The sequence below is a fragment of the Alkalidesulfovibrio alkalitolerans DSM 16529 genome (genome assembly GCF_000422245.1).
In the GTDB taxonomy this organism is placed as follows: Bacteria; Desulfobacterota; Desulfovibrionia; order Desulfovibrionales; family Desulfovibrionaceae; genus Alkalidesulfovibrio; species Alkalidesulfovibrio alkalitolerans.
Genome location: NZ_ATHI01000005.1, coordinates 56564 through 113715, shown reverse-complemented (window position 1 = coordinate 113715; position 57152 = coordinate 56564). Strand labels below are relative to the sequence as shown.

Annotated in this window: 49 protein-coding genes and 2 tRNA genes (3 of these 51 only partly in view); 33 read left to right on the top strand and 18 right to left on the bottom strand. The window is 65.5% G+C overall.

Features of this window, described 5'->3' with window-relative positions; genetic code table 11:
- A protein-coding gene (locus DSAT_RS03485; RefSeq protein ID WP_020886203.1) for a DVU0524 family FlgM-associated protein crosses the window boundary here: on the bottom strand, nucleotides 1–372 show its 5' portion. It extends 42 nt beyond the left edge of the window; only the first 372 of its 414 coding nucleotides appear in the window; its start codon is at nucleotides 370–372; its stop codon lies beyond the left edge, outside the window.
- A 136-nt stretch (nucleotides 373–508) separates the two neighbouring features.
- Here DSAT_RS03485 and DSAT_RS03480 point away from each other — a divergent pair, with 136 nt between their 5' ends.
- The 8 genes from DSAT_RS03480 to DSAT_RS03445 all read left to right on the top strand — a co-directional run bounded on the left by DSAT_RS03480 (nucleotide 509) and on the right by DSAT_RS03445 (nucleotide 9593).
- On the top strand, nucleotides 509–1363 hold the full coding sequence (locus tag DSAT_RS03480) for an NAD(+)/NADH kinase (protein WP_020886202.1): 855 nt from the start codon (nucleotides 509–511) through the stop codon (nucleotides 1361–1363).
- A complete protein-coding gene (locus DSAT_RS03475; RefSeq protein ID WP_020886201.1) occupies nucleotides 1360–3108 on the top strand; it encodes an ARMT1-like domain-containing protein in 1749 nt (582 codons plus the stop codon). Before DSAT_RS03480 ends, DSAT_RS03475 begins: the two co-directional genes overlap by 4 nt.
- A 16-nt stretch (nucleotides 3109–3124) precedes the next feature.
- A complete protein-coding gene (locus tag DSAT_RS03470; RefSeq protein WP_020886200.1) occupies nucleotides 3125–4360 on the top strand; it encodes an MltA domain-containing protein in 1236 nt (411 codons plus the stop codon).
- Nucleotides 4361–4395: 35 nt separating this feature from the next.
- Entirely contained in the window at nucleotides 4396–5004 is a 609-nt protein-coding gene (locus DSAT_RS03465) for a DUF4254 domain-containing protein (RefSeq protein ID WP_040370741.1), read from the top strand.
- A 199-nt stretch (nucleotides 5005–5203) separates the two neighbouring features.
- A complete protein-coding gene (gene gatB / locus DSAT_RS03460; protein ID WP_020886198.1) occupies nucleotides 5204–6640 on the top strand; it encodes an Asp-tRNA(Asn)/Glu-tRNA(Gln) amidotransferase subunit GatB in 1437 nt (478 codons plus the stop codon).
- Between the two features lie 169 nt (nucleotides 6641–6809).
- Entirely contained in the window at nucleotides 6810–7913 is a 1104-nt protein-coding gene (locus DSAT_RS03455; RefSeq protein WP_020886197.1) for an NAD(P)/FAD-dependent oxidoreductase, read from the top strand.
- Between the two features lie 167 nt (nucleotides 7914–8080).
- Entirely contained in the window at nucleotides 8081–9142 is a 1062-nt protein-coding gene (gene mtnA / locus DSAT_RS03450) for an S-methyl-5-thioribose-1-phosphate isomerase (protein WP_020886196.1), read from the top strand.
- 361 nt (nucleotides 9143–9503) lie between these two features.
- Nucleotides 9504–9593 (top strand) — tRNA-Ser (locus tag DSAT_RS03445).
- A 182-nt stretch (nucleotides 9594–9775) separates the two neighbouring features.
- Here the strand turns inward: DSAT_RS03445 and DSAT_RS03440 are convergent.
- Nucleotides 9776–11131, bottom strand: coding sequence for a TrpB-like pyridoxal phosphate-dependent enzyme (locus tag DSAT_RS03440; protein WP_020886195.1), 1356 nt, complete (start codon nucleotides 11129–11131; stop codon nucleotides 9776–9778).
- 432 nt (nucleotides 11132–11563) lie between these two features.
- On the opposite strand from DSAT_RS03440, the gene DSAT_RS03435 reads away from it, so the two are divergent.
- Both DSAT_RS03435 and DSAT_RS03430 read left to right on the top strand, forming a co-directional pair.
- The gene (locus DSAT_RS03435; protein WP_020886194.1) at nucleotides 11564–12340 is read left to right on the top strand and encodes a YkgJ family cysteine cluster protein; all 777 of its coding nucleotides are present in this window, start codon (nucleotides 11564–11566) and stop codon (nucleotides 12338–12340) included.
- Nucleotides 12341–12579: 239 nt separating this feature from the next.
- Nucleotides 12580–13752, top strand: a complete 1173-nt coding sequence (locus tag DSAT_RS03430; RefSeq protein ID WP_161656090.1) for a lytic murein transglycosylase — start codon at nucleotides 12580–12582, stop codon at nucleotides 13750–13752.
- Between the two features lie 249 nt (nucleotides 13753–14001).
- On the opposite strand, the gene DSAT_RS03425 is transcribed toward DSAT_RS03430, so the two are convergent.
- Complete coding sequence (locus DSAT_RS03425) at nucleotides 14002–14436, bottom strand: universal stress protein (RefSeq protein ID WP_020886192.1); 435 nt, start codon at nucleotides 14434–14436, stop codon at nucleotides 14002–14004.
- Between the two features lie 275 nt (nucleotides 14437–14711).
- Between DSAT_RS03425 and DSAT_RS03420 the strand changes: the two genes are divergently transcribed.
- The 13 genes from DSAT_RS03420 to lon all read left to right on the top strand — a co-directional run bounded on the left by DSAT_RS03420 (nucleotide 14712) and on the right by lon (nucleotide 31782).
- Complete coding sequence (locus DSAT_RS03420) at nucleotides 14712–15635, top strand: branched-chain amino acid transaminase (protein ID WP_020886191.1); 924 nt, start codon at nucleotides 14712–14714, stop codon at nucleotides 15633–15635.
- Between the two features lie 50 nt (nucleotides 15636–15685).
- Complete coding sequence (gene dnaX / locus DSAT_RS03415; protein WP_020886190.1) at nucleotides 15686–17602, top strand: DNA polymerase III subunit gamma/tau; 1917 nt, start codon at nucleotides 15686–15688, stop codon at nucleotides 17600–17602.
- A 27-nt stretch (nucleotides 17603–17629) separates the two neighbouring features.
- Nucleotides 17630–17941 carry a YbaB/EbfC family nucleoid-associated protein gene (locus DSAT_RS03410; RefSeq protein WP_020886189.1) on the top strand — a complete coding sequence of 104 codons (312 nt, stop codon included), beginning with the start codon at nucleotides 17630–17632 and terminating at the stop codon, nucleotides 17939–17941.
- Between the two features lie 7 nt (nucleotides 17942–17948).
- Nucleotides 17949–18560: a recombination mediator RecR gene (gene recR / locus DSAT_RS03405; RefSeq protein WP_020886188.1), complete on the top strand. Its 612-nt coding sequence runs from the start codon at nucleotides 17949–17951 to the stop codon at nucleotides 18558–18560.
- A gap of 29 nt (nucleotides 18561–18589) precedes the next feature.
- The gene (gene recD2 / locus DSAT_RS03400) at nucleotides 18590–20809 is read left to right on the top strand and encodes an SF1B family DNA helicase RecD2 (RefSeq protein WP_020886187.1); all 2220 of its coding nucleotides are present in this window, start codon (nucleotides 18590–18592) and stop codon (nucleotides 20807–20809) included.
- A gap of 124 nt (nucleotides 20810–20933) precedes the next feature.
- Nucleotides 20934–22841, top strand: a complete 1908-nt coding sequence (gene asnB, locus DSAT_RS03395; RefSeq protein WP_020886186.1) for an asparagine synthase (glutamine-hydrolyzing) — start codon at nucleotides 20934–20936, stop codon at nucleotides 22839–22841.
- Between the two features lie 90 nt (nucleotides 22842–22931).
- Nucleotides 22932–23873, top strand: a complete 942-nt coding sequence (locus DSAT_RS03390; RefSeq protein WP_020886185.1) for a lysylphosphatidylglycerol synthase transmembrane domain-containing protein — start codon at nucleotides 22932–22934, stop codon at nucleotides 23871–23873.
- 4 nt (nucleotides 23874–23877) lie between these two features.
- Nucleotides 23878–25317 carry a bifunctional hydroxymethylpyrimidine kinase/phosphomethylpyrimidine kinase gene (thiD, locus tag DSAT_RS03385; RefSeq protein ID WP_020886184.1) on the top strand — a complete coding sequence of 480 codons (1440 nt, stop codon included), beginning with the start codon at nucleotides 23878–23880 and terminating at the stop codon, nucleotides 25315–25317.
- 83 nt (nucleotides 25318–25400) lie between these two features.
- Nucleotides 25401–25484 (top strand) — tRNA-Leu (locus DSAT_RS03380).
- Between the two features lie 147 nt (nucleotides 25485–25631).
- Nucleotides 25632–26963, top strand: a complete 1332-nt coding sequence (gene tig, locus DSAT_RS03375) for a trigger factor (protein ID WP_020886183.1) — start codon at nucleotides 25632–25634, stop codon at nucleotides 26961–26963.
- 249 nt (nucleotides 26964–27212) lie between these two features.
- Nucleotides 27213–27830, top strand: a complete 618-nt coding sequence (gene clpP / locus DSAT_RS03370) for an ATP-dependent Clp endopeptidase proteolytic subunit ClpP (protein ID WP_020886182.1) — start codon at nucleotides 27213–27215, stop codon at nucleotides 27828–27830.
- A 33-nt stretch (nucleotides 27831–27863) separates the two neighbouring features.
- The gene (gene clpX, locus DSAT_RS03365; RefSeq protein WP_020886181.1) at nucleotides 27864–29117 is read left to right on the top strand and encodes an ATP-dependent Clp protease ATP-binding subunit ClpX; all 1254 of its coding nucleotides are present in this window, start codon (nucleotides 27864–27866) and stop codon (nucleotides 29115–29117) included.
- 199 nt (nucleotides 29118–29316) lie between these two features.
- Nucleotides 29317–31782 (top strand): endopeptidase La, encoded by a 2466-nt coding sequence (gene lon / locus DSAT_RS03355; protein WP_020886179.1) that lies wholly within the window; start codon nucleotides 29317–29319, stop codon nucleotides 31780–31782.
- A gap of 301 nt (nucleotides 31783–32083) precedes the next feature.
- Here lon and DSAT_RS03350 read toward each other — a convergent pair whose 3' ends face one another.
- The 6 genes from DSAT_RS03350 to nifU form a co-directional block, all read right to left on the bottom strand.
- A complete protein-coding gene (locus DSAT_RS03350; protein WP_020886178.1) occupies nucleotides 32084–33412 on the bottom strand; it encodes an NAD(P)/FAD-dependent oxidoreductase in 1329 nt (442 codons plus the stop codon).
- Between the two features lie 213 nt (nucleotides 33413–33625).
- A complete protein-coding gene (locus DSAT_RS03345) occupies nucleotides 33626–33868 on the bottom strand; it encodes a hypothetical protein (protein WP_020886177.1) in 243 nt (80 codons plus the stop codon).
- 172 nt (nucleotides 33869–34040) lie between these two features.
- On the bottom strand, nucleotides 34041–34982 hold the full coding sequence (locus DSAT_RS03340; RefSeq protein ID WP_020886176.1) for a serine O-acetyltransferase: 942 nt from the start codon (nucleotides 34980–34982) through the stop codon (nucleotides 34041–34043).
- Between the two features lies 1 nt (nucleotide 34983).
- Nucleotides 34984–35907: a cysteine synthase A gene (gene cysK, locus DSAT_RS03335; RefSeq protein WP_020886175.1), complete on the bottom strand. Its 924-nt coding sequence runs from the start codon at nucleotides 35905–35907 to the stop codon at nucleotides 34984–34986.
- Nucleotides 35908–35917: 10 nt separating this feature from the next.
- Nucleotides 35918–37114 carry a cysteine desulfurase NifS gene (gene nifS / locus DSAT_RS03330; RefSeq protein WP_020886174.1) on the bottom strand — a complete coding sequence of 399 codons (1197 nt, stop codon included), beginning with the start codon at nucleotides 37112–37114 and terminating at the stop codon, nucleotides 35918–35920.
- A 10-nt stretch (nucleotides 37115–37124) separates the two neighbouring features.
- Complete coding sequence (nifU, locus tag DSAT_RS03325) at nucleotides 37125–37964, bottom strand: Fe-S cluster assembly protein NifU (protein WP_020886173.1); 840 nt, start codon at nucleotides 37962–37964, stop codon at nucleotides 37125–37127.
- A 382-nt stretch (nucleotides 37965–38346) separates the two neighbouring features.
- Between nifU and DSAT_RS03320 the strand changes: the two genes are divergently transcribed.
- The 6 genes from DSAT_RS03320 (at nucleotide 38347) to DSAT_RS03295 (ending at nucleotide 43588) form a co-directional block, all read left to right on the top strand.
- Nucleotides 38347–38919 carry a hypothetical protein gene (locus DSAT_RS03320; RefSeq protein WP_020886172.1) on the top strand — a complete coding sequence of 191 codons (573 nt, stop codon included), beginning with the start codon at nucleotides 38347–38349 and terminating at the stop codon, nucleotides 38917–38919.
- A gap of 390 nt (nucleotides 38920–39309) precedes the next feature.
- Nucleotides 39310–39819: a ferritin gene (locus DSAT_RS03315; protein ID WP_020886171.1), complete on the top strand. Its 510-nt coding sequence runs from the start codon at nucleotides 39310–39312 to the stop codon at nucleotides 39817–39819.
- 48 nt (nucleotides 39820–39867) lie between these two features.
- Nucleotides 39868–41556 carry a 2-oxoacid:acceptor oxidoreductase subunit alpha gene (locus DSAT_RS03310; RefSeq protein ID WP_020886170.1) on the top strand — a complete coding sequence of 563 codons (1689 nt, stop codon included), beginning with the start codon at nucleotides 39868–39870 and terminating at the stop codon, nucleotides 41554–41556.
- An 11-nt stretch (nucleotides 41557–41567) separates the two neighbouring features.
- On the top strand, nucleotides 41568–42422 hold the full coding sequence (locus DSAT_RS03305; protein WP_020886169.1) for a thiamine pyrophosphate-dependent enzyme: 855 nt from the start codon (nucleotides 41568–41570) through the stop codon (nucleotides 42420–42422).
- Entirely contained in the window at nucleotides 42415–42990 is a 576-nt protein-coding gene (locus tag DSAT_RS03300) for a TlpA family protein disulfide reductase (protein WP_020886168.1), read from the top strand. Before DSAT_RS03305 ends, DSAT_RS03300 begins: the two co-directional genes overlap by 8 nt.
- 4 nt (nucleotides 42991–42994) lie before the next feature.
- Nucleotides 42995–43588 (top strand): redoxin domain-containing protein, encoded by a 594-nt coding sequence (locus DSAT_RS03295; protein WP_020886167.1) that lies wholly within the window; start codon nucleotides 42995–42997, stop codon nucleotides 43586–43588.
- A gap of 53 nt (nucleotides 43589–43641) precedes the next feature.
- Here the strand turns inward: DSAT_RS03295 and DSAT_RS03290 are convergent, their stop codons facing one another.
- The 9 genes from DSAT_RS03290 to DSAT_RS03250 all read right to left on the bottom strand — a co-directional run bounded on the left by DSAT_RS03290 (nucleotide 43642) and on the right by DSAT_RS03250 (nucleotide 53506).
- Nucleotides 43642–44799 (bottom strand): PilZ domain-containing protein, encoded by a 1158-nt coding sequence (locus DSAT_RS03290; RefSeq protein WP_020886166.1) that lies wholly within the window; start codon nucleotides 44797–44799, stop codon nucleotides 43642–43644.
- A 302-nt stretch (nucleotides 44800–45101) separates the two neighbouring features.
- Nucleotides 45102–46085: a class II fructose-bisphosphatase gene (gene glpX, locus DSAT_RS03285; RefSeq protein ID WP_020886165.1), complete on the bottom strand. Its 984-nt coding sequence runs from the start codon at nucleotides 46083–46085 to the stop codon at nucleotides 45102–45104.
- A gap of 14 nt (nucleotides 46086–46099) precedes the next feature.
- A complete protein-coding gene (gene tkt / locus DSAT_RS03280; RefSeq protein ID WP_020886164.1) occupies nucleotides 46100–48067 on the bottom strand; it encodes a transketolase in 1968 nt (655 codons plus the stop codon).
- A 52-nt stretch (nucleotides 48068–48119) separates the two neighbouring features.
- Nucleotides 48120–48569: a ribose 5-phosphate isomerase B gene (gene rpiB / locus DSAT_RS03275; protein WP_020886163.1), complete on the bottom strand. Its 450-nt coding sequence runs from the start codon at nucleotides 48567–48569 to the stop codon at nucleotides 48120–48122.
- Nucleotides 48570–48651: 82 nt separating this feature from the next.
- On the bottom strand, nucleotides 48652–48951 hold the full coding sequence (locus tag DSAT_RS03270) for a hypothetical protein (RefSeq protein WP_020886162.1): 300 nt from the start codon (nucleotides 48949–48951) through the stop codon (nucleotides 48652–48654).
- A 94-nt stretch (nucleotides 48952–49045) separates the two neighbouring features.
- Nucleotides 49046–49831, bottom strand: a complete 786-nt coding sequence (locus DSAT_RS14770; RefSeq protein ID WP_020886161.1) for a hypothetical protein — start codon at nucleotides 49829–49831, stop codon at nucleotides 49046–49048.
- Nucleotides 49831–51564, bottom strand: a complete 1734-nt coding sequence (locus DSAT_RS03260) for a tetratricopeptide repeat protein (RefSeq protein ID WP_020886160.1) — start codon at nucleotides 51562–51564, stop codon at nucleotides 49831–49833. Before DSAT_RS03260 ends, DSAT_RS14770 begins: the two co-directional genes overlap by 1 nt.
- Complete coding sequence (locus tag DSAT_RS03255) at nucleotides 51561–52361, bottom strand: HD domain-containing protein (RefSeq protein WP_020886159.1); 801 nt, start codon at nucleotides 52359–52361, stop codon at nucleotides 51561–51563. The genes DSAT_RS03260 and DSAT_RS03255 overlap by 4 nt, the downstream gene beginning before the upstream one ends.
- 14 nt (nucleotides 52362–52375) lie before the next feature.
- Nucleotides 52376–53506: a sigma-70 family RNA polymerase sigma factor gene (locus DSAT_RS03250; protein WP_020886158.1), complete on the bottom strand. Its 1131-nt coding sequence runs from the start codon at nucleotides 53504–53506 to the stop codon at nucleotides 52376–52378.
- A gap of 210 nt (nucleotides 53507–53716) precedes the next feature.
- On the opposite strand from DSAT_RS03250, the gene DSAT_RS03245 reads away from it, so the two are divergent.
- Nucleotides 53717–56119 carry a homocysteine S-methyltransferase family protein gene (locus DSAT_RS03245; protein ID WP_020886157.1) on the top strand — a complete coding sequence of 801 codons (2403 nt, stop codon included), beginning with the start codon at nucleotides 53717–53719 and terminating at the stop codon, nucleotides 56117–56119.
- Between the two features lie 62 nt (nucleotides 56120–56181).
- On the top strand, nucleotides 56182–56688 hold the full coding sequence (locus DSAT_RS03240; RefSeq protein ID WP_020886156.1) for a TlpA family protein disulfide reductase: 507 nt from the start codon (nucleotides 56182–56184) through the stop codon (nucleotides 56686–56688).
- Nucleotides 56685–57152 carry the 5' portion of an N-acetyltransferase gene (locus tag DSAT_RS03235; protein ID WP_020886155.1) on the top strand. It continues 3 nt past the right edge of the window, so the window shows 468 of its 471 coding nt (coding positions 1–468); the start codon lies at nucleotides 56685–56687; its stop codon lies off the right edge, out of view. Before DSAT_RS03240 ends, DSAT_RS03235 begins: the two co-directional genes overlap by 4 nt.
- Nucleotide 57152, top strand: partial view of a hypoxanthine phosphoribosyltransferase gene (gene hpt, locus DSAT_RS03230; RefSeq protein WP_020886154.1) — a 1-nt sliver only. The gene runs 536 nt beyond the window's last position; only 1 of the gene's 537 nt is visible here; the start codon is cut by the window's right edge — 1 of its three bases falls inside, at nucleotide 57152; its stop codon lies off the right edge, out of view. The genes DSAT_RS03235 and hpt overlap by 4 nt, the downstream gene beginning before the upstream one ends.

Here is a 57152-nt window from a genome sequence, read left to right as displayed (position 1 = left end):
CAAGGCGACAAGAACTTCGTTCATTTCAGGAGGCGTCAATTCCTGGACACCGCCCGGCGTCTCGCGAAAAATTTGCAACTCCTGTTCCAGAAAAGGATATTCGAAAAGAAGCCGAGACCTGAATCGTTCGTTCAAGGCCTCCTTGATCTCCTCAACGAGCGGGTTTTCCTCCCCGGCCACGAGCAGGTTGTCGATGATCTCCCGCGCCACCTTCTCCACCAGCGCCCGGCGCCTGGCGCTTCGCAGCCCGGCGTCGTCCGCCGCGTCGGGCTCCCGCGCGCCGCGCAAATACCTCGCCAGCCTGCGGCCCGTGACGAGCTGCTTGCCGTAGGTGCGCAGCATGGCGCGGACGGAGTAGGGGTTGGTGAGCATGGTTGATTCACTCCCTTTCGCCAGCGTTATCGGCTGAAGGGGTTGCGATCTTTAGGGGGGAACCGCCGCTCTCGTCGATTTTTTTCAGGTCGCGCCGGGCTTGAATGATTCGTTCCTTTCTCCTACAACTCGCCCCATGTCGCCAGCCACGCGCCGTATCGTCCTGGTCGTCCGGGACCGGCCCCAAGCCCATGATTTGGCTGAGGAAATCGCCTCCTGGTGCGCCGGACGCGGTGTTGTCGCCGACCGGCACGTACACGACAGGTCCGGCTTCATCTTTCCGCCCGGGGCCCTCGACGGAGCCGAGCTTGTCCTCGTACTCGGAGGGGACGGCACCTTTTTGTCCGTGGCTCGGGCGGCCCTTGGCTCGGGCGTGCCGCTGCTCGGCCTGAACATGGGCCGGGTGGGCTTTCTGACCGAAATGCGGCCGGAATTCTGGCCCATGGCTCTGGACACGGCGCTCAACGGCGCTGCCCGCGTGGAAGAACGCCTCGCCTTCGTCTATCACATCGAGCGCGACGGAAAAACCCTGCATAGCGGCCGCGCGGTCAACGACCTCGTCGTCGGCCGGGGTCGCATGGCCCGGCTCGTGCGCCTCTCCCTGACCTATGGCGGAGAGCACGTAAGCACGCTTCGCGCCGATGGCCTGATTCTCTCTACCCCCACGGGGTCCACGGCCTATTCCGTGTCAGCCGGGGGACCGCTCGTGCATCCGGGCGTGGATGCCTTCTGCGTCACTCCCATCTGTCCTTTCCGAAATTACTTCAAGGCCCTGGTCCTGCCCGCCGAAAAGCCCCTGTCCGTGGTCAACGAGGATCATTCCTGCGAGGTCTTCCTGACCGAGGACGGCCAGGACTCGCTACAACTCGCTCCCGGCGACCGCCTGGAAGTGCGCCGCGCGCCGCGCGGCATGACGCTTCTGCGCCTGGATCGCCAGGGGTATTTCCAGACGCTCGTGGACAAGGGCTTTTTGACGGAGCTTCCGGTATGAGGGATTTCACGACCGTCACCAGTCCCCCGGAACTGCGCTTCGGCCAGGACGCGGAACTGGACGCCTGGCTTTTGCATTTTCTCACCGAGAACACCCTGGAGCACGCCACCGATCCGGACAAGAACGCCTCGCCCGAGCAGTTGCGCTTCATGGTCGGCCTGGGCGACGACGAGGTCTTCGCCCCCTGTTCGGATCGCATGCTCACGCTGCTCCTCAACAACGCCCTCGATCCGCAGCTCAAGGGCGAATACCTGACGCGCTGGCGGACCTTGGTCGGCCTTGTCCGGGAGCACGTGCACGACGCCGAAGACCGCCGCCGCATCCTGCACCTGTGCCGCTACAAGTTCCGCATGGTCCAGGCTTCGCCGATCATCATTCCCTCCAGGCTCATGAAGCGCTTCATGACCATGTTTCTGGCGGTGAGCGGCCTGGAGGATCCCTTTCGCGAGCGCAGGCGAGAGGCCAATGAAAGCGCCTGGAAGGCCCTCAAGCACGAAAACACCGAGCGTTTTCTGGCCGAGTGCCCGCCCACGCTTTCGACCTGCGCCCATCTCGACGACGTTCGCCTCGAACTCGATCTACGCGAACTCGAACGGCTTTTGCACCTTTCCACGCGCCGCGAGCTGTGGACCACGGGCGCGCCGCCAGACATCGAGGCCATGCGCCGCGAGTGCGAGGCGCAGACCCGCTGCTACGACATCTTGAGAGCCTGCTTCGGCCGTGACGCGGGCAGGGAACTGAAGATCCTGCTCATCCCCGAGGAGAGCGGCGGGTTGATCCTGGACCTTCTTTTGGCCCGCGCCCTGGTCCGCCAGGGACACCGGGTGATAATGGCCGTCAAATCGGGCCCGCACTTCATGGCGCCGGTCTTCTGGGATTGGGACCATGATTCGGTGCTCGCGGGGCAGCTTCGCGACGCCTTCTTCGTTTCCGAGCCGCGCATGGCCAAGAACGACCTGCTCAAGGCGCAGCGCGAGAATCATTTCCTGGTCATTTCCGACGGCACGCGCGAGGACCTGAACCTTTACCGCACCAGCGTGACCTTCGCCCGGGCCTGGAAAGAGGCCGACCTGATCATCGCCAAGGGAGCCTCGGCCAGGCGCCGTCTCATCGAGACGCACCACGACTACACGCGCGACATCATCTGCTACTGGCGCGACGAATCCGGGCGCTTCGGCATCGTCCACCGCGAAAAGCCCGCCCATATACGCAAGTTCAACGAGGCCGACCTCTCGGCGCTCGCGGGCAGCATCATCTCCTCCATGCGCAGAGCCAGGGCCGCGGGCAAGAGCGTCATGTTCTACTCTGCCATCGTGGGCTCCATTCCCGGCCAGACCGCCACGGCGCTCAAAGTCCTTTCGACGTTCGTGGAGCACCTGCGCGAGCGCCTCGACCAGACCTTCGTCATCAATCCGGGCGAGCACTTCATCGAGGGCATGGACGCCGACGATCTGATGTATATGTGGGAGCGGGTCCAGCGTTCGGGTCTCATCGACGTCTGGCGGTTCCAGACCGTGGAGGACATCGAGAAGAGTTTTGAGCTGATGGGCCAGAAAGTCCCCCCGTTCTGGGCGGGCAAGGACGCGACCTTCTCCACGGGCTGCACCAAGGAGATGCGCATTGCTCTGGAAGTGCAAAAGCAGCACCCAGAGATGCAGATCACCGGCCCATCGCCGGAAAAGTTCCTGCGCCGCCGGGAGTATGGCGTGGGTAAGTTCTTCGACGCCTCGATCCCGGTACGATAACCTCAAGGATAACTCCATGACTCGAACGCTTCGCGGTCTGCTGCTCGTCCTGACGGCCTTGACCATTTTCGCCTGCGCGCCCAAGGCCCCTGTGCCGCCTCCAAAACCCGCGCCGCCGCCACCGCCTCCCGTGGCGGAGGAAGGCTTTCGCCGCATAGGCCCGGCCGAGGCCATGGCCCTGGCCGAGCACATCGACATCCGCGAACAGCGCCTGGATTCTTGGCGTGAGCTAACCGGGCCGCTCTCGCTCAGCCTGTCGTATCTCGAATCCAGGCCCCAGGACGCCCTGGCCCTGGACAGGCCGGAGCTGCGCCTGACCTGGGCGCAGTTGACCCTTTCGGTGCGCCGCCTTCTGGACATCCTGCCGCTTCTCGACGCCGACCCCGCGCTGCTCGGTCGCGAGTTCGTCTGGTACACGCTCGACCCCGACCCGCTCATGACCGGCTACTACGCGCCCATGATCGACGCGAGCCCGGTGCGCGCGCCCGGCTACGAATACCCGCTCTACGGCAGGCCTTCGGACCTGCAGAGCGTGGACCTCGGACTCTTCCACCCCCGTTGGGAGGGGCAGCAGCTCGTCTATCGGGTCGAAAACGGCCGCGTCGTGCCGTACTTCGATCGCCGCCAAATCGAAATGCAGGGCGCGCTCGCCGGACGGGGGCTTGAGATCGCCTGGACGCGCCACCCTTGGGACGTCTACCATCTCCAGGTGCAGGGCTCGGGCTATCTGCGTTTCCCAGACGGCCGCATCCAGCCCGTGCTCTATGCGGGCAAGAACGGCCATGCCTTCGTCTCCTCGGAGCGGCTTCTGCTCTCGCGCGGTCACATCGAGCCGGGCGCCATGCACCGCGAGGGCATCCGCGAGGCATTGAGGCGCATGGGACCGGGCGGCCATGATATCCTGGCCGAGAACCCGAGCTATGTCTTCTTTACGCTTTCGGACAGCCCGCCCTTGGGCAGCATGGGCCGTCCGGTCACGGCCTACGTCTCCCTGGCCACCGACCCGAAGCTATTGCCGCTTGGCTCCATCGTGCCGTTTTCGGCCGAGCTTCCGACCGGTCCCGGCGAACCGCGGCGCGTGGTGCAGGGCATCGGCCTGGCCCAGGACACCGGCGGCGTGATCAAGGGTGGCCGCATCGACTACTACTGCGGCGCGGGCGAGGAGAGCGAATATATCGCCTTCCGCATCAAGAACCCGGTGCGCGTCCACATCCTCGTGCATCGCGACGCGCTTGGCGGGGGGCAGCCGTGAGCGCCGTTGCCGCAACCCTTGCCGACGTGCGGGAAATGCTCACGGAGTGCGCGGCCGCCCAGGAGAAGGCCACGGCCGACTGGCACGAGGCCGAGCCGGGCCTTGCGGATTCTTCTCCGGCCGGGCCACGCGAGGCGTTCTCGGCCCTGGTTCTGGCCCAGCACCTGGCCAACTTTCGACTGTGGCACGTGGAGGACGAGGCCAGACGCACGGACGTGGGCCCCGAGGTCATCGCCGACTGCAAGCGCCGCATCGATCGCCTGAACCAGGAGCGCAACGACCTGATCGAGAAGGTGGATGCGGCCCTGATTGGCCTCATGGCCCCGCTGCTTCCGGCGAATGCGTCCGAAAGGCGCAACACCGAGACCGTGGGCATGGCCGTGGACCGACTCTCCATCCTGGCGCTGAAGGTCTTCCACATGGCCGAGCAGACGCGGCGCGCGGACGCGGAGCAGGCGCACCGCGAGGCCTGCGCGGCCAAGCTCGACGTCCTCTTGGAGCAGCGCGCCGACCTTCTGGCGGCGATAGTGGATCTCGTGGCCGAGTACGCAGCCGGAACCAAGCGGCCCAAGGTCTACTTCCAGTTCAAGATGTACAACGATCCGGCGCTCAATCCGGCGCTGTACGGCGCGGCGAAAAAGTAACAGTCTGTGAAAGGCGCCATCTGCGGCGTTGCCGCCAAGGCGCCGCCCCTGGAGATTTTCGGACAGTCCGCCCCGCGGTGTTTTTCATCAGGCTGATGGCCGCCCCGGGGAGGCGGCCTTGCCCCGGCGTCGCCGTGGGGCTATAGTCACGTCTTGGGGCCGGTGCGTCCCGCCATTTTCCCGAGAAGGATGTTCACGCATGGCACAATACGAAGCCGTCATCGGGCTTGAGGTTCACGCCCAACTCACGACCAACACCAAGCTATTCTGCGCCTGCGCCACGCGCTTCGGCGACGAGCCCAACACCAACGTCTGCCCGGTCTGCGCGGGCATGCCAGGCGTGCTGCCGGTGATGAACGAGCGCGCCCTGGAGTACGCCTGCAAGATGGCCATGGCCATCGAGGCCATGGTCAACCTGAAGAGCATCTTCGCGCGCAAGAACTATTTCTACCCCGACCTGCCCAAGGCCTATCAGATCAGCCAGTACGAGCAGCCGCTGTGCGAGCGCGGCCGCGTGGAAATCGAGGCGGGCGGCGAGCGCAAGGTCATCGGCGTGACGCGCATCCACATGGAGGAGGACGCGGGCAAGAACATCCACTCCGCCGTGGAGAACCGAAGCTTCGTGGACCTCAATCGCTGCGGCGTGCCGCTCATCGAGATCGTTTCCGAGCCGGACCTGCGTTCCTCCGAGGAGGCCGTGGCCTACCTGAAGGAACTGCGCGCCATCCTCGTCTACCTGGGGATCTGCGACGGCAACATGGAGGAGGGCTCCTTCCGCTGCGACGCCAACGTCTCGGTGCGCCTGAAGGGCGAGACCGCTTTCGGCGTGCGTACGGAGATCAAGAACGTCAACTCGTTTCGCAACGTGCAACGGGCCATCGACTACGAGATCAGTCGGCACATCGACTGCATCGAGGACGGCGAGTCGATCGTGCAGGAAACGCGGCTGTTCGACGCGAACAAGGGCGTGACGCAGTCCATGCGCGGCAAGGAAGAGGCCCACGACTACCGCTATTTTCCCGACCCGGACCTTCTGCCCGTGCTCGTGGACGAGGTTGTGCTCGACCGTTGGCGTTCGGAACTGCCCGAGTTGCCCAAGGCCAAGCGCGAGCGCTTCATGGCCCAGTACGGCCTTGGCGCGAGCGACGCGGCCCTGCTCACGGCCGAGCGAGACCTGGCCGACTATTTCGAGGCCGCCGCCGCGACCTATCCCGAGCCCAAGAAGATCGCCAACTGGATGCTCAGCGAGCTTTTGCGCGAGCTCAAGGATTGTGACCAGAGCCTTAAGGGGTGCAAGCTCACGCCGCGGCATCTGGCCAAGCTCGTCAAGCTCGTGGAGTCCGGGGCCATCAGCGGCAAGATCGGCAAGCAGATCTTCGGCGATCTCGTGACGGGCGGCGCGGACCCCGAGACGTATGTAGCCGAGAAGGGGCTGGTCCAGATATCGGACTCGGGTGAACTCGACGCCGTGGTGGACGCGGTCATCGCCGAGAACCCCAAGGAGGCCGAGCGCTTTAGGGGCGGCGAGACCAAGCTGACGGGCTTTTTCGTCGGCCAGATCATGAAGAAGACCAAGGGGCAGGCCAACCCCAAGCTGGTGAACGAGTTGTTGGCCGCGAAGCTCGGCAAAAGCTAGCAGACCGCTCAAAAAGCGCCATCTGCTGCGTTGCCGCGAAAAGTTCAAACCCTCGCGTATTTGGAATCCGCTTCGGCCTTGAACTTTTCTTGCGCCTTGCGTCTGGCGCTTTTTGAGCGGTCTGTGCAGCGATGTTTGTTTTGACAACGTGCTGGGCAAGGAGAAAGCCATGAACACTGTGGACATCGCCATCATCGGAGCCGGTCCGGGCGGACTGGCCTGCGCCGCGCAGGCAATCCGTCATGGCCTTTCCTGCCTTGTCGCTGAAAAGGGCAGGCGGATTTTGCAAGGCATCCGCGACACCTATCCCAAGGGCAAGGGGGTGTACCCCACCACGCCCAAGGGAACGGAGGACGAGTTCGCCATCCCCCAGATGCGCCCTCAGGGCGAAAAGGAAGACCTGGAGGAGTTTCTGGCGCGCATCGAGGCCTTCGTGGACGAGACGGGCATTCCCATCCGCCTGGGCGATGAGTTCAAGGGACTTGCGCGCGAGAAGGACGGCTTCGCCGTGACCCTGGACTCGGGCGCGGTGCACGCCAGGTACGTGGTCCTGGCCTTCGGCAGCAACATCCCGGTGGAGCTTGGCGTGTACGGCGAGGCCAAGACCGTGGCCCGCAACCTGGAGAACCCCGAGGATTTTCTTGGCGCGCCCACCCTGGTGCTTGGCGGCGGCAGCACCGCGGCCGACATCGTGGCCGTGCTCTCGCGCTTCAAGCGCGCCAACAACGACCCCACGCCGGTCTATTGGGGGCACCGCCGCACGACCATGCGCGTGCAAAAGGACGTGGCCCGCGACATGGGCGAGGAGATCCTGCTCGGCGGCAACATCAAGATCCTGCACAACGCCGTGCCCAAGCTCGGCGAGGTGGACGAGGACGGCATCGAACGCCTCGTGGTGCAGACCCAGAAGATGCACCTCGACGGCGGCGTCTACATCCTGCAAAGCCTGTCCTTCCCCATGAAGAACGTCATCGCCTGCATCGGCTCGCAGGGGCCCGCGCCGGTCTTCCGCAAGCTCGGGCTGCAGATGATCACCTGCACCGAGGGCATCTGCAAGATCGGCAAGGAGGGCTCGGAACTGATCCTTCTGAACCAGTCGCTGGAGACGAGCCAAAAGGGCGTCTTCGCCATCGGCGGAGCCATCAGCCCCGTCTACATGGGCGTCTTCGAGGCCGGAGCCATCAGCGAGAACCGCCATCCGAACATCATCTTCACCGCGGTGCGCGACGGCGTGGCCGTGGCCGACGAAATCGCCGCCCGATGCAAGGGCTAACAGGCCGGTGAAAAAGTCTCATCTGCCGCGTTGCCGCGAAAAGCTCAAACCCTCGCGTATTTCAACTACGCGTCGGCCTTGAACTTTTCTTGCGCCTTGCATCTGAAACTTTTTGACCGGCCTGCAAAAAACGAGTTTTTCAACAGCCTCTTAAGGGGATTTCTTCGATGCTCAACACGCACATCCGCTTCGAACACGACGCCGATCGGCTGATGCTCCTGGACCAGCGCTACCTGCCCTGCCGCGAGGACTGGTACGAGGTGCGCGACCTTGCGACCACGGTCTACGCGCTGCAGGAGATGGTCATCCGCGGCGCGCCCGCCATCGGCGTCACGGCCGCCTACGGCTGCTATTTCTGCGCGCGCGAGACGCTGCGCGAGACCGACGGGCTGCTCCCCTGGGCGGAATCGCTCCGGGCCAGGCTCGACACCCTGCGAAACGCCCGGCCCACGGCCGTGAACCTGCGCTGGGCCGTGGAACTGCTCGAATCCATGTGGGCGGAGCGGCCGGGCATCGGCCTGCCCGCGCTGGCCACTGTCTGGCTGGACAAGGCCAAGGCCATGCAGCGCGAGGACGAGGAGACCAACAAGGCCATGGGTGCGCACGGCGCGAACCTGCTCGCCGACGGCGACCGGGTGATGACGCACTGCAACGCGGGCGCGCTGGCCACGGCGGGCTGGGGCACGGCCGTGGGCGTGATCTATTCGGCCGTGGAGCAGGGCAAGAAGATCACGGTGGTGGCCAACGAGACCAGGCCCTTTTTGCAGGGCGCGCGGCTGACCGCCTACGAGCTCGACAAGTGCGGCGTGGACGTGACCGTGGCCTGCGACAACGCCTGCGCGCTGCTGATGAAGAAAGGGCTGGTGGACAAGGTGGTGGTCGGCGCGGACCGCATCGCGGCCAACGGCGACGCGGCCAACAAGATCGGCACCTACGGCGTGGCGCTGCTGGCCAAGGCGCACGGCATCCCGTTCTACGTGGCCGCGCCCTCGTCCACCTTCGACCTGCGCTGCGCAACGGGCGAGCAGATTCCCATCGAGGAGCGCACCCCGCGCGAGGTCACGCACCCCACGGGCGAGTCGTCCATCACCCCGGTGGGCGTGAAGGTCTACAACTTCGCCTTCGACGTGACCCCGGCGGAACTGATCGCGGGCATCATCACGGAGAAGGGCGTGCTGACCCCGCCCTACACGGAGTCCATCGCCAAGGTCATCGGGCAAAAGCGGTAGCAGACCGCCCCAGTGCGCCATCCGGGGCGCTGGCGCGAAGAATCCTGGCCTTCGCGCATGCGTGTGATACGCGGCGGACGCGAATTCGCTTGCGCCTTGCGGCTGATGCTTTTTGAACAGTCTGCCTAGCGGTATGGTTCAAGGAACCTGCCAGGCAGCAGGAGAAGCGGTCGGCGTTGCCGGAAGGGCGCATTGCCGGAAAGTCGGGCGCTGGCGGGGCCGGACGAGTCCGAGCAGGGCTTTCCGTCATCGCGCCGGACGCCGGGCTCTTCGTCGCTGGCGGGTTCGGGCGGCCGGGGCTTTCCCCTGCTGCCCTTGCCTTACGGGGGGGATTGCCGTAAACAACTTACCCCTTTCCCGCGGAGGGATGGCAGAGCGGTCGATTGCGGCGGTCTTGAAAACCGTTGGCTCCGCAAGGGGTCCGGGGGTTCGAATCCCTCTCCCTCCGCCAAGTCTTAGTTAATCATCCGGAATCATGGTGCAAAACCGTGGCCCAGTGCGGCTGTGTCTCCACTGGAGACACACGTGGAGGCACAATGCGCGCGAAAACCCAGGCCAGTGCGCATGCTTTCGATACGCGCCGGACATGGGTTTTCGCGACAGCGCCGCAGGTGAGGCTGCGCAAGCGGCCCGCTAGAATCCATCCACCTTGGGGCAGGACTCCAGGGCCTTTTTGATCGCCGCGTCGGGGTAGGCGTAGTTCTCCAGGTCGCCGCGCAGGTAGGCGTCGTAGGCCGCCAGGTCGAGCATCCCGTGCCCCGAGTAGAGGAGCACGATGACCTTGCCCTCGGGCGCGTCCCGCGCCTCCTCGATGGCCGCCGCGATGGCGTGGGTGGTCTCGGGCGCGGGAAGGAACCCCTCGCTTTGCAGGAATATCCGGCCCGCCTCGAAGACCTCCTTCTGGTAGTAGGCCTTGGCCTCCACCAGCCCGTCCTTGGCCAGCGAGCAGACGATGGGCGCGTCGCCGTGGTAGCGAAGCCCCCCGGCGTGGATGGCCGGAGGATAAAACCCGTGCCCCAGGGTGTGCATCTTGAGCAGCGGCGTAAGCCCGGCCACGTCGCCGTAGTCGTAGCGATACTCGCCCCTGGTCAGGGTCGGGCAGGCCTGCGGCTCGGCCGCCACGAAACGCACCTTCGAGCCCGCCAGCTTGTCGGGCACGAACGGGCAGACCAGGCCGCCGAAGTTGCTGCCGCCGCCGACGCAGCCGATGAGCACGTCCGGCGTCTCGCCGACCATGGCGAGCTGTTTCTTCGTCTCCAGGCCGGTGACGGTCTGGTGCAAGATCACGTGGTTGAGCACGCTGCCCAGCGCATAGTTGGTGTCGGCGTGCGTGGCCGCGTCCTCCACGGCCTCGGAGATGGCGAGGCCGAGCGAGCCGGGATTGTCCGGATTCTCGACCAGGGCCGCGCGGCCCGCCTGGGTCTTGTCGGAAGGCGAGGGGAAGACCTCGGCCCCGTAGGTGCGGATGAGGATGCCGCGATAGGGCTTGGCGTCGTAGCTCACCCGGACCATGTACACGGTGCAGGCCATGCCGAACATCTGGCAGGCGAAGGACAGGGCCGTGCCCCACTGCCCGGCCCCGGTCTCGGTGGCTAGGCGCCTCGTTCCGGCCTTCATGTTGTAATAGGCCTGGGGCACGGAGGTGTTGGGCTTGTGCGAGCCAGCGGGCGAGACCGACTCGTTCTTGTAGTAGATGCGGGCCCTGGTGCCCAGCGCCTTCTCCAGGCGATGGGCGCGCACCAGCGGCGAGGGCCGCCAGAGCTTGTATATCTCGCGCACTTCCTCGGGAATGGGAATCCAGCGCTCCTGGGACATCTCCTGCTCGATGAGCGCGGGCGGGAAGATGGCGGAAAGCATGTCCGGGCTCACCGGCTTGTGGGTCTGCGGGTCCAGGGGCGGCGGCAGGGGCGTGGGCAGATCGGGCAAGACGTTGTACCAAGCCGTGGGCAGTTCGCTCTCGGGCAGGATGATCTTGGTCTCGTCTGACATCGCTTCCCCCTGTGCGCCGCGCGCGGGCGGCGGATCGGTTCTGGTTCCGGCTGAACGCGGGATGTTTTCCACTGTCCCTGCCTAGCCTTGCAATTGGCCGCTGTCAATTTGGAGAGTGAACCGTCGGGCCGTGTCTGCCCGCCGCCCGGAAAAGAAGGCCGCCCCTCTTGCCGTCCGGAACGTTCGGCACTATTACCGTCCCTGCCGGGCATTTCGCCTGGTCGAGGTTGTCGGCAAATCCCGTCTCAGGCCGTCGGCAAACCCAACCCTGTTCGTGCGGAGCATGCTCCATGATTCCTGTGCGAGACGAACCCCAGCGACATCCCTGATTCCCCGCCTCCCTTCATTCGTCCACGACCGGGCCGCCTTTGCGGCGCGGAGCGTGGCGCGCCGTTTGTCATGTTCATCATGCGCGCAGCCGGGGAGGCGATCATGATTTTCGATGCAAAGGGGCCGCAGGCCCAGACCACCACTACCACTGATTCGGCTCGGCTTTCCGCCGTAAGCGGACCGAGCCTGTCGCTTCTGGAGAAGTACCTGCTCAAACGCGGTTTTTTTGTGCGCGACGTCTGCGATCCCCGTGACAACGTGGTCTGGACAGTGTGCAGCCGCGAGGGCCTGCCGGGCGAGGTGCGCTATCCCAATCCACACTACCACCATCTCTCGCGCGACCGTGCGGCCGACCTTCAGGCCGCGCTCGCCTCGGCCTCCGTGCTGCTCGGTGTTCCGGACGAGGCGCTGGCCGCGCAGGTGGCGCAGATCGCGGTCATGCCGCCTGCCGGTTTCGCCTGCCGACTGTGCGGCGTGTGTTGCGAGTCCATGTCTGACGCCTTCAGGGGACGGGTGAGCTACGAGGAGGTCGCGGCTTGGCGCGAACTGGGCCTTTATCGCATCCTGCGCCTGGTGGGCGTGGAGGAGCGCGGCGGCTATACCCTCTACACGGCCTGGAAGAATCCGAAGAACGGCAAGCACTTCAAACGCTGCCCATGGCTGCGCAGCCTGCCGGGCGGGCAGGGACGCGGCTGCGCCATCTACGAGCACCGGCCGTTCAAATGCCGTTCATTTCCGTATTCTCGCGATCACGCCGAGCGGTCTCACTGCCGCGCTTTTGAATACCTTCCCTGCGATCTGGAAGGGGCTTTTATGCCGGTGGATAGAGACAATGGCCGCACACAGCGCCGCGACGACTGCGGCGAGGCTGTGGAGTGATGCGCCGCGCGCCGCGCTGCGTCGGTCCGGCACGCTGCGGTGTGCCATCGTTACATAATGTCACGTGTGCATCGATTTTTCTCGATGTAGCGTGAGGGGTATTGTGTTTTGCCCGGCTTGTTGTATTATACACCAAAAAAGCTGGAGCCGCCATGCACACTCCGAAAGTCGCCGTGACGGCATGCAACGCCGCATATCGCCCTGTGCGATGCGAATGTTTCGCGACGCATCGTTTTGGATTGTTTCTGTTCGTCTGGCTGCTTGGGGCGCTGATTTTGGCCGCTCCGGTTCTGGCCTCGCCTGCCGGACAGACGACTCCCGAAAAGAAAGAGTCGGCGACTCCGCCTTTCGATGCACCCGCGGCTCCAGCGCCCCACTGGAAGCCGCTCATCGAGCGTCTAGCCGGGGACGGCTTCTCGCGCGAGAACCTGACGCGGCTTTTCGCAAGGCCCGATGCGGTTTACGACGCCGCGGTCATGGGCCGCAAGATGCGCTCGCTCTACGAGATCAAGTACCGCGACTGGATGTACGCCAGGGTCCAAAAGCGCCTCGATGCGCTGGGCTGGAAGCCCGGGCCCGTGGACGGCAAGCCGGGCGACATGACCATGGCCTCCGTGCGCGCGTTCCAGGCCCATCACGGATTGCAGGTTTCGGGCTGGCCGTCATGGGCGCTGCTCGACGTCCTGGAGCGCACAAAGGATAAGGCTCCCGCGAATTTCACCGTGCCGCCGCCGCCCAAGACGACTGCGGCCACGCCCCACCTCGTCTATCGAAGCGCGCTCACCCCCGAGCGCGTGGACGAGGCGGTGCGTTTCTACAAGGCCAGGAAGGACATGTTCCGCGAGGTCGAGAAGCGCTACGGTGTGCCTCCGGAAGTGGCGCTGGGCATCCTGAACGTGGAGACCGTGTTCGGGGCCGTCTTGGGCAGGCACAGCGCCTTCCTGGCCCTGGCCAGCATGGCCGCCACGCGCGAATGGGACGATCTCGCTCCTTCCTTCGAGGGGCGCGCGGTGCTGCCCGACCAGATGCCCTGGCTCATCAAACGCACCGGCGAGAAGGCCGACTGGGCCTATGCCGAGTTGACCGCGCTGCTCGACGTGGCCGAGGCCTGCGGCCGCGATCCGCTGGACATCCCCGGCTCGGTCTACGGGGCCATCGGCATCTGCCAGTTCATGCCCACGAACGTGCAGGCCTACGGCATCGACGCCGACGGCGACGGCGTGATCGACCTCTTCGTGGAGGAGGACGCGGTGCACAGCCTGGCCAATTTCCTGAAGGCCCACGGTTTCCGGCCGGGCGGCCAGAACTCTGCGCGACAGCGCCGGGCCATCTATCGCTACAATCAGTCTCAGGCCTACGTGAACACTGTCTGGGCTATGGCTGACAAGGTCCGCCCCCTTTTGGGCCGCTGAAAACGCGCCATCTGCGGCGTTGCTTCGAGCCGGTCAAACCCTCGCGTATTCTTTTGATACGCGTCGGTCTTGACCGGCTCTCGCGCCTTGCATTTGACGCCAGTTTGAGCCTGAGGCCGACATGGTATTTTGAGCGGCCTGAAAGAAGGGCTTGATGACGAGCCCACGGGTTGTGTTGCCGCGAAGAGTCCGGACCCTCGCGCTTTTTGACCGGCCCAAAGGGAGAGGGGCGTCGGTGAAAAATTCCCTCTACCTGATGACGAGAACCGGGCAGGGCGAGGTGTGCAGCACCTTGTGCGTCACGCTGCCCAGGACCAGACTTTCCAGGCCCGACTTGCCCTTGGTGCCCATGACGATCACCCCGCACTTCTCAAGCTCGGCCACCTCGACGATCACTTCGGCGGTCGGCCCGCCCACGATCTTGTCCGTGTAGGGCACGTTCGCGCGCACGAGCAGTTCGCGGAACGGGGCCAGCATTTCGGCCGCCTCGCGGGCGTAGCGCTCGGTCAGATCCTGGAAATTGGGTTCGCCCAGCGCCGTGGGCACGGGGCGATGGCAGTGCAGCAGCACGATGCTTCCCTTGGCGAGCCTGGCCATTTCCACGGCGGCCAGGGCGGCCTGCATGGAGTAATCCGAACCGTCCACGGGCAAAAGGATGCGGGTGAAGTCTATTTTCGCTGGCATGTGCGGCTCCTTGACATTGCCCCGGTCATTGGCGGGGGCGAAGGGTTCTCGAAACAAGGACGCGCTCTCGGGCGTCCGCTTTAAAATGCGTCTATCGACGACAAGTCTACTGGGCTTTCGGCTTCGCGGCAATGGCCGGGGAAAAAGTCCGGTCCGGACAGGGCGGCTCGCCGAGCGTGCGGGGCAGATCGCCGGACCGTCTTGACCCGCTCACGGCCATGCAGTAACCACGTGTTTCCCGCATCTCATCCGACATTCGCTGAAAGGGGTTCGCCATGGTGCAAAAGACGGACAAGATCTGGTTCGACGGCAAACTCGTGCCCTGGGACGAGGCCAACGTTCACGTGCTCACCCACACGCTGCATTACGGCGTGGGCGTCTTCGAGGGCATTCGCTCCTACAAGACCGTTGACGGCAAAAGCGCCGTCTTCCGTCTTCCCGAACACGTGGAGCGGCTCTTCGACTCCGCCGCGATCATGGAGATGAAAGTCCCCTACAGCGAGGACATCGTCAACAAGGCCATCATCGAGACCTTGACAGTGAACGGCCTGTCCGAGGGCTACATCCGGCCCCTGATCTTCATCGGCGACGGAGCCATGGGCGTGCACCCGGGCAAGAACCCCATCCGCGTGGCCATCGCCACCTGGGCCTGGGGCGCGTACCTCGGCGAGGAGGCCCTGCGCAAGGGCATCCGCATCAAGACCTCCACCTTCACCCGCCACCACGTCAACGTGATGATGACCAAGGCCAAGGTCTGCGGCAACTACGTCAACTCCGTGCTGGCCAAGGTCGAGGCCCTGGCCGACGGCTACGACGAGGCGCTGATGCTCGACACGGCGGGCTACGTCTCCGAAGGCTCGGGCGAGAACGTCTTCATCGTGCGCAAGGGCATCATCAAGACCCCGCCCCTGACCTCGATCCTCGCGGGCATCACCCGCGAGACAGTCATCGAGCTCGCCCGGTCCCTGGGCTACCAGGTGGTGGAAGAGCGCTTCACCCGCGACGAGATGTACAGCGCGGACGAGGCATTCTTCACCGGCACCGCCGCCGAGCTCACGCCCATCCGCGAGGTGGACCGCCGCCGCATCGGCAAGGGCGAGGCCGGACCGGTGGCGCTCAATCTGCAGAAGGAGTACTTCAAGGTCGTGACCGGGGCCAACCCGGATTACGCCAAGTACCTGACCTACTACACAGTCTAGCCGCTGACGGCGAACCCGAGGGAAAGGGGCCGCTTGCGGCCCCAAAGACCATGAGCACCCAAAGCCTCACCGCCAAATACCGTCCCCAGCGCTTTGCCGACGTGGCCGGGCAGGAAGCCGTCAAGGCCGTGCTCGCGCGCGCGTCCCAGGAGGGCCGCATCGCGCCCGCGTACCTTTTTTCGGGCACGCGCGGCGTGGGCAAGACCACCGTGGCCCGCATCTTCGCCAAGGCCGTGAACTGCGAAACCGCGCCCACGGCCGAGCCCTGCAACGAGTGCAGGCACTGCCGGGCCATCACGGCCGGGGCCGCCGTGGACGTGGTGGAGATCGACGCGGCCTCCAACCGGGGCATCGACGACGCCAGGCGGCTCAAGGAAGACATCGGCTACGCGCCCATCGAGTGCCGCTACAAGGTCTTCATCGTGGACGAGGCCCACATGCTCACGCGCGAGGCCTTCAACGCGCTCCTGAAGACCCTGGAGGAGCCGCCGCCGCACGCCACCTTCGTCCTGGCCACCACCGAGCCGCACAAGTTCCCGGCCACGATCATCAGCCGCTGCCAGCACTACGTCTTCAAGCGCCTGCCGCAAAAGGAGCTCGAAGCCCACCTGCGCGGGCTTTTGGAGCGCGAGGGCGCGCCCTTCGAGCCCGCCGCGCTGACGCTTCTGGCCCGGCGCGGCGCGGGCAGCGTGCGCGACTCCATGTCGCTGCTCTCCCAGGCCTTGGCCATGGGCGGAGCGACCCTGACCGCGAGCGACGTGCGCGAGGTGCTGGGGCTGGCCGGGCGCGAGATGCTGCTCGAAATCCTCTCTGCCGTGGCCGCGGGCGATTGCCCTGCATTGTCGCGGCTTCTGGGCCAGGTGTTGGACCAGGGGCTCGACCTGGGCTTTTTCCTGCGCGAGCTGGCCGGAACCTGGCGCGATCTGTTCCTGCTCGCGCAGTCGCAGGGGCAGGCCCTGGAGGTGCTGGACATGCCCGCCGAGGAGGCCCGCGAACTGGCCGGTTTCGCCTCGCGCCTGAGCCTGGCCCACATCCACGCCTGCTGGCAATTGACGCTCGAAGGCCAGCGCCGCGTGCTGCACAGCCTGGAGCCCGCGCAGGCGCTGGAGCTTTTGCTTTTCAACATGGCTTGCCTGCCCAGGCTCTTGGACCTCGACGGCCCCGGCGCGACTGGCGCGGTCACGCCCGCATCCGGCAACGTGTCTGGCAATACGCCGGGCAATACGCCGGGTGGGGCTGCGAGCGCTCCTCCCAAATCATCGGCCAGCGGGCCGGGCAACGCGCCGCAAAGCCCTAGCGGCGCGAAGCAGGGAGGCGAGGTCGCCCCCCCGCCCCAAGCGCCGACCGCCAAGGCCATGCCTGCGGCGCCTCGCGAGCCAGCGCCCGCTTCGTCCCGCGAGCCCGCCAGGCGCGCCTCCCAGGACGAAGCCCCGCCCTGGGAGGACGGCGACCCCGGCCCATGCGCCGACGCGACCCCGCCGTGGGCCGAGACCGCCCCCCGCGATCCCGAGCCGCCGCGCACGGCTGAGGCCGCTTCCCCCGCGCCCAAGGCGGAGGAAAAGGCGAGTCCCGAACCAGTGGCCGCACCGCGCGGCAATCCGCCCCCTCCGCCGGGACCGCGCGATTTCGAGGCGTTTCGGGCCTACGTCGGAACCCGCGAGAACGGCCGGGCCCTGCCGCCGAGCTTTTCCCTGTGCACGGGCGAATACGCCGGGGGCGGACTGACCGTCGTCTGTCAAAACGACAGCCATCGCAGCCAGATGACCCAGGCGGACAACCTCGCCCGTATTACGGCCGCGGCCCGCGACTTCTTCGGCCCGGACGTGACGATCGGCTTTTCCAGCGTCCGGCGCGCCCCGGAAAAGAGCCGCCGCGAAATGCTCGACGAGATACTGGCCAACCCCGTGGTGCGCCGCATGAAGGACGAATTCGGCGCGGTCATCATGGATTTCGGCCCCAAACACTAGAAAACGAAAATATCGCAAGGAGACGCCATGCGCGGAATGAACGACCTGGTTCGCCAGGCCCAGATGATGCAAAAGAAGATGGCCGATTTACAGAAGGAATTGGCCGAGCGGACCGTGGAAGCCCAAAGCGGCGGCGGCATGGTCAGCGTCACGGCCAACTGCTCGGGCGAGATCGTGGCCATTCGCATCGACAAGTCCGTGGTCGATCCCCAGGACGTGGAGATGCTCCAGGATCTGGTGCTCGCGGCCATCAAGGAAGCCATCAAGCAGGCCAACGAACTGCGCGAGGCCGAAATGACCAAGATCACCGGCGGCATCAAGCTGCCCGGCATCCTCTAGGCGGTCCATGGACGCGAACACGCTGCCGCTCCCCTTGCGCGAGTTGGTGGAGCGGCTGGCCGCGTTGCCCGGCCTGGGCCCCAAGTCCGCCCTGCGCATCGCCCTGACCATGCTCAAATGGCCGCGCGAACGGGCGGACGCCCTGGGCCAGGCCGTATTGGACCTGCGCGAGAAGCTGTGTTTTTGCCGCCGCTGCCTGAGCATCGCGGAGCAAAGCCCCTGTCCCTTGTGCGCCGATCCGGGGCGCGAGCGCGACCAACTCTGCCTGGTGGGCGAGTGGGACAGCCTGTTGGCGCTTGAGGCGGGCGGTTTTTACCGGGGCCAGTACATGGTCCTCGGCGGCCTCATCGCCCCCTTGGACGGCGTGGACGCCGCGAGCCTCGATTTCGCTGCGCTCAAGGCCCGGCTGGCCGAGGGCGAGGTGCGCGAACTGATCCTGGCGCTGGGCACCACCACCGAAGCCGAGGCCACGGCCTCCTACGTCAAGAACCTGTTGGCGCGCGAATTTCCAGACATCGGCCTGACCCGGCTGGCCCAGGGCATTCCGCTGGGCTCCGAGGTCAAGTACGTGGACCGCGAGACCCTGCGCCAATCGCTCCTGTGGCGGCAGAAGATCTAGGCCGCCCAAAGACGAAGCGCCTGAACGACATGAGTTCCCAACACCTTCTCGACGGCCTGCCCGAAGGCGACGATCAGATTTTTCTGACGGGCGAGGTGCGGTCCGTGGCCTTTCACGCGCCGGACAGCGGCTGGACCGTGGCCCGCGTGGCCGCGCGCGGCGAGCCGGGCCAGACCACGGTGGTCGGCGTCATGGGCGAGCTCACGCCGGGCGAGGTCCTGGAGATGTGGGGCCGCTGGAAGGAGCACCCGCGCTTCGGCCGCCAGTTCGAGGTCAACCGCTTCGTGCAGGCCTATCCCGCGAGCCTGGCCGGGGTCGTCCGTTACCTCTCCTCGGGGCTCATCAAGGGCGTGGGCCCGGCCCTGGCCGAGCGCATGGCCGACCGTTTCGGGATCGAAGTCCTGGACATCCTGGACAACGAGCCCAAGCGCCTGCTCGAGGTGGAGGGCGTGGGGCGCAAGAAGCTCGCGGACATCGTGGCCTGCTGGAACGAGCAGCGCGAGATTCGCGGGCTGATGCTCTTCTTGCAGACCCACGGCGCGCCAGTGACCTTCGCCCCGCGCATCTTCTCGCTGTGGGGCGCGGGGGCCATCGCCAAGCTGCGCGAGAATCCCTACGAGCTGGCCTATCTGGTGCGGGGCGTGGGCTTTCGAACGGCCGACGCCATGGCCCTCAAGCTTGGCTTCGCCCCGGATGCGCTGGAACGGGTGGAGGCGGCCATCGTCTTCGGGCTCTTCACGGTCAGCGAGCGCGGCCACCTCTTCTTCCCCCGCGACGAACTCTTCGGCCTGTGCCAGGAACTGCTCGGCGGCCTGGATCACGACCGTTTTGACGAGGCCCTGGCCGGGCTCGAAGCCAAGAAGCGCGTGGTCGTCGAGGATCTCTCCGTGCAGGGCGTGGAAGAGGCGATCTGGCTCAGGCTCTTCTACAACCTGGAGCGCGATGTGGCCTCTCGCCTCGTGGCCCTGCTCGACCACCCCTGCCCGCGCGAGTTGCGCTCCAAGGTCGAGGGGCTGTTGCCGGGTCTTGAGCGCGCGGCCGGGATCACGCTCTCCAACGAGCAGCGCGAGGCCGTGGTCGGAGCCTGCGTGAACAAGGCCTGGATCATCACCGGCGGTCCCGGCACGGGCAAGACCACCATCACCCGCATGATCGTGCGCGCTCTGGCCGCGGCCGGGCTCTCGGTCAAGCTCTGCGCGCCCACGGGCCGCGCGGCCAAGCGCCTGAGCGAGGCGGCCGGAAGCGCGGCCTCGACCATTCACCGGCTTCTGCAATACCAGCCCGACGGCGGCTTCGCCGTGAACGAGGAGCACAAGCTCAAGGCCGACGCCATACTCGTGGACGAGGCCAGCATGCTCGACACGCAGCTCTTCCAGGCGCTGTTGCGGGCCCTGCCCCTGACCTGCCGCCTGGTGCTGGTGGGCGACGTGAACCAGTTGCCGTCGGTGGGGCCGGGCAACGTGCTGGCCGATCTTCTGACCAGCGAGGCGCTGCCGCACTCGCGCCTGGAGCACATCTACCGCCAGGCCATGGAGAGCGCCATCGTGCGCAACGCCCACCGCGTGAACCAGGGCGAGTTCCCCATCGAGGACGACGCGCAGCCGCCCAAGAAGGATTTCTGGTGGATCGTGCAGGACGATCCCGCCACCGTGCGCCGCCTGGTGATCGACTGCGTGGCCGAGCGCATCCCGCGCGCCTACGGGCTTGATCCGCTGCGCGACATCCAGGTGCTCACGCCCATGCACAAGGGCGAGGTGGGCACCAAGGCCCTGAACGAGGCCGTGCAGGAGGTCGTGAATCCGCGCCGCCGTGAACTCTTGCGCGGCCAGACGCGCTTTCGCGCGGGCGACCGCGTGATCCAGCTTCGCAACGACTACGAGAAGGACGTCTTCAACGGGGACCTGGGGTTCATCACCGAGGTGGATCAGGAAGGCGGCGAACTGCTCGTGGATTTTGACGGCCGCGCCGTGCTCTACGACGCCACGGAACTGGACGAGCTTTCCCTGGCCTACGCCGTGAGCGTGCACAAATCGCAGGGCAGCGAGTACCCGGCCGTGGTCATCCCGCTGCTCACGCAGCATTTCGTGCTCTTGCAGCGGAACCTGCTGTACACCGCCATCACCAGGGCCAGGAAGCTGGTCGTGCTCGTGGGCAGCCGCCGCGCCGTGGCCCTGGCCGTCAAGAACAACCGCTCCGAGCGCCGCTATACCAACCTTCGCTTCCGGCTCCAGGAACTGGTCAACGGTTGAACGGACGAACGCGCATGGCCGAATACGAGGTTTGCCGCATGATCCAGGGCTTTCCCTCGCATGGTGTCGCCCGTGACGCCATGCGGACTTCACTGCCCACCGGTAAAGAAAGGTCGAGACAGAAATGTGCGGCATAGCCGGAGTGGTGGGCATTGCCGGAGCCCACGTGATCGTGGCGCGCATGCTCGAAGTGATTGGTCATCGTGGGCCCGACAACACGAGTCTGTGGTCCGAGGGCGATATTTCCCTCGGCCATGTCCGACTGTCCATCGTGGACCTCTCGCCGCAGGGCAACCAGCCCATGTTCAGCGAGGACGAGGGCGTGGTCCTCACGGGTAACGGCGAGATATACAACGCCCCGGAATTGCGCCGTGGGCTCCTTGATGCGGGCCACGCCTTTCGTTCCCACAGCGACAACGAGGTGCTGCTGCATCTGTACGAGGACGCGGCTCGAGAAGGCGACGAAGACTGGCCGCTGGTCCTGAACGGCATGATCGCCTTCGGCCTCTTCGACCGCATCCGCCGCCGTCTGATCCTCGGCCGCGACAGACTGGGCATCAAGCCGCTGTATTACGCCCAGATCGGGGGCGGACTTATCTTCGCCTCGGAGATCAAGGCCATTCTGGCCTCGGGCCTGATCCGCGCCAAGGCCGATCCCGAGGGTTTCGCCCAGTATCTGACCTTCGAGAACACCTTCGGCGCACAGACGCTTTTCGCCGGCATGCGCATGGTCGAACCGGGCCAGACGCTCGTTTTCGAGGCTGCCAGGCTGCGCGCGCACCGCTATTGGGACGTGGTCTTCCGGGACGAGACACCCATGACCTTCGCCGAGGCCTGCGACGAGTTTCTGGTTACCGCCAAGGAGTCGGTGGCGCGCCACCTCATGAGCGACGTGGAGATCGCCACCTACCTTTCCGGCGGCATCGACTCCACGAGCGTGGCCACCCTGGCCCTGGAAAATCTGGGCACGGGCGTGGCAACCTTCAACGGCCGTTTCGACGTGGGAGGCTGGTATGACGAGAGCGGCGGCGCGCGGGCAGTGGCCGAGCGCATCGGCTCGCGCCACTCCGAGGTTGTCATGGGGCCGGATGACTTTGCGGTTTGCTTCGACGATCTTATGTACCACCTCGACGAACCGCGCATGGGCTACGGTTCTTTTTCGCAATACGTGGTGGCTCGCGAGGCCTCCAAATCCGTCAAAGTAATCCTCACCGGTCACGGAGGCGATGAATTTTTCGGCGGATACCAGGTTTTCAAGTTTGCCGGTTTCCTGGCTTCGCTGCCGGGCGATCCAGGCCGGGCGTTCAGGCTGTTGCGTGGACACCGGCCGCGCGAAATCCCCCATCTCGCCTATTTCCTCCTCCAACCGCTGCTCACGAGGGCGCGCCGTACCTTCCTGCCGCTCATCAACACCCGCAGGGCGCTTATGCGCATGCTGCAACCCAGGGCCCTGGCGCAGCTTGGACAGATCGACCCCCGGGCCGGGCTCACGGCCCTGATCGGAGACGAGCCGGATACGGTGCGGCGGCTGACCAGGGTTTTCATGAAGAGCTATCTGCCCGGGCTCTTCACGGTCGAGGACAAGATATCCATGGCCCATTCCCTGGAGTCGCGTACGCCGCTTTGCGACAACGCCATGGTCGATCTATCCCTGCGCGTGCCCTTCGAACTGAAGCTTCATGGCGGCGAACTCAAGGCTATTCCCAGGGCGGCCATGCGTTCCCGATTGCCCGAGATTCTTTACGGAATGCCCAAACGGGGTTTTCCCACGCCTCTTCGCCCGTGGTTCAGGTCCGACCTTTCTGACTTCGTCAGATCACGTCTTTCAGTTCGAGATACGCCGCTGCACTCGATTTTTACGCCAAACGCCGTGCGCGGCGTCCTCGATCGCCAGGCACATTCTCCGGTGCGCCGTCTCGGCGCTGTGGACGAACTGTTCACACACCGCGTCTGGCAGATGCTCTGCCTCGATTCCTGGATGCGTCGCTTCGACGTCGATCCGGGCGACCTTGCGGAGTGGGGCGGTGCTTGACGAGACCACGCGGTCCAGGCGCGTTCAAAGCCGACCGTGTCCGCGTCGAAGCCTGTCGGGACATGTCGTCCTCGCGCCTTGGATGTCCTGATGCGCGCCATCCTGGTTGTGCTCCTCAAGCTCGGCCTAGCCGGGGGATGCTTGGCCTATGCCCTGTGGGGCGTGGACTTCGCGCTCCTTGGCCAGGCTATCATGGGGTACAGTCCCGTCCGGTTCGCGGTCGTATGCGTCATCATGCTTCTTTTGCTCGTCTTTCCGGGCGTTCGGCTGCGCTTTCTGTGCGGCCGCCGCCTTGGCGTATGGAGCGGCAGCAAGGCCTCGGCCCTTGCGCTTGGGTTGAACAACGTCTTTCCCGCCAAACTCGGCGAGATCGCCAAAACCGTGTACGTCAGCCGCAAATGCGGATTCTCCACGGCGAAGGGCCTTGGGCTCATCTTTTGGGAACGATTCTTCGACGTGAACATGGTTCTGTGTCTAGCCATCCTGTCAGTGGGTGTTTCGCGGGACGGACTGCTCATCTGGCCGGGCCTTGCGTTCATCGTCGCCGCTTGGCTATGCATCGCCGGTCTCACGGCCTGGCCGGATCTGGCCCGGGCCGCACTGCGTCTCGTGCCTGTGGAGCGGATGCGCCTCTTCGCCTGGGATTTTCTGGGCCAGTTGCGCGAGAGGGTGGGCGCGGTATTCTTCGTCAAGCTCGGCTTGGCCACGGTTTTCGTCTGGGGCTCGTATTTTCTGGTCTGCCTGCTGTGTCTGGTCTGGGTCGCAGGGCTCGAACTCGGACTCTTCGAGGTGCTTGTGACCTTCGTCGTCGCGGCGCTAGGCATGGCCGTGCCCTCGACACCGGGGGGCATCGGCGTCTATGAAGCAGCCGTGGTTTTCGCGCTCGGACTGTTCGGCGTGGACAAGGAAAGCGCACTGGCTGCCGGTCTGGTGATGCATATGGCCCAATTTATCCCAGTGACCCTGGCGGGGACCCTGGTCTTGGCCGCAAGCGACCTCAGGCTTGGGCAACTTAGAAAGAGCGAGGTGTAAGGCCATGGAAAGCACGCCCCCTTCGGCTGAAGCGAAAATGGCTCCCCGGCCCCAAGCCCTGACCGTTGCCGGATCGGACAGCGGCGGGGGCGCGGGGATTCAGGCCGACCTGAAGACCTTCGCCATGCACGGCGTATTCGGCGCGAGCGTAATCACCGCGCTCACGGCCCAGAACAGCCGGGGCGTGAGCGGCATCCACGCGCCCGAGCCCCAGTTCGTGGCCCGGCAGCTTTCCGCCGTGCTGGACGATCTTTCCATCGGCGCGGCCAAGACGGGCATGCTCTTCTCGCGCGACATCATCGCCGCCGTGGCCCCGCTCCTGCGCGAATGGGGCGGGGCGCTGGTGGTCGATCCGGTCTGCGTGGCCGCAAGCGGCGACCGGCTCTTGGAGACGCAGGCCGTGGAAAGTCTCGTGGCCGAGATCATCCCCCTGGCCGCGCTCCTGACCCCCAACCGCCACGAGGCCGAACTGCTCACGGGCATGCGCGTCGAGACGCGGGAGCAATGCTTCGCGGCCTGCGCCAAGCTCCTGGAAATGGGGCCGGGCGCGGTGCTGCTCAAGGGCGGGCATTTCGACGAAGCCGTGGCCGTGACGGACTGGCTGGCCCTGCCCGGCCAGGAGCCCATCCCCATGATCCAGCCCAGGGTGGACACGAAGAACGTGCACGGCACGGGTTGCACGCTTTCTGCGGCCATCGCGGCCAACTTGGCGCTGGGCGAGCCCCTGGCGCGCGCGGTGGCCAAGGCGCAGGCCTACGTGAACCTCGGGCTTCGCGCCTCCTTTACGGTCGGGCAGGGACCGGGGCCCGTGCACCACGGCGCGGTCCTGACCCAGGCCAGGGCCAGGGCGGAGATCCTCGACGAACTCATCGAGACGGCCCGCATGCTCGAAAAATTGCCGGGGCTGGCCCGGCTGCTGCCGCGTTTCGGCGGCAACATCGCGGCCGCGCTGCCGTTCGCCAGCGACCCGGCGCAGGTCGCGGCCTTCGAGGTGCCCCTTGCGGCTTCGGCAGACGGACATATCTTCGTTCCGGGCTGCCCACGCTTCGGTGCCGCGCCCGAACTGGGCGTGAGGCTCGCCGCCGCCTCGGCCTCGGGCTCTGGCGCGGCCTGGGCCATGCCGCTTCGGCTTGCCGAGGCCACCTTGCGCGGCCTGGAGCGCGCCGGGCTTCTCACAGCCTCCGTGGATCACGGCGGAGCGGGGGCCGAGGAGCGCGCCGCGGGTGACGACTTCGACTGGGACACCCTGCGTACCTTGCAGCGAGCCGTGGCCGAGGGTGCGCGTGTGGATGCCTTGATCGACACCTCGGGCGACTTCCCCGGCCCGACGGTCATTTTGCTGGCGCGAGACGCCCTGGAGCTTGCCGAGAAGCTCGACGCCGTGGCCGAGGGAGCGGAGAGCGTAGTGTCTGAGGCGGACGCGGACACCTTCGAGCTTGGTTGACAGCCTTGACCCGGTGTGGGAAACGGGCCTGCCGTGGGGTTTTCGGCTTCTCCGCAGGCCCCTTCGGCGGTCTTTTGACGCGGGCGAGAGTGGCGGAATTGGTAGACGCACCGGACTTAGGATCCGGCGGCATGGCCTTGCGGGTTCGAGTCCCGCCTCTCGCACCACAAGCCTGTTCTTCGGGGCCGTTTAGGCCCTCTTCGCCCCTTGGGGCGGGGGTCGACGATTGACAGCCCCCCCGCCCATACGTATAGCCCTGGACTTCCGCCGAATGTTCGCCCGTTTCCGGGCTTCAGCAAAAGGAGTCTCGTGCCATGGACTATACTATCGAAGATATCTCTCCGGTCGAAAAGAAAGTGACCGTCACCGTGCCTGCGGAAGAGGTCAACGCCTCCCTGGCCGCGACCACCGCCATCTACGGTCGAACCGCCCAGATCAAGGGCTTCCGCAAGGGCAAGGTGCCCATGAGCGTCATTCAGGGCAAGTTCAAGCGCCAGATTCTGGCCGAGGCCACGCAGGACATGGTCAACTACCAGTTGAACGAGATCATGTCCGAGCTGAAGCTCTCGCCGGTCTCCGGCATCAACGTGGACTCCAAGGGCGAGATCGCCAAGGACGAGCCCTACACCTATTCCTTCAGCTTCGAGGTTCCGCCCGCCCTGAATCTGCCCGAGTACCGCGGGCTGAAGGTCGAGCAGGAAGCCGTGAGCGTCGATGCGGCCGAGGTCGATCAGGTCATCGAGCGCATCCGGGGCAATATGGCCGAACTGCGCGACATCGGCGAGCACCGTAAGGCACGCGACGGCGACGTGGTCATCCTCGACTTCGCGGCCATCAGCCAGGACAAGGCTTTCGAAGGGCTGCGCTCCCAGCACTTCCAACTCGAACTCGGCAAGGGCCAAGCCCTGGAGAGCTTCGAGGCTCTGGTCAAGACCCTGGGCGCGAGCGAGCAGGGCAAGGGCGAGATCACCTTCCCCGAGGACTTCCTGAATCCCGACCTGGCGGGCAAGACCGTGGAGATGCACGTCCACATCCGGGCCGTGAAGGAAAAGGTTCTGCCCCCGGCCGACGACGCCCTGGCCAAGAAGGCCGGCGGCTACGAGACCTTCCAGGCTCTGCGCGACGCCATCACCTCCTCCTACGAGTCCTCGCGCAAGGCCCTGCACCGCTCTGTGGCCGAAAAGAAGCTTTTGGACGACATCATCGCGGGCATGGACATCCCCCTGCCGCCCTCGCTCGTGGAGCGCACCACCGACAACCTGGTGGGCGAGCACGTGAACCGTCTGGAGCGCAAGGGCAAGAGCCTCGAATCCACGGGCAAGACCATGGAGCAGCTCCGCGAGGAGTACAAGCCCACGGCCGAGCAGGCCTCGCGCGTGCAGGTATTCCTGATGGCTGTGGCCACCAAGGAAGGGCTCACCGTCTCTCCGCAGGAGATCGACAACGAGATGCGCAAGGTGGCCATGCAGTCCGGCCAGGATTTCGAGACCATCAAGCAGTATTACGAGCAGACCGGCATGCATGTGCTCGTCAAGGACCGCATCCTGGCAGACAAGGCCATGGAACTAATCTACGAGGCCGCCGAGGTCACGGAGGTTCCGGCCAAGGCTCCCGAAGCCGGGGAAGCCGCGCCCGCCGAAGGCTAGCAGGCCGCTGGAAGAGCGCAGTCTGCGGCGTTTGCAACCACTCCAACCGCCCGGCGCAGCATACGCCGGGCGGTTGTTTTTTGCCGGATCGTGCTTGACCCGCGCGGTCCGGATATTATTTTGAGGGTCTCCATGATCGCGCTTGAGATTGCAGGCCGATCACGGTAGACGAGAAGGGTGACCGGACACGGCGATTCCCGTTCCCTTTCCGCTTGCGACGAAATCCCGACACATTTCAAGGAGTACGCGATGCCCCACGCGCAAATTCCCATCGTCATAGAAACCACGGGCCGCACCGAGCGCGCCTACGACATCTACTCGCGTCTCCTCAAGGACCGCATCATCCTGCTCGGAACGCCCATCAACGACGCCGTGGCCAGCCTCGTCTGCGCTCAGCTTCTCTTCCTCGAATCCGAGAACCCCGAGAAGGAGATCAACATCTACGTCAACAGCCCCGGCGGCTCCGTGACCGCGGGCATGGCCATCTACGACACCATGCAGTACATTTCCGCCCCCGTGGCCACCCTGTGCCTGGGGCAGGCCGCCAGCATGGCCGCGCTGCTTCTGGCCGCGGGCTCGCCCGGCATGCGCTATGCATTGCCCCATTCGCGGATTATGATCCACCAGCCCATGGGCGGGTTTTCCGGCCAGGCTACGGACATCGAGATTCACGCCCGCGAGATATTGCGCATGAAGGAAGAGTTGAACCAGATCATGGCCAACCACACCGGCAAGCCCATCGAGAAGGTGGCCGCCGACACCGAGCGCGACTATTTCATGCGCGCCGACGAGGCCAAGGCCTACGGCATCATTGACAGCATCCTCGTTTCGCGCAACGAAAGCCAAAAGAAGGGTGGAGGCGAGTAGCCCGCCCGCAAAACGCAAAAGGACCGTCATCACATGGCCAACACAAAGGCCCCACGGCCCACGGAATTGCGCTGCTCCTTCTGCAGCAAGAATCAGGAAGAGGTCCAGCGGCTCATCGCCGGGCCTGACGTCTACATCTGCGACGAGTGTGTGTCGCTGTGCAACGAGATCATCGCCCAGGAGAGCGCGGGCGAGGAGCGTGAGGCCGGGCAGCTTTTGCCCCCCGCCGAGATCAAGGCGCTGCTCGACGAGTTCGTCATCGGCCAGGACGCGGCCAAGCGCATCCTCTCCGTTGCCGTGCATAACCATTACAAGCGCGTCTTTCACGCCGACCGCGTGGGCGACGACGTGGAGATCGACAAGTCGAACATCCTGCTCGTCGGCCCAACGGGCTGCGGCAAGACCCTGCTCGCCCAGACCCTGGCCCGCGTGCTCAAGGTGCCCTTCGCCATCGCCGACGCCACGACCCTGACCGAGGCTGGCTACGTCGGCGAGGATGTGGAGAACATCCTGGTGCAGCTCCTGCAGAACGCGGACTACGACATCGAGTCCGCGCAGCGCGGCATTGTCTACGTGGACGAGATCGACAAGATCGCCCGTAAGTCCGATTCGCCCTCCATCACCCGCGACGTCTCGGGCGAGGGCGTACAGCAGGCGCTGCTCAAGATCATCGAAGGCACCGAGGCCAACATCCCTCCCAAGGGCGGCCGCAAGCACCCGCAGCAGGAGTTCATCCGTATCAACACCACGAACATCCTGTTCATCCTGGGCGGGGCGTTCATCGGCCTGGACAAGATCATCGCCAACCGCCGCAGCGGAACGGCCATGGGCTTCCACGCCAAGGTGGAGAAGAAGCGCGAGGAGAACCTTTCCGAGCTTCTGGCCGACGTGCATCCCAACGATCTCGTCAAGTTCGGCCTGATCCCCGAGTTCGTGGGCCGCGTGCCCGTGGTCACCTCGCTCACCGACCTGGACGAGGACGATCTGGTGCGTATCCTGACCGAGCCGCGCAACGCGCTGACCAAGCAGTACGCCAAGTTGTTCGAGCTGGACAACGTCAAGCTGCGCTTTACGCAAAACGCGCTGCGCGCCGTGGCCCGCAAGGCCATCGAGCGCAAGACCGGCGCGCGCGGGCTGCGCAACGTGCTCGAGAGCGTGATGCTCGACATTATGTACCGCCTGCCGTCGCTCACTGGCGTCAAGGAGTGCGTGATCAACACCGCTGTGGTGGAGAACGGCCAGGAGCCGATGCTCTTCTACCACCAGCAGGAGGCCCGCTCCGCCTGATGCGTTTTGCCGCCGCCCAAGGGGCGAACCGCCGTCTCCCGCCGTTTTCCGCGCCGGGCCGAACGCGGACCCGCGCGCCGCTTTGCATTGACTTTGCCGACAACTGCCTTAAGTATAGCGCCATGCCCTGGACCCGGCCGGATATCCTTCCGGCCGGGCGCCTGGCCCTCTCGGGGGAGCTTCCCCCCAAGGAGCGATGATGAGCAGCCAATCCTTCGGTCCCCAAGGGGCCGGTCCTTCCAGTTTGACCCTTCCCATGATGTCCCTGCGCGAGGTGGTCATGTTCCCGCGCTCCATCGTGCCCCTCTTCGTGGGGCGCGAGGCGAGCATCAAGGCCATCGAGAACGCGCTGACGCGATACGACAAGAAGATCTTTCTCGTCACCCAGAAGAATCCCGAAAAGGAGAGGCCCGAAGGCGAGGACCTCTACACCCTGGGCACGGTGAGCAAGATTTTGCAGCTTTTGCGCCTGCCCGACGGGACCATCAAGGTGCTCTTCGAGGGCCTGTACCGCGCCCGCTGGGACAACAAACCCGACACGCTCGCCACTGGTGACGAGTATCCCATGGCCACGGTGGAGCCGCTTGACGACGACGAGACCGAGAACCCCGAGGCCGTGGCCCTGGTGCGCGCGGTCCAGGATTCGCTGGAGGCTTACGCCAAGGTCAACAAGAAGCTGGCCCAGGAGACGGTCATGGCCATCTCCTCGCTGACTCTGCCGGGCCGTCTGGCCGACTCGGTCATGCCGCACCTGAAGGTGGACTTCGCCAGGAAACAGCAGGTGCTTGAAGAGCCCGATCCCGTGAAGAGGCTCGACGAGGTCTACAAGCTGCTCGAGACCGAGATCGAGATCGCCTCGCTGGAGAAGAAGATCAAGGGTCGCGTCAAGCACCAGATGGAGCAGAACCAGAAGGACTACTATCTGAACGAACAGCTCAAGGCCATCCACAAGGAGATGGGGCGCGAGGACGACCCCTCCGCCGAGGCCGAGGAGTTGGAAAAGCAGATGAAGGCCAAGAACATGCCCGACGAGGCGCGCGAGAAGGGCCTTCGCGAGATCAAGAAGCTCAAGCAGATCCCGCAGAGCTCCGCCGAGTACACCGTGGTCCGCAACTACGTGGATTGGATTCTCGACCTGCCCTGGAACGAGGTCAAGGAAACGGCCATCGACATCGAGAAAGCCAAGTCCATCCTCAACGAGGACCACTTCGGTCTGGACAAGCCCAAGGAGCGCATCCTCGAATATCTGGCCGTGCAGTCGCTGGTCGAGAAGATGAAGGGGCCGATCCTTTGCTTCGTCGGCCCTCCGGGCGTGGGCAAGACCTCGCTCGCCAAGTCCATCGCCCGCGCCACGGACCGCCCCTTCGTGCGCCTTTCGCTGGGCGGCGTGCGCGACGAGGCAGAGATCAGGGGGCACCGCCGCACCTACGTGGGCGCGCTGCCGGGCAAGATCATCCAGTCGCTCAAGCGGGTGAAGTTCAACAACCCCGTCTTCATCCTCGACGAGATCGACAAGATGAGCATGGATTTTCGGGGCGATCCCTCGGCCGCCCTGCTCGAAGTGCTCGATCCCGAGCAGAACTACGCCTTTGGCGACCACTACCTGGACCTGGACTACGACCTGTCCAAGATATTCTTCATCACCACGGCCAACACGCTGCACTCCATCCCTCTGCCGTTGCAGGACCGCATGGAGATCATCCAGCTTCCCGGCTACCTTGAGACCGAGAAGAAGCAGATCGCGCAGAGCTTCCTTTTGCCCAAGCAGATCGGCCAGCACGGGCTTAAGCCCGAGAACCTGCGCCTGCCCGAGGAGTCGCTGCTCGAGGTCATCCGCCGCTACACGCGCGAGGCGGGCGTGCGCTCGCTGGAGCGCGAATTGGCTACCATCTGCCGCAAGGCCGCGCGCAACGTGGTGGAGAAGGGCGACAAGGACCTCAAGCTCGAAATCACGCCGCCGATGCTCAACGACTATCTGGGCGTGCCCAAGCACCGCTACGGCGAGAAGGAGGACAGGCCCCTGGTCGGCCTGGTCAACGGCCTGGCCTACACGGACCACGGCGGCGATATGCTCATGGTCGAGGTGGCGCTCATGCCTGGCTCGGGCAAGGTGGAGACCACGGGCAAGCTCGGCGACGTGATGAAGGAGTCGGCCAAGGCCGCGCTTTCCTACATCCGCTCGCGCACCGATCTCTTCGGGCTGAAGCCCGACTTCCACAAGGAGATAGACATCCACGTGCACGTGCCCGAGGGCGCGATCCCCAAGGACGGCCCCTCGGCGGGCATCACGCTGTGCACGGCCATGGTCTCGGCGCTTTTGAACCGTCCGGTGCGCGACGATCTGGCCATGACCGGCGAGATCACGCTGCGCGGACGCGTGCTGCCCATCGGCGGCCTGCGCCAGAAGCTTCTGGCCGCGCACCGGGGGCTCATCAAGACCGTGCTCATTCCCAAGGACAACGAGAAGGACCTTGAGGACGTGCCCGAGGAGATCAGGCGCGACCTGAAGATCATCCCCATGGACAACATGGACGACGTGCTGCGCGAGGCGCTGCTTTGCGAGGGCGACGACAGGCCGCTGTTCTGCGACCTGAACGACCTCGTGCCTTTGTCCGCGAGCCTCATGAAGGGCTCGGGCTCGGAGGAGCAGGGCAAGATGCACTGATCCGGCGGCCGGGCGGATAAGCCGCCCGCACCCGCACAGACACAGAACGATCACGGCCCCCGCGAGGACTCGCGGGGGCCTTCTGTTTGGGAGAAGCCGCCGGGACTTTACTCGGGGCAGCGCCTGGGGCATATGCTGGAGCAAACCCTCGTGAGGGGGCGTCGGCAAACACGGTTCCGCAGACTGTTCAAAAGCGCCAGATGCAAGGCGCAAGGAAAGTTCAAGGCCGACGCGTATTTGCATACGCGAGGATTTGAGCTTTTCGCAGCAACGCAGCAGATGGGACTTTTTCAACAGCCTGCTACGGCGCTTGGGGCGGAGTCTTGGGCGCGGCCTGGCCGTTCAAGGCCTCCGGGTCCAGGCTGGACTTGTTCCACAGCCCCTCGCGCGGCAGGATCAGCCGCACGGCGCGCTCGAAGAGGAAGTAGTCCCAGGCCCAGTTGACCATGACCAAAAGCCTGTTGCGAAAGCCCACCAGATACATCAGGTGCACGAAGAGCCACAGCGCCCAGGCCGTGAAACCCGTGAACGACCGGCCCGCGAAGCGCACCACGGCCGCGCCCCGGCCGATGGTCGCCATGCTGCCCTTATCACGATAGGTGAAGGCCTTCTGCTTTTTGCCCTTGAGCGCCCGCAGCACGTTTTGCCCCGCGTGGCGGCCTAGCTGGATGGCCGCCGGGGCCACCATGGGCAGCGGCGGGCGGCCGTCGATCTGGCAGATATCGCCCACGGCCATGATGTCGGGCATGCCCTTGACGCGTAGCGTCTCGTCCGTGAGCACCCTGCCGTTTGGCGCGCAGGTGAGCCCGAGCCGCGCGGGCAGCGGATGCGCCTTGACCCCGGCGGTCCAGGCCACGGTCTCGGTCAGGAAGTTGCTGCCGTCCTTGAGCCGCACGTACTGCTGCGTCACCTCCTCCACCTGCGCGCCCAAAAAGACCTGCACACCCTTGCGCCGCAGCGCGAGCAGCGCCTCCTTGCGCAACGGGTCCGGGAATCCGTACAGGACGCCGTCCATGGCCTCGAAGAGCACCACGCGCGCCTGGCCCGCGATGAGCGCCGGGAAATCCTTGGCCAGCGGCCCCCGGATCAGCTCGGCCAGGGCTCCGGCATACTCCACGCCCGTGGGGCCGCCGCCGACCACGGTGAAGGTCAGAAGCCTGCGCTGCTCGGCCGGGTCCTTGGACGAGACGGCCTTCTCGAAGCAGCCCATGATGTGGTTGCGCAGGTAGATGGCCTGCTCCAGGCTCTTCAGACGGAAGGCGTGGGTGTCGGCTCCGGGCACGCCGAAAAAGTTGGTCACGCTGCCCAGGGCCACGATGAGCGTGTCGTAGGCGATCTCCCGGCCGTCCACGATGAGCGTCCTGGCGGCGGGGTCGAGGGCCGTGGCCTCGCCCATGGCGAAGGAGACGTTTTCCGCGCGGCGGAAGATGCCGCGCACGGGGTAGCCGATCTGTTCGGATTCGAGCTCGGCCGCGGCCACCTGATAGAGCAGGGGCAGGAAGGTGTGGTAATTGTTGCGGTCCGCCACGAGCACGTCGCAGGGGCCGCCCGCAAGGGTGCGTGCTGCCCAAAGGCCGCTGAAACCCGCTCCGAGTATGACCACCTTGTGGCGAGTGCCGGTGTCGCGCACGAAACCCTCCTTGCGCGGAGATTGCCGGGATTGCGCAATGGGAAAAGTCGCAGGCGCGCCGCACGGCGTCAAGAAGAACTGTAGAAAGACGCACAATAAGAGCGGTCCGGGTCTACTAGGCGCGGGCCAGGCCGAAGCCGGGACGGACACGGGCGCGGCCGTCCGGAAAACAGGTGGACGGCCGCCGCGTGGTCTGGCGCGAGGCTCGTCGCCTCAGGCGAAATCGACGAGCAGCTTGTCCTCGAAGGTCGCCTTGACGCGATATCTCTTTCCGCCGTCCTCGAACTCGTAGTCGCAGTCCGGGAAGAGCTGGACCACGGGCGTGAATTCGCCCCGGATGAAGACGTCCTTGGCCTCGCCGTTGCTCTCGAAGCGCACGCACGCGCCGCCGGGCAGGGTCACGAATTCCTCATGATTGATGGCCACGGGCAGATCGGATTCCTTGTACTCCGACATGGCTCACCTCCACGGCCCCGGCCGGTCCCTCCAGGGCGGAGAAACCCTGACCTGGAACCTGCCATTCACCATGCAGCAAATCGAGGGGCTCTGGCAAGCATCTGGAATAAAATATAATATGACGAAACAGGTCTGAAATGGACGGGCGGAGCCGACGCTGCCGCTACGTCTGCTATATCCCCGAGCCCTCCACCAGCGCCTCGCGCTGCCCCGGCGGCTGCATGACGCGTGCCCCGGCGGGCACAGAGCGGGTGAGCCAGACGTTGCCGCCGATGACCGCGCCCCGGCCGATGGTCACGCGGCCGAGAATGGTCGCGCCGGAGTAGATGGTCACGTCGTCCTCGACCACGGGGTGGCGCGGCTGCCCCTTGACCAGCATGCCCGCCTCGTCCTTGGGGAAGCTTTTGGCCCCGAGCGTGACGCCCTGGTACAGGCGCACGCCCCGGCCGATGACCGAGGTTTCGCCGATGACCACGCCGGTGCCGTGGTCGATGAAGAAGTTTTCGTCGATATGCGCGCCGGGGTGGATGTCGATGCCGGTGCGCGAGTGGGCCATTTCCGTGATGATGCGCGGAATGATGGACACGCCCAGGTGGTGCAGGGCGTGGGCCACGCGGTAGTGCGTCAGGGCGATGATGGAGGGGTAGCAGAAGATGGTCTCGCCCGGCGTCTTGGCGGCAGGGTCGCCGCGAAAGGCCGCGTCTACATCCGTGGCCAGGAGGCTCCTGATCCCGGGCAGGCGTTCGAGGAAATCCTGGGAGATGCGCTGCGAGCGGTCCTCGCACTCGGCGCAGGTGCGCTGCTCGTCGCGCGGGCAGACGAAGCAGAAGCCGCGCTTGACCTGCTCCACGAGCAGGCGGCAGGCGGCGTCGAGGTTCGCGCCGATGTGGAAGCGCATGGTCTCGGGCGTGACTTCGGAGTTGCCGAAATAGCCGGGGAAGAGCACGGCCTTCAGCCGCTCCATGACCTCTTCCAGGGCCGCAAGCGAGGGCATGGGCTGCTCGTGCTTGGGCCGGTGGTACACGCCCTCGTAGGAGCCGGGCTCGCACAACTGCCCGGTGACGCGCTCGATGACCGATCCGTATGCGCCGTTGCCGTTGTTCAGGTTCGCCATGTCAGTTCGTCTCGAAGAGTGGAGTGGAAAGATAGCGCTCGCCGGTGTCGCAGACCACGAAGACCACGAGCTTGCCCGCGTTCTCGGGCCGCGCCGCCACCTTGAGCGCCGCGAAGGCGTTGGCCCCGGACGAGATGCCGCAGACGATGCCTTCCTCGCGCATCATGCGGCGGGCCGTGGCGAAGGCGTCGTCGCCCGAGACGGTGATGATCTCGTCGATGAGCTCGGTCTTGAGCACCGGCGGCACGAAGCCCGCGCCGATGCCCTGGATGGGGTGCGGCCCTGGCGCGCCGCCCGAGAGCACGGGGCTTAGTTCCGGCTCCACGGCCACGATGCGCGCGCCGGGCTTGCGCTCCTTGAGCACCTGGCCCACGCCGGTGATGGTGCCGCCCGTGCCCACGCCCGCCACGAAGACGTCCACGGCCCCGTCCGTGTCGGCCCAGATCTCCTCGGCCGTGGTGTGGCGGTGGATTTCGGGGTTGGCCGGGTTCTCGAACTGCATGGGCATGAAGGCGGAAAGCTCGGCCGCCAGTTCGCGGGCGCGGGCGATGGCCCCTTTCATGCCCTCGGCGGCCGGGGTCAGCACCAGTTCGGCGCCAAGCCCCGCGAGCATCTTGCGCCGCTCCAAGCTCATGGACTCGGGCATGGTCAGGATGACCCGGTAGCCGCGCACGGCCGCGGCAAAGGCCAGGGCGATGCCGGTGTTGCCCGAGGTGGGCTCCACGATGGTCCCGCCCGGCGCGAGGCTGCCGTCTTTTTCGGCCGCCTCGATCATGGCCAGGCCGATGCGGTCCTTGACCGAGAAGCAGGGGCTCCTCGATTCGAGCTTGGCGACCACGGTGGCCGAAAGCCCGGCCGAGAGCCGGTTCAGCCTGACCAGCGGCGTGCCGCCGACGAGTTCCAGCATGTTCCGTGCGATCTTCATGGTGCCCTCCTCAGCAGGTGCAGGGCGGTTTGGCGTCGAGCGGCTCCGGCCCTTCCGCCTTGAAGGGCGAGAGCACGCGCAGCCGTTCGATGATCGGCGGCAGCTCGCGCAGCACGGTGTCGATCTCGGCCTCGGTGGTGAAGCGCGAGAGCGAGAAGCGGATGGAGCCGTGGGCGAAGGTGAAGGGCACGCCCATGGCCCGCAGCACGTGCGAGGGCTCAAGGCTGCCCGAGGTGCAGGCCGAGCCCGAGGAGGCGCAGATGCCGAACTGGTCGAGCATGAGCAGGATGGCCTCGCCCTCGACGTACTTGAAGGAGATGTTCGAGGTGTTGGGCAGCCGCTCGTCGCGCGCGCCGTTCACGCGCGACTCGGGGATGGCCGAAAGCAGCCCGTTCTCCAGCCGGTCGCGCAGCGCCCGCACGCGGGTGTTCTCGTCTCCGACGCCCTGCGCGGCGAGTTCCATGGCCTTGCCCAGGGCCACGACGGAGGCCGTGTTCTCGGTGCCCGCGCGGCGGCCGCGCTCCTGGTGCCCGCCGATGAGGAAGGGCCGAAACGGCGCGCCGCGGCGCACGTAAAGCGCGCCCACGCCCTTGGGCGCGTGCAGCTTGTGGCCGGAGAGGGCCAGGAAATCCACGGGCAGGGTCTTCATGTCCAGGGGGATCTTGCCCACAGCCTGCACGGCGTCGGTGTGCAAAAGCACGCCGCGCTCGCGGCAGATATCCGCGATCTCGGGGATGGGAAAGATCACGCCGGTCTCGTTGTTGGCGTACATCACCGAGACCACGGCCGTGTCGTCGCGAAGCGAGACGCGAAGCTCGTCGAGATCGAGATGGCCCTCCTTGTCCACGGACAGGAACTCGACCTCGAAGCCCCGGCTTTCCAGGTGCTTGCAGTAGGAGAGCACGGCCGGGTGCTCCACCTTGGTGGTCACGATGTGGCGCTTTTCGGGCGCGGCCATGAGCGCGGCGTTGATGGCCGTGTTGTCGCTCTCGGTGCCGCAGGCGGTGAAGACGATTTCCTCGGGCGTGCAGCCCAGGCATTGAGCCGCCCGCTCGCGCGCGAGGCGCATGTGCCTGCCCACTTGGCCGCCGAAGGAGTGCATGCTGGAGGGGTTGCCGTAAAGCGTGGTCAAAAAGGGCATCATCTCGTCAAGAACGGCCGGGTCCACGCGCGTCGTGGCGTTGTTGTCCAGATAGATTTCCTGCATTGCCGCCCCCTTATGCCTGGCTCACGGTGATGGCCGGGTCCACGGCCTCGCGCAGCCGCTGTTCCACCAAATTCTTCAGGGTCAGCTGGCTGGACGGACAACCCACACAGGCCCCTCGCAGGGCCACGATCACGTTCACGCCCTCGATGTCCACGAGTTCGATGTCGCCGCCGTCCTTCTTCAGGCTCGGCCTGATCTCCTCGTCGATGATTTTGGTCACGAGCATCATGCGCTGCAAGTTGGTCATCTTCCTGGCTGGCTCGGTCACGGACTTTTCCGCCTTCGGCTTGCCGCGCTCCTCGTCCAGGATCTCGCCCAGGCGCTCCAGACAGTCGCCGCAGCCGCCTCCGGCCTTGGTGAAGTTGGTGATGTCCTCGACGCTCTTCAGGTCGTTCTCGCGGATGGCGCGGCGGATCTGAACGTCGGTGACGCCGAAGCATTTGCAGACCAGTTCGCCCTCGGGCTCGTAGGCTTCGACCTTCTCGCCCAGAAAGCCCTTGAGCGCCGCTTCCAGGGCCTCCTGGCCCATCACCGAGCAGTGCATCTTCTCCTTGGGCAGGCCGCCGAGCATCTCGGCGATGTCCTTGTTGGTGATGGTCTTGGCCTCGTCAACGGTCTTACCCTTGAGCATCTCCGTGAGCACGGAGCTTGACGCGATGGCCGAGGCGCAGCCGAAGGTCTGGAAGCGGGCGTCCTCGATCACTCCCTGGTCGTTGATCTTCAGGAAAAGCTTCAGCGCATCGCCGCAGGCCAAACTTCCCACTTCGCCAACTGCGTTGGCGTCGGGCAGGTCGCCCGCGTTGCGCGGATTCAGAAAGTGTTCGCGGACCTTGTCCGTGTATTCCCACATGGCTTGTTCCTCCCATGGGTCTTGTCGCAGATTTTTCCCGCCGCTGGCGGAAGGTAAATCATAGCATGCTTCGGGCGGCGGCGGAAGGGCTTTGGGCACATCCTTCGTGATAAAATATACCTTTTCGATCTGAAATAGGCTTGTTGAAAGGGGCTGTCAAACCGCCCAGGCTTTGCTATAGGCGTGCTGTCGAGAAGCAGCCGTGCCACGGGCTGCTCGAAGAGCGCCGGATGCAAGGCGTACGGAAGGGTCAAGGCCGCAGCATGGCTCAGGATATGCGCCGGGGATTGAATTTTCCGCGGCGCGGCAGCAGATGGCGCTTTGGGAAACAGTTTGAAGGGGCAGTGGGGAGACAACCCAAGCCATGACGAAGGAGACGACCATGCGTTCGAACGTATTTCCGCGTTTTTCGCTGATTCTTCTGGCAGTTGCGCTGCTTTTGAGCGTGCAGGGCTGCGCCGCGCCCAACATGATCAACCTCAAATACACGCCCATGGATGTGTCGCGGCCGTGCGCGACCTCGATCACCGTGGTCAAGTTCGCCGACGAGCGCGGCAAGGAGGAGATCGGGGAGAAAAAGGACGGCACGGCCTTTTACGCCGTGCAACCTGTGGGCGAGTGGACAAGCAAGGCCTTCTTCGAGGAGCTCAAGAAGTCTGGCTGCGCCATGAACTGGAGCCAGCAGGATTTCGGAGCCCAGACCGAGTACGTGCTCACGGGCACGGTGCGCGAGATGTGGTTGCGTGAGGTGAGCCTCACCGAACTGAGCGCCGAGATGACGCTCAACGTTCGCGTCACGCGGGGCGGGGAACGAGTCTACGAGGAGAACCTGTCCAGCCGCGTGGAGCGCACCAAGGTTCCGGCCAGCGGCAACGCTGCCGACATTCTCGAAGAGACCCTGAAAGAGATCGTGAGACCAGCCCTGGATAGTGCGCTTCGCCGCATGGGCCAGTAGGCCTTTGGCGCGGGCCTCGCGCATTCCGGTTTCCCCGCAAGGGCAATGACGCCCGGCTTCGATGCATCGTGCGATGCGTCGGGGCCGGGCGTCAGGCTGCCCCAAAAGCACCATCTGCCGCGTTGCCGCGAAAAGCGCCGGACCCTCGCGTATTACGCGAGCGCAAGCTCTTTCCTTTGCGTTCCCGCGGCTTCGCCGCTCACGCCTGCCTTGGACGTGCCGGTTCCAAAGTCCGCGCAATGTCGCCGCAGGGAAATAGACCTTGCGAAAAATCGGCGGAAGTGGTTTCTAATCGGATGACGCCCCCTGTATCGTTTCTCGCCGTGTGATGCCACGCCTTCGCGCGGTCGGGGCGTCGAAACCCGGAAAAGAGCAAAGGAGCGCTTTCCCATGCTGCACGAAAAGATGGAACAAGCCCTGAATGAACAGATCAAGTGGGAGCTTTGGTCGGGCTACCTGTATCTCTCCATGGGCTCGTGGTTCGCCTCCAGGGGGCTTCCCGGCTTTTCCGCCTGGATGCGCAATCAGGCCGCCGAGGAACTCTTCCACGCCATGAAGATGTTCGATTTCGTCATCGAGCGCGGCGGACGCGCCGTGTTGCAGACCGTGGAAGCGCCCAAGTGCGAGTGGGAGTCGCCGCTCAACGTCATGCGCTCCGGCCTTACGCACGAGGGCGAGGTCACTGGCCGCATCAACGCCCTGGTCGATCTGGCCCAGTCGCTTAAGGATCACGCCAGCGCCAACTTCCTGCAGTGGTTCGTGGCCGAGCAGGTGGAGGAAGAAGCCAGCTTTGGCGATGTCGTGGCCAAGCTCGAAATGATCGGCGACGGCGGCGCGCTCTACATGCTCGACAAGGAACTGGGCGCGCGGACCTTCGTCTGGCCCGCAAACGGCGAGTAGGGCCTTCATGGTCGTTTTGACGACGCCCAACCGACAAGGAGTCTCTTGATGGCGGCGGTCAACGTGTGCATCGGCGGCGAGGCCGGACAGGGGCTGGTCACGGTCGGCGCCCTCATCACCAAGGCGCTGGTGCGCTCCGGCTATGAAATCAACGTCTATCAGGACTATCTTTCCCGCATTCGCGGCGGTCACAACACCTACCGCGTGCGCTTCGGCCCAGATCCGGTGCTCGCGCCGTGCGAGGCTATCGACGTGCTCGTCTGCCTGGGCAAGGAGACCTTCCCGTTGTTTCGGGATTCCCTGTCCGAGCGGGCGGTGGTCGTGGCCGGTGAGGACATGGCCGTGGACTGGCCGCGCGTCTTCCGCGTGCCCTTCAAGGATCTCGCGGGCAAGGCCATCTACGAGAACACCGTGGCCCTTGGCGTCCTGGCCTCGACCATCTGTCTGGACGTGGCCGTGCTCGAGGAGCTTCTCGACGACACCTTCCGCAAGAAGGGCGACAAGATCGTCGCGGCCAACGTGGAGGTGCTGCGCCGCTCCTTCGCCTGGAAGGAGGGGCAGGAATCCATCTTTGAATGCCCGGCCCCGCCTGCCGGGACGCGGGGCCGCATGGCCTTGAACGGCAACGAGGCCATCGCGCTCGGCGCGATGGCCGCAGGCTGCAACTTCGTCTCGTTCTACCCCATGACCCCGTCCACGTCCGTGCCCCTCACCCTAATCCAGCACGCGCAGGAGACGGGTGTGGTGGTGGAGCAGGCCGAGGATGAGATCGCGGCTATCAACATGGTGCTCGGCGCTTCCTACGCGGGCGCGCGGGCGCTCACGGCCACCTCGGGCGGCGGCTTCGCCCTGATGTGCGAGGGCGTCTCGCTCGCGGGCATGATCGAACAGCCGTTGGTCATCGTCCTGGCAATGCGGCCGGGCCCGGCTACGGGCCTGCCCACGCGCACCGAGCAGGGCGACCTGAACTTGGCGCTTTATTCCGGGCACGGCGAGTTCCCCAGAGCCATCTTGAGTCCCGGCACGGCGGAACAGTGCTTCTGGCTCACGCATCGGGCCTTCGACCAGGCCGAGAAGTGGCAGGGGCCCGCGTTCGTGCTCACGGACCAGTATCAGGCCGACTGCTATTCGGCGGTGCGGCCCTTTGACCTGGACGCCCTGCCGCCGGTGAGCGCGCCGCTGCAAAAGCCCGACGACGAGGAGGGCTACGTGCGCTTCGCCCCGAACGAAGAGACCGGGGTTTCGCCGCGCGCGCTGCCCGGCCTTTCCAAGGCCCTGGTGGTCGTGGATTCGGACGAGCACACGCCTGACGGCCACATCACCGAGGATTTGGGCGTGCGTACGGCCATGGTGCACAAAAGAGCCAAAAAGCTCGACGGGCTTCGCGCTGACGCCCTCGCCCCGGAGTACTTCGGCCACGAACAGCCGAAGACGCTTCTCGTCTGCTGGGGGTCTACGCGTGGCGCGGCCCTGGAAGCCATGGAGCGTCTTTCGGCCTCGGGAGAGACGGCCGGAGTGTTGCACTTCGGTCAGGTCTACCCCCTGCGGCCGAACGATTTCCTGCACCGCTTCGAGAAGGCGGGGAGGGTGGTCTGCGTGGAGGGCAACCTGACCGGGCAGTTCGCCGATCTGGTGCACCGCGAAAGCGGCTACCGCATCGAGCGCAAGGTGCTGCGGTACGATGGCGCGCCCTTCACGCCGGAATACATCCTGGCCGGCCTTGCGGGCTTGGAATAAGGGGAGAGCGTATGGTTTCCATCGAGGAATATGGCGAATTCGAAACCGCTTGGTGTCCGGGCTGCGGCAACTTCTCCATTCTCAATTCCATGAAGAAGGCCCTGACGGGCTTGGGCCTGTCGCCGCATCAGGTCTGCCTGGTTTCGGGCATCGGCCAGGCGGCCAAGGCCCCGCACTACCTCAGGTGCAACGTCTTCAACGGGCTGCACGGCCGCGCCTTGCCGCCCGCCCAGGCCATCAAGCTGGCTAATCCGGGGTTGACCGTCGTCGCCGAGTCCGGCGACGGCTGCAATTACGGCGAGGGCGGCAACCATTTTCTGGCGGCCATCCGGCGCAACGTGGACATCACCCTGGTGGCCCACGACAACCAGATCTACGGCCTGACCAAGGGGCAGGCCAGCCCCACGACCATGCAGGGCATGAAGACCAAGGCCCAGCCCTTCGGCGCGCCATCGGCGGCCTTCAACCCCGTGGCCGTGGCCGTGACCATGGGCGCGTCCTTCGTGGCCCGGGGATTCGCGGGCGAGATGGACCATCTCGTGGATCTCATCCAGCAGGCCGTGCGCCACAAGGGCTTCTCCCTGGTGGACGTGTTCCAGCCCTGCGTCTCCTTCAACAAGGTCAACACCTACGCCTGGTACAAGGAGCGCGTGAAGAAGCTCGACGCCACGCACGATCCCACGGATGCTCAGGCGGCCTTGCGCGCGGCCATGACCTTCGGGGAGGAGATTCCCATCGGCGTCATCTGGAAGAACACCGAGCGCCGTCCCTTCGAGGAAATGCTGCCCACTTCGGGCGGCAGGTCCCTGGCGTCGGCCAAACCCGATCACGGCGCGCTGCGCCGCGTGATGGAGTCATATGTCTAGGATGATCGCCTTTCGCTTGGCCCTGGCCTGCGGTCTGGTTCTTCTGACCGCCTCCCTCGTTCTGGCCCTGCCTCCGGCGGGCAAGAGCTTTCCGGCTCTGGATCTGGCCGCTCCCGACCGGGAGGCGGACCTCGACTACCTGGGGCTGCCCAAGGACGCGCCGACCTACCGCATCGAGGACGTGGACGCGCCCTTCGTGCTCGTGCAGTTTTTCAACGTCTACTGCATGCACTGTCAGGCCGAGGCCCCGGACGTGCAGAAGCTCTTCGCGGCCGTTTCCGACGGCGATCTGGCGGAAAAGCTCAAGATGACGAGCGTGGCGATGGGCAATACTGCTTTCGAAATCAGGGTCTTCCGCGAGAAGTATGGTCTGACCCTGCCCATGAGCACGGACGAGAGCTTCGCGGCCCACAAGGCCCTGGGCGCGCCCGGCACGCCCGCCTACGTGTTGGTGCGAAATCCCAAGGACAAGGGAGGAAGGGCCACGGTACTCTTTTCGGGCGAAGGGCGCTTCGTCTCCTGGGAAAAGTTTCTCGATACCGTCCGCTCCAAGGTGAAGGAGGAGTAGGGCCATGCGTGTCGGCAGGAAATTTCTCTCCGCCGTGATCCTGGGGCTTTGCGCGACGGCGTTCGTGATCGGCGCGGCTCAGGCGGTGAATGTGTTTTACGGAGAAGCCAAGAAGCCCATCGACAGTGAACTGAAGGTCGCTGTGGGCCAGGAAGCTCCGGATTTCACCCTGCCCTCGATCCTGGGCGGCAAGGTCACGCTTTCCGACTTTCGGGGCAGAAAGCACGTGGTGCTCTCCTTCGTGCCCGCCGCCTTCACGCCTGTGTGCTCGGAGCAGTTCCCCGCCTACAATCTGGGCAGGGAGATGATCGAGGCGCGCGGGGCCGTGGTCATCGGCATCACCACGGACAACGTGCCCTCGCTCTTCGCCTGGTGCCGGGAGATGGGCGGGGTCTGGTTCCCCGTGGTCTCGGACTTCTTTCCGCACGGGGCCACGGCGGCGCGCTACGGGCTTTTGCGCGGCGACGGCACGAGCGAGCGAGCCGAGATCATCGTGGACAAGAACGGCATCATCCGCACCATCATGGTCCACGAAATCGACAAGCAGCCCGATCTGGAAACGCTGATCAAGGAACTCGACAAGCTTCAGGAGAACTAACCGCTCTTAGCATATGGGGCTTTTTTACCGGCCTGATATGGCGTGCGTAGGCGTCAAAACGAAAGCTTGATGACTTTCTTGGTGCTGGGCACGCCCGGTTCGCCGGTCGCGGCCACGCCTTTTTTCTGCTCTTCGTGCAGCCGTTGGTTCAAGAGCGATTCGGTCTGTCGGTCGAGTTCGCGGAACGTACAACCCACGGTTTCGTCCTCTACTCGCACGACCCGGATCTTCACGCCCGGCAGGGCAAGCTCGTCCTTGACGTAGAGGTCGATGACGAACTCCGCGCCGCGCGCCACGGCGGGTCGCGGAGCCTCCATGCACAGGCCGCCGAAGGAGAGGTCCACGAGTTGCAGACGCCCCTCGCCGCCTGGCGCGCCTGCGCTCCAGAAAGGGGTGAAGATGCGAAGGGCGTTTCGCTTGGCATGGCTGGGCGAATAGAGTTGCCGGGCCTTTTGTCTTCGTTCGGGAGGTGGGAGGCTTGCCCAGACGCCCCTGAGTCCACTCTTGGAACTTGCGGCGTTGCCCCGGCCAGAGGCTGGCGCTGCTGCTGCGGCTGGCTGATCTTGCCGGGCCGGTTCGGGCGTGTCAGGCTCTATGCCGATGATACGCGAGAGCGTTGCGACGTAATTGTCTGTTTCCCCGAGTAGATGGCGGGCCAGCGCCAGAGCCATGAGCAGGTCGGTGCGCGTGCCGTGGGCCGTGATGAGTGATTCCGCGAGGATCACGGCCTCCGCGCCCTTGCGGTCACGCAGCAGCAGGGCCAAGTCGCGCAGGGCCTGATCGCTCGGCGACGCGCCAGGAGCGGCGTCCTTGGCAGGCGCGCCGGGTGCTTTGGCCTGGGCGAGCAGGTTTTTGAGAGCGGCGGTGAAGGCTTGGGCGGCCAGGGGTTTCGCCACGCACGTGGTTCGCTCGTCCTTGGCGGCGAAGGCCGCCAGGGCCTTCTCGCCTGGCTCGGCAAGGATCAGAAGGGGAAGAAGGCGGGTACGTTCCTGCTCGCGCAGAGCCTTGATGAGGGCCACTGTCTGGGACGATCCCGGCACATGGTCGATGACCGCGAGCCGCATCTTTCCCCCGAACAATACCTTGGCCGCCTCCTGGGGAGAGGTGGCGACCGCGACGTCGGTAAGCCCGAGCTTGGCCAGCACGGCCATGAGCGCCTTGCCGGTCCCCGGATTTTCGGAAAACACCAGAATTGTGCCCGCTGTGTCCATCAAGTGCTCCCTGTGCAAGCCAAGGTACTGAATGAACATGAAAAAAGCAATCGTGTTGCGACCTGGTGGCATCCGGAAGTAAACGGCAAAGGCCCGAAATGCCCAGATGGGGGGCGTTACGGGCCTTTGCCGCCCAAGAGGCTCGCGCTCGGCAGGGCATCGAAAAGCGCGGATTTGCAGACTGTTCAAAAAGCGCCAGATGCAAGGCGCAAGAAAGCGCCGGGGCCGACGCGTATTAGAATATACGCGAGGATCCGGCGCTTTCGCAGCAACGCAGCAGATGGTGCTTTAGGGACAGTCTGCTAATCGTATTTGACGTTGCTTACACGCATCAGCCGCTCGAAGACGTGCTCCGCCTCGATGTGGCGCACGGTGCCGGTCAGGCCGCGCATGGACACCGAGTACGTCACCGCGCCGCGTCCCGTGAACTTGACCCCGCGCAGGAACGAGCCGCCCGAGATGCCGGTGGCCGCGAAATAGAGGTCGTCACTGCGCACCAGTTCTGCTTCGCCGTACACGGGCCGGGTGTCTATGCCCGCCGCGATGAGGGCGTTTTTCTCGTCGGCTTTCTGGGGATCGAGCTTGGCCTGCATGGCTCCGCCCATGATGCGGATGGCGATGGCCGAGAGCACGCCTTCGGGCGTGCCGCCGGTGCCCATCATCACGTCCACTTCGTTGCGCGGGTCGATGGCCATGAGCGAGCCGGTGATGTCGCCGTCGGTGTGCAGGGCGATGCGCGCCCCGGCGAAGCGAATCTCCTCGATCAACTTCTGGTGGCGAGGCTTGTCGAGGACAAAGACGGTCAAGTCGTCCACATCCTTGCCCAGGGCCTTGGATATCTTGATGAGGTTGTCGCGCACCGGAGCCTCGATGTCGATGGCCGCGCGTGCTTCGTAGGGCACCACGAGCTTTTTCATGTAGAAACTCGGGCCCGGATCGAACATGGTGTTGGCCGGGGCCACGCCGACCACGGAGATGGCGTTGGGACGGCCGTACGCCAGAAGACGCGTGCCTTCCACCGGGTCCACGGCCACGTCCACGCGCGGTCCCTGGCCTGACCCAAGCTTCTCGCCATTGAAGAGCATGGGGGCTTCGTCCTTTTCGCCTTCACCGATGACGACCCGTCCCTGGATGTCCAGGGCGGCGAAGCTTTTGCGCATGGCGTCCACGGCGGCCTTGTCGCCGGAGTCCTTGTCGCCGCGTCCGAGCCAGCGGGCCGAAGCCAGGGCCGCTGCCTCGGTGACGCGCACGAGATCGAGAGCCAGGTTCTTTGTCGGGGCTTCCATGGCATTGCCTCCTTTTAGACTAGGCGCTCGCGGATCAGCCGCGCCAGATTTTCGGGGGTGAATCCGTATTCTTCGGCAAGAACGTTCGCCGGGGCGCTGTGGCCGAAGTGGTCGATGCCAAGGATGAGGCCCTTGCGACCGACGTACCTGTGCCATCCCTCGGGGCGTCCGGCCTCGGCCGCAGCGTAAAGACGCGCACCCTCGGGGATGACGGAAGTCTTGTAGGCTTCGTCCTGCATTTCGAAAAGCTCCACGCAGGGCATGGAGACGACGCGGATTTTGAGGTCCTTCAGCAGCTTTACGGTGTCCAGGGCCAGGGAGACTTCCGAGCCCGTGGCGAGGAGCACCACGTCGGGTGTTCCTTCGCAGTCGGCCAGCACGTAGCCGCCGCGCGCCACGCCTGCGGCGACCTGCGGGAAGACGGCCGGATCAAGCGTCGGCAGTCCTTGGCGGGTCAGACACAGGCAGGAGGGCGTCTCCTCCTGGCGCAGGGCGATTTCAAGGCAGGCCGCCGTCTCGATGGCGTCGGCCGGGCGCAGCACGAGCAGATTCGGGATCAGGCGAAGACTGGCCACGTGCTCGATGGATTGGTGCGTGGGGCCGTCCTCACCGAGGTGGAAGGAGTCGTGGGTGTAGACGTGCAGCACCGGGAGCTTTTGCAGAGCGGACATGCGCACGGCGTTGCGCATGTAGTCGGAGAAGGTCAGGAAGGTGGCCGTGAAGGGGATCAACCCACCGTGCAGGGCGATGCCATTGGCGATTGCTCCCATGGGGAACTCGCGCACGCCGAAGGCCAGATTGCGGCCGAGGGGCGTATCGGCGTTGAAGTTGCCCACGGTGTCGCGGAATTTGGCCGTCTGGTTGGAAGGGTCGAGGTCGGCCGAACCGCCCACGAGCGGCGGAAGTTGCTCGATCAGCGCGTTCAGGCACGCGCCCCAGGCCTGCCGCGTGGCGTATTTCTTGGCAGGATCGAAGGCGGGCCACTCGAAAGTCAGGGCCCCACGGTCCTTGGTCGTCCATTCCCAGGCGGCGGCGAACTCGGCGTTATGGGCCTTCTTGTCTGCGAGGTTGCCGCGCCAAGCCTCGGCGAGGCGCGAAAGCGCGGGCTGGCGGCCCCTGAAGTCCCCGCCGACTTCGGCGGGGCAGTAAAACGCCTCGGCCTCGGGGAGCCCCAGACGCTTCTTGGTGGCCGCGATTTCCTCGGGTGAGAGGGGTTCGCCGTGGGTGCCGAAATCTCCCTCGCGGCTGGCTGAGCCTTTGGCCATGACCGTATGCCCAATGATCAGGGTGGGGCGGCCGGTCTCTTGCTGGGCTTCGGCGATGGCGCGGCGGATCTGCTCGTGGTCGTGGCCGTCGATGTCGATGACCTGCCAGCAGATGCCTTCGTATATCTTTCTGTAGTCGGTGCAGTCCACGCGGCTGGTCGGGCCGGCGAGCTGGACCTTGTTGGAGTCGTAATAGACGATAAGCTTGCCAAGGCCCCACAGTCCCGCCAGGGTGGCCGCGCCGTAGGCCACGCCTTCCTGGAAGTCGCCGTCCGAGGCCAGGACGTAGGTGTAGTGGTCGCAGACGTCCGCGCCGAGCCTGGCGCGCAGGTGCGCCTCGGCCGCGGCCATGCCCACCGCCATGGCCAGCCCCTGGCCCAGCGGACCGGTGGTGGCTTCCACGCCGGGCGTGAGGTCGTGTTCGGGGTGGCCTGGCGTGAGCGAACCCCACTGCCTGAAGCGCTTGATCTCATCCATGGATAAAAAGCCCGCCAGGTGCAGCAGGCTGTAGAGCAGCATGGATTCGTGCCCGGCCGAGAGCACGAAGCGGTCGCGGTCGAACCACTTGGGATCGCTCGGGTCGTATTTCAGGAAGTCGCGGAACAGGACGCAGGCGTAATCGGCCGAGGACATGGCCCCGCCGGGATGCCCCGAGTTGGCGGCGCGCGTGGCGTCCATGATAAGGCCCTTGACGACGTTGACGAGCATGGGGTTCATGGTAAGTCCTTAAATATTAAGATGAAACAGATATGTGACGCCACGTAGCGCATCAGGGCTTCGCGGCCAATTCATCGATGAGGTCGATGCGGCGCTTGTGCCGTTCGCCCTCGAAGCGCGAGGCCAGGAAGACGTCCACGATGCCAAGCGTCATGCCTGCGCCAAGCACGCGCTCGCCAAGGCAGAGCACGTTGGCGTCGTTGTGCGCCCTGGACATGCGGGCGGAGAATTCGTTGTGGCACAAGGCTGCGCGGATGCCACGGAAGCGGTTGGCGGTGATGGACATGCCGATTCCCGTACCGCAGATGAGGATGCCGAGACTCCCGGGCTGTGCAAGGATGCGGGCGCACAGAGCGGCGGCGTGGTTAGGGTAGTCCGTGGAGGCCGCGTTCGCGGGGCCGAGATCGTGGACCGCGAGGCCCTTTTGGGCCAGATGGTCGGCCACGATCGCCTTGAGAGCGAATCCGCCGTGGTCGGAGGCGATGAAGATGGTGTTGTTCATGAAATCCTTCCTTGTGGAACTCATGGGCGGCGTCGGGCGTCCTTTGCGCGAAGGGGCGCGAAAGGCGCGGCCGCCCCTGGCATCACGAGGCGTCGAGCCCGAACCGGGCCGCGCGGCGGGCCAGCATGTCGGCCCGCTTGGCCTGCATCTCCGAGGCCAGAAAGTCAAGCTCTTCCGAGAGGAAGTCGATCTGCCGCCGACACAGTTCGGCCTCGTCTTCCGGACCTGTTGCGTCCAGTTTTTCGAGCGTCCTGCGCTCCTCGGCGAGGCGCTTGCGAAGCTGGCGCATCTCCATTTCGCGCATGGCGCGAATCGCCACCCAGGACAACTCGTCCGCGAGCACGCGAAGGCCGAGCAGAAGGTTTTGAAAGGGGCCGGTCATCGGGGGTCTCCATGGGCCTGGCCGCGCGGGCGCGGCGCATCGTTGCGAACGCCCCCGTGTGTACACGGAACAAGACTGTTTTTCCAGGGGGAAATCAGGGCGCGACCCACTGCGGGACGATGCCCGGGGGCAGGGGCAGCCCCAGGGCGTCGGGCGTGAACGGGGCCTTTGGCCGGGATAGCGAGCGGGGCAAAAGGCGTGCGGACCGGCCGTCGGCCAGTTCCACCTCGATGGTCGAAGACGTGTTCGCGGCTTCCCCCGTGTAGCCCCTGAATCGGACGGTCCACGGCGTGCCGTCGCCGCCCGACATCTCCACGGGCCGCCCGTGGCGGTCCAGCACGAGCCGCGAGGCCGCGGGGTTCCCGTCGAGCCTGAAGGCGGTCAGTGGTGTGGCCCCTTCGCCGGTCGTGGGTTCGGATTCGGCGAAGAATGCTCCGGTCAGGGGCATGGTCTGGCCGAAGACGAGCAAGGCCAGGTCGCGCAGCGAAAACGGCGCGCCGATACCCAGGACGCTCGCTCCGGCCCTGCCGCCGCTGTGGGCGAAGGCCTCGCCGGTCTGCGGGTAGAAGGCGACCCAGCCCGAGGCGTCTTCGCGGAAGAATCCCAGCGGTGTGCCGATGGAGGCCGTGATTTCGGCCCGCAGCGGGTGGTCGAGGTCGCCCCACAGGCTGACCAGGGTGCGATTGGTGCGGCCATCGGCGGTGTAGTAGAGGCTGGCCCGCGCATCGACAGTCCGGGGCAGCCCGGCCAGGGCCTGCTGGCGGTTCTGGTAGTTTTTCCAGACGTCGCTTGCGGGTGCATGGGGAACTTGGCGAGCGGCACAGGCCGTGAGGGCAAGGCACGCGGCGAAAAGGACGACCGCTCTCGCGGCGTGGCGCATTAACGCCCCTCCTTTTTCAGGGCGTCAAGTTTGGCACGCACCTCGTCGGGTTTCTTGTGGCCGAATTCAAGGGCCTTGCGGTAGCCCCTGCGGGCCGATTCAACCCTGCCCTTGGCCCGCGCGATGTCGCCGTAGTGCTCCCATATGGTGGGGTCTTCGGGCGTTTTTTCCACGGCCAGCAGGATGGCGTCCCAAGCCTTGGCGAGATCGCCCCGGCGGTAATGCACCCAGGCCAGGGAATCGAGGATATGACCGCTGTCGGGCTTTTGCTCCAGGGCCTCCTCGATGAGCACGAGCGCCCGGTCGAGATCGCGGCCCATGTCGGCGAGGAGGTAGCCGACAAAGTTCAGGGCCTCGGCGTTGTCGGGTTCGATCGCGATGATCTGCTCCATGGTCTCGATGGCCGCATCGTCGTCGCCCATGAGGTGCTGCAATACGCCGAGCCGGTAGATGAGCCGGGTGTCGTCGGGCCAGAGCGTCAGCGCCTCTTCGATGGCGAGCCTTGCCTCGTCGTATTGTCCGGCCTCCTCGTGAAGCCACGACTCGATCTCCCAGAAATCTCGGACCTCGGGGAAATCCCGCTTGCCCGTGGCGACGAGTTCGCGGGCTTCGTCGAACCGTTTGAGGAGGAAGAGCATGTGCGCCTTGAAGGAAGTCGCCCGGGAGGCCATCTCGCCATCCGGAGGAATCCGTTCCAAGTGTTCCAGGGCCTTTTGGGCGTCCCCCCGGCCGTCGAAGGCGAGCAGGGCAAGGTAGAAGTGGACGCGTGGGTCGCTGCCGGGGGCGTCGCTCAGGGGGGAGAGCAGTTTTTCGGCCTCGTCCGGGAATCCTTCGGCGATGAAGGTGCGCGCTGCCTCCATGAGGAATTCGGTGCTCTGAGGAGCTTCCCTGGCCATATCCAGGGCGCGTTCGACGTTGTTCAGCTTGAGGTTGATGGCGATGAGCCTGAGCCAGATTTCGTCGCCCACCTCGCCAAATTCCAGGATACGGATGTAGGTTCGCTCTGCCGCCGGGTAGTCCTTGGTGATTTCGTACTGGTAGGCCAACTCGGCAAGATAGAGGATATTGTCCGGGTATTCACGCGACAGGGCTGAAAGTATCTCGATGGATCGGCGGTGGTTGCCCAGACCCGCCTGGGCCTTGGCTTCGAGGTAGCGCGATTCCGGTCCCCGCGCTTCGCGTGGCAGGGTCTGGAGCGTCTGCGCCGCCTGGGCGAAGCGTCTGGTTTCGATTTGGATGTCGGCCATGCGCAGAATGGCCGTCGGGTCGCCGGGATTGTCCTTCAGCCACAGTTCCAGCGTGGTCAGAGCGTCGTCGATGCGCCGCTCTGCGAGATAGGAATCCGCCAGACGCATGACCAGAAGTCTGTCGCCCGGCGAGTCCTTCAGGGCTTTTTGCAGGTGCTCGCGCGTCTTGGCGGGGCGTCCCATGCGCCATTGCAGGTCCGCGGCCTCGGCGTGCAGGCTTGGCGAGGGGTCGATTTCGAGCGCGGTGTAAAGGGCTCGTTCGGCTTGCTCGGGGTTTCCTTGCCGCAGTTCGTCCATGTAGAGCAGAAAATAGTAGGCTGCGGCCGCGTCGCGAGTCAGCGTCCAAGTCACCGGCTGCATGGGCGCCTGGGCGGGGGGTGGGGCGGTCTCGCGCGCCGCGCAGCCCGCGACGATTACCAGAAAAAAGAGCAGCAAGGCGGCCGTGGCCGGACGCGGGGCAGTGGGCGTGGCGATGGGACGTGTCATGGCTTGGCCGGTCGTTGCGTTTTTGAAGGGAAGACGGGGGAGGCTTCTATGTCCGCGAGCACGTTCCGGAGATTGTCGGTCAGATGCGGCATGAGCCGAGCGCCACATTCGAGATGTTCCTCGCCGAAGGAGCGGCCCGGTCTGGAGCGAAAGGTGCCCGACAGTTCGGGCAGCCGATTCTCGGCTGCCGAGAGGCATTTCAGTGCGTGCGGCGTCGGCATATCTTCGTAGTCGCAGAACTCCCACAGTGACGTGACGTATATGTCCGGGCCATAGCGGAATTTGTCGGCGTCGTACAGCGCCGCGCTGAGGAGCGCGGCGCGCGGGTCGCACGGTGGGATGTATCCATCGCGGATTTCGTGGTCGCGGATGGCTCGGGCTATGATATCCCGTTCCTCGTCGGTCAGGGGATATTGGGCCAGGATGCTGCGTGAAAGTTCGGCCGCCTTGGCCTCGCCATCCTCGTCGAGCCGCGTGGCGTCGTGCAACAGCCCGGCCAGAATGGCCAGAAGAGCCATCCTGCGCGAGTCCTCTCGTGTCCAGAACGAGGTTTCGGCGAGCACAATGGCAGCCGCGTCCACGGCCACGGCCTTGGAGTGTTCGATGCCGAATCCGAAGTCGTCGTAGAGAAAGGAAAGCGCTTCGTCGCGCAGGCGGCCAATGAGCGTCTCCTCGAAAAACGCCATGCGCGCGGCTTCGATTTCGCGCGCAAAGGACGTCGCGAACCCTGGCCGGGGGAGGCTCTGGGCCAGGCGGCAGGCGTCGTCGCGAAAGCGTTTGAGGGGGTGCATGGCCATGGTCGTTCCTCGGACTATTCGTCCCTGCTGATCCAGTCCTCGGAGAAGTCGTGAATCTCGCGAGTGAGGTGCGCGCGCAGTTTTTCCAGAAGCCTGGCCTCGATCTGGCGCACCCGCTCGCGCGTGATGCCGTGCCGTTCGCCGATCTCGCGCAGGGTCACGGGTGAATCCGTGAGCAGACGCTCTTCCAGTATCTCACGTTCCTTGTCCGAGAGCGAGGGAAGAATGTCTTGGACGTGACGTCCGAGCAGCCCGGATATTTCGTTCCGGGCCAATTCTTCTTCCAGGCCGGGGCCGAGCGCGGGCAGAAAGTCGAGCCGCGTGGCCGATGAGTCCTCGCCCAGCGGGATGTTCAGCGACATGTCGCCGCGCGACAGGCGCTGGTCCATCTGAGTGATGTCTTCCTGGGAGACTCCAAGTGATTCGGAAAGGGCTGAGGTGGTGGGATCGAAGCCGAGCGCCATGAGCCGCTGGCGTTCCTTGCCCAGATTGTAGAAGAGTTTGCGCTGGGTCTGGGTGGTGCCGATCTTGACCAGCCGCCAGTTGTCCATGATGAATTTGAGGATGTAGGCCTTGATCCAGAAGGCGGCGTAGTAGGAAAACTTGATGCCCTTTTCGGGATCGAACTTCTGCACCGCGCGCATGAGCCCCACGTTGCCTTCCTGGATCAGGTCGAGCACGTTCTGCATCCAGCGGCGCTGGAAATCCATGGCGATCTTGACCACCAGCCGCAGGTGCGAGGTCACGAGACGGAAGGCCGCGTCCTGGTCCGCATGGTCACGCACGCGGCGGGCCAGACTCGTCTCCTCCTCTGGCGTGAGCATGGGCACGCGTGATATCTCTCGCAGGTATATCTGCAGAGCATCTCGTCCCGCGCCCCGGGGCGCGGGCAGGCGCGCGGGCGAAGGCTCATCGGGCTCGTCGCCTTGGACGTCGGTTTCGTCGTTCGCATCGGCAGCGAGACCGCCGTCGTCCTCGTCGCCGTTCGCAGCCAACTCCACGGCCTCCTCGATGAGGTCTTCGGTCAGGTCCACGGACTCGACTTCGTCTTCGTCGCCCGGCTCCTCCACGGAGTCGAGGCGTTCGATGTCGCTATCGTCACGTCCGCCGGGCTTGCCGACGGTCTTCTTAGTCTTGCTCGGCACGATCTTCCTCCACGCACGGGCTATGGCCAGGGGCACTGGTCGTGGAATTTGTGAATATAGAGTTTTTATTTGTCTCTTTCAACGATTTTAAGTAGGAGAGACAGGCCCGCGCGCTAGGCGAAACGGCCGTCGGACGCGCGCCGTCGGCGGGGCGAGGGGCGTCCCCGGCGGCCCGTCGGCGCGGAAAACGCCATCCCAGGAGTTGTTGAAGTGCCCGATTTCAGGGCGGCCCTTGCAAGCGGCCGCATCCTTTGCGTCGATGGCGGCTACGGCACCCTCATGCAAGCCCGGGGGCTACCCGCGGGCGTTTCCCCCGAACTGTGGGCGCTCGATCGGCCCGACGTGCTGAGGGGCTGCCACGCCGACTACCTCGCGGCCGGGGCGCGCGTCCTGACCACCAACACCTTCGGCGGCTCCGAGCCCAAGCTCGGCAGCGGCGTGGATGTGTGCGGCTTCAACCGCCGCATGGCCGCGATCGCCCGCGAAGTGGCGGGCGACAATGCCTTCGTGGCGGGCAGCGTCGGCCCCACCGGCCTTTTCGCCAAGCCGCTCGGGCCGCTCTCCTTCCGCGAGATGGTGGATATCTTCGCGCTCCAGATCAAGGGGCTTTTCGAGGGCGGCTGCGACCTCGTCAAAGCCGAGACGCATTTCGACCTCGCCGAGATCAAGGCCGTGGTCGTGGCCGCGCGCGAGGTCTGCGACCTGCCGCTGCTCCTCTCCATGACCTTCGAAGGCGACGCCTCGCTGACCGGCACGCCGCCCACCACCTTCGTGGACACCATGCAGAACCTGGGCGTGGAGGTCGTGGGCGTGAACTGCTCGGCCGGACCCGTGGAGATGCTGGCCACGGTCCGCGCTATGCGCGAGCGCCTGGATATCCCGCTGCACGTGCAGCCCAACGCCGGGCTGCCCGAACTGGTGGACGGCCGCACCGTCTTCCGCCTGGGGCCGGACGATTTCGCCGCGCAGGCCGCGATCCTGGCCGACGAGCCGGGCGTGCAGCTCGTGGGCGGCTGCTGCGGCACCACGCCCGACCACATCCGCGCCCTGGCCACGGCGCTCGACGCCAAGACCTACGTGCCGAACGCGCCCGAGCGCCCGGCCCTGACCGTGCTCACCTCGCGCGCGCGGTCCGTGCCGCTGGGGCTCGATCATCCGGCCGCGCTCATCGGCGAGCGCATCAACCCCACGGGCAAGGAGCGGCTGACCAAGGAGCTGCAGGCGGGCGATTTCACCTACGCCCAGATGCTGGCCCACGAACAGGCTGAACTCGGCGCGGCCGTGCTCGACGTGAACGTGGGCGCGCCGCTGGTGGCCGAGGAAGAGCTTCTGCCCGAGCTTTCGCGCGCGCTGATGTCCCGTTTCCCCATGCCGCTGTGTCACGACTCCACCAAGGAGGAGGCCATCGCCGCCTGCCTGTGGGACGCGCCCGGCTCGCCCCTGGTCAACTCCATCTCCGGCGAGCCCGGCCGCATGGAGGCCCTTGGGCCGCTGTGCAGGAAACTCGGCGCGCCCTTCATCCTCCTGCCGCTCACGGGCAAGAAGCTGCCCGTCAGCGCGGCCGAGCGCATCGCGGTCGTCGAGGAGCTGCTCGCCAAGGCCGAATCCTTCGGCATCCCGCGCCGCCTGATCGTGGTGGACGCGCTGGTCCTGACCGTGTCCTCCAAGCCCGAGGCGGCCAAGGCCTGCCTCGATGTCGTGCGCTGGTGCGCGCGAAACGGCCTGGCCACGACCATGGGGCTTTCCAACGTCTCCTTCGGCCTGCCCGCGCGCGATCTGGTCAACTCCACCTTCCTGGCCATGGCCTTGGGTGCGGGGCTGTCCTCGTTCATCGCCAATCCTTCCTCTGCCAGGCTGCGCGAGACCCTGGCCTCGGGCGAGGTTCTTTTGGCCCGCGATCCGCAGGCCGCGCGCTTCATTGTCGGCTATTCCGGCTGGACGCCCTCGGAGGGGGGCGGCGGCGCGGCCGTTTCCGGAGGCGGGGCCGGGGCAGTGACCACGCCGCGCCAGGCCGTGGTGGCCGGGGCGCGAGACGCGATCCTGCCCATGATCGAGGACGAGCTGGCCAAGGGCCGCGATCCCTTCGTCCTGGTCAACGAGGAACTCATCCCCGGCATCATGGAGGTCGGCGAGAAGTACGAGCGCAAGGAATACTACCTGCCGCAGCTCCTTCTCTCGGCCGAGACCATGCAAAAGGCCATGGAGCGCCTGGAGCCGCTGCTCGAAGCCGGACAGGCCGAAGCCGCGCGTCCCAAGGTCGTCATGGCCACCGTGGAGGGCGACATCCACGACATCGGCAAGAACATCGTCTGCCTGCTGCTCAAGAACCACGGTTTTCAGGTCATCGACCTGGGCAAGGACGTTCCGGCCCGGGCCATCGTGGACGCGGCCAAAAACCACGGCGCGGCCATCATCGGCCTTTCCGCGCTCATGACCACGACCATGGTGCGCATGGAGGACACGGTGAAGCTGGTGCGCGAGGAGGGGCTGCCCGCCAAGGTCATCATCGGCGGGGCCGTGGTCACGGAGGCGTTTTGCAACCGCATCGGGGCGGACGGCTTCTCCACGGACGCGGTCTCGGCCGTGCGGCTGGCCAAGCGACTTTCGACCTAGCCTTTGTCATTTGCACGCAGATGCCGTATAGTTTTTGATAATTCGTGTCTGTCGAGGTCCACATGCTTCATCGTATCTTCATCGTCTTTTGCCTGCTCGTCGCGTTTTCGGCCGTCGGTCTCAACGCCGCGCAAACCGAGCCAGCCGGGAACAAGGCGCCCGCCTACACGCCCATCACCTATCAGGGCGTGCTCAAGGCCGTGGCCGAGAACAACGGCAAACCGGTGCTCGTCAATTTCTGGGCCACATGGTGCCCGCCGTGCATCATGGAAATCCCGCACCTGATGAAGCTGCGCGAGGAATTCGACGAAGACAGCCTAGCCATGCTCGGCATCTCGCTGGACGAGGACGTGGCGCCCTTGCAGCGCTTTCTGGAGCGGCGGCCGCTCAACTACGACGTCTTCCACGGCGGCCCCGACGTGATGACCGGCTTTCGCGTCACGGGCGTGCCGCGCACCGTGATCTACGACGTCAACGGCCGGCAGGCCTTCGCGCACGACGGATATCTCGAGCCCGAGGCGCTTCGCCGCGCCGTGGCCGAGGTGATGGCCAAGAAGGCCGCTCAATGAGCGCGATCCGCAAGGCCCGCATGGGCGACGTCAAGTACATCCATAAGCTGCTCTTCGACTGCGCGCAGCGCGGCCAGCTTCTGGCCCGTTCGCTCTCGCGCATTTACGGCAGCATCCGCGACTTTTACGTGGTCGAGGACGAGGCTGGCGGGCTTATGGGCTGCTGCGCCTTGTCCATCTGCTGGGAGGACCTGGCCGAGATCCGCTCCCTGGCCGTGGCCGAGGACAGGCGTGGCCAGGGACTTGGTCGCACGCTGGTTACGGCCTGCCTGGACGAGGCGCGCGAACTGGGGCTCTCCAGGGTCTTCGCCCTGACCTACGAGGTGGGCTTCTTCGGCCACATGGGATTTGCGCAGGTGGAGAAGAACGACCTGCCGCAGAAGGTCTGGACCGATTGCCTGAACTGCCCGAAGTTTCCGGAATGCGATGAGACGGCCATGCTCATCAAGGTGGAGGCCGTCGCA

Coding starts and splice junctions, on each gene's coding strand:
- DSAT_RS03480 (WP_020886202.1), top strand. CDS start 509: ATGTCGCCAGCCACGCGCCGTATCGTCCTGGTCGTCCGGGACCGGCCC.
- DSAT_RS03475 (WP_020886201.1), top strand. CDS start 1,360: ATGAGGGATTTCACGACCGTCACCAGTCCCCCGGAACTGCGCTTCGGC.
- DSAT_RS03470 (WP_020886200.1), top strand. CDS start 3,125: ATGACTCGAACGCTTCGCGGTCTGCTGCTCGTCCTGACGGCCTTGACC.
- DSAT_RS03465 (WP_040370741.1), top strand. CDS start 4,396: ATGCTCACGGAGTGCGCGGCCGCCCAGGAGAAGGCCACGGCCGACTGG.
- gatB (WP_020886198.1), top strand. CDS start 5,204: ATGGCACAATACGAAGCCGTCATCGGGCTTGAGGTTCACGCCCAACTC.
- DSAT_RS03455 (WP_020886197.1), top strand. CDS start 6,810: ATGAACACTGTGGACATCGCCATCATCGGAGCCGGTCCGGGCGGACTG.
- mtnA (WP_020886196.1), top strand. CDS start 8,081: ATGCTCAACACGCACATCCGCTTCGAACACGACGCCGATCGGCTGATG.
- DSAT_RS03440 (WP_020886195.1), bottom strand. CDS start 11,131: ATGTCAGACGAGACCAAGATCATCCTGCCCGAGAGCGAACTGCCCACG.
- DSAT_RS03435 (WP_020886194.1), top strand. CDS start 11,564: ATGATTTTCGATGCAAAGGGGCCGCAGGCCCAGACCACCACTACCACT.
- DSAT_RS03425 (WP_020886192.1), bottom strand. CDS start 14,436: ATGCCAGCGAAAATAGACTTCACCCGCATCCTTTTGCCCGTGGACGGT.
- DSAT_RS03420 (WP_020886191.1), top strand. CDS start 14,712: ATGGTGCAAAAGACGGACAAGATCTGGTTCGACGGCAAACTCGTGCCC.
- dnaX (WP_020886190.1), top strand. CDS start 15,686: ATGAGCACCCAAAGCCTCACCGCCAAATACCGTCCCCAGCGCTTTGCC.
- DSAT_RS03410 (WP_020886189.1), top strand. CDS start 17,630: ATGCGCGGAATGAACGACCTGGTTCGCCAGGCCCAGATGATGCAAAAG.
- recR (WP_020886188.1), top strand. CDS start 17,949: ATGGACGCGAACACGCTGCCGCTCCCCTTGCGCGAGTTGGTGGAGCGG.
- recD2 (WP_020886187.1), top strand. CDS start 18,590: ATGAGTTCCCAACACCTTCTCGACGGCCTGCCCGAAGGCGACGATCAG.
- asnB (WP_020886186.1), top strand. CDS start 20,934: ATGTGCGGCATAGCCGGAGTGGTGGGCATTGCCGGAGCCCACGTGATC.
- DSAT_RS03390 (WP_020886185.1), top strand. CDS start 22,932: ATGCGCGCCATCCTGGTTGTGCTCCTCAAGCTCGGCCTAGCCGGGGGA.
- thiD (WP_020886184.1), top strand. CDS start 23,878: ATGGAAAGCACGCCCCCTTCGGCTGAAGCGAAAATGGCTCCCCGGCCC.
- tig (WP_020886183.1), top strand. CDS start 25,632: ATGGACTATACTATCGAAGATATCTCTCCGGTCGAAAAGAAAGTGACC.
- clpP (WP_020886182.1), top strand. CDS start 27,213: ATGCCCCACGCGCAAATTCCCATCGTCATAGAAACCACGGGCCGCACC.
- clpX (WP_020886181.1), top strand. CDS start 27,864: ATGGCCAACACAAAGGCCCCACGGCCCACGGAATTGCGCTGCTCCTTC.
- lon (WP_020886179.1), top strand. CDS start 29,317: ATGAGCAGCCAATCCTTCGGTCCCCAAGGGGCCGGTCCTTCCAGTTTG.
- DSAT_RS03345 (WP_020886177.1), bottom strand. CDS start 33,868: ATGTCGGAGTACAAGGAATCCGATCTGCCCGTGGCCATCAATCATGAG.
- DSAT_RS03340 (WP_020886176.1), bottom strand. CDS start 34,982: ATGGCGAACCTGAACAACGGCAACGGCGCATACGGATCGGTCATCGAG.
- cysK (WP_020886175.1), bottom strand. CDS start 35,907: ATGAAGATCGCACGGAACATGCTGGAACTCGTCGGCGGCACGCCGCTG.
- nifS (WP_020886174.1), bottom strand. CDS start 37,114: ATGCAGGAAATCTATCTGGACAACAACGCCACGACGCGCGTGGACCCG.
- nifU (WP_020886173.1), bottom strand. CDS start 37,964: ATGTGGGAATACACGGACAAGGTCCGCGAACACTTTCTGAATCCGCGC.
- DSAT_RS03320 (WP_020886172.1), top strand. CDS start 38,347: ATGCGTTCGAACGTATTTCCGCGTTTTTCGCTGATTCTTCTGGCAGTT.
- DSAT_RS03315 (WP_020886171.1), top strand. CDS start 39,310: ATGCTGCACGAAAAGATGGAACAAGCCCTGAATGAACAGATCAAGTGG.
- DSAT_RS03310 (WP_020886170.1), top strand. CDS start 39,868: ATGGCGGCGGTCAACGTGTGCATCGGCGGCGAGGCCGGACAGGGGCTG.
- DSAT_RS03305 (WP_020886169.1), top strand. CDS start 41,568: ATGGTTTCCATCGAGGAATATGGCGAATTCGAAACCGCTTGGTGTCCG.
- DSAT_RS03300 (WP_020886168.1), top strand. CDS start 42,415: ATGTCTAGGATGATCGCCTTTCGCTTGGCCCTGGCCTGCGGTCTGGTT.
- DSAT_RS03295 (WP_020886167.1), top strand. CDS start 42,995: ATGCGTGTCGGCAGGAAATTTCTCTCCGCCGTGATCCTGGGGCTTTGC.
- DSAT_RS03290 (WP_020886166.1), bottom strand. CDS start 44,799: ATGGACACAGCGGGCACAATTCTGGTGTTTTCCGAAAATCCGGGGACC.
- glpX (WP_020886165.1), bottom strand. CDS start 46,085: ATGGAAGCCCCGACAAAGAACCTGGCTCTCGATCTCGTGCGCGTCACC.
- tkt (WP_020886164.1), bottom strand. CDS start 48,067: ATGAACCCCATGCTCGTCAACGTCGTCAAGGGCCTTATCATGGACGCC.
- rpiB (WP_020886163.1), bottom strand. CDS start 48,569: ATGAACAACACCATCTTCATCGCCTCCGACCACGGCGGATTCGCTCTC.
- DSAT_RS03270 (WP_020886162.1), bottom strand. CDS start 48,951: ATGACCGGCCCCTTTCAAAACCTTCTGCTCGGCCTTCGCGTGCTCGCG.
- DSAT_RS14770 (WP_020886161.1), bottom strand. CDS start 49,831: ATGCGCCACGCCGCGAGAGCGGTCGTCCTTTTCGCCGCGTGCCTTGCC.
- DSAT_RS03260 (WP_020886160.1), bottom strand. CDS start 51,564: ATGACACGTCCCATCGCCACGCCCACTGCCCCGCGTCCGGCCACGGCC.
- DSAT_RS03255 (WP_020886159.1), bottom strand. CDS start 52,361: ATGGCCATGCACCCCCTCAAACGCTTTCGCGACGACGCCTGCCGCCTG.
- DSAT_RS03240 (WP_020886156.1), top strand. CDS start 56,182: ATGCTTCATCGTATCTTCATCGTCTTTTGCCTGCTCGTCGCGTTTTCG.